At 66.0% G+C, this 54,860-nt stretch carries 50 protein-coding genes; 11 read left to right on the forward strand and 39 right to left on the reverse strand.

The features are described from left to right. From HMPREF1023_RS03320 to thyX, 8 genes are all read right to left on the reverse strand, one after another. A partial coding sequence (locus HMPREF1023_RS03320) for an amino acid ABC transporter permease (RefSeq protein WP_009304733.1) occupies window positions 1–973 on the reverse strand: 973 nt, incomplete at its 3' end. Further along, window positions 966–1,790, reverse strand: coding sequence for a transporter substrate-binding domain-containing protein (locus tag HMPREF1023_RS03325; protein ID WP_009608904.1), 825 nt, complete (start codon window positions 1,788–1,790; stop codon window positions 966–968). The genes HMPREF1023_RS03325 and HMPREF1023_RS03320, both read right to left, overlap by 8 nt. 8 nt (window positions 1,791–1,798) lie before the next feature. Continuing rightward, window positions 1,799–2,530: an amino acid ABC transporter ATP-binding protein gene (locus tag HMPREF1023_RS03330; RefSeq protein ID WP_009304735.1), complete on the reverse strand. Its 732-nt coding sequence runs from the start codon at window positions 2,528–2,530 to the stop codon at window positions 1,799–1,801. Between the two features lie 181 nt (window positions 2,531–2,711). After that, on the reverse strand, window positions 2,712–3,686 hold the full coding sequence (locus tag HMPREF1023_RS03335) for a CPBP family intramembrane glutamic endopeptidase (RefSeq protein ID WP_009304736.1): 975 nt from the start codon (window positions 3,684–3,686) through the stop codon (window positions 2,712–2,714). Between the two features lie 41 nt (window positions 3,687–3,727). Beyond that, window positions 3,728–4,900 (reverse strand): ABC transporter permease, encoded by a 1,173-nt coding sequence (locus HMPREF1023_RS03340; protein WP_009304737.1) that lies wholly within the window; start codon window positions 4,898–4,900, stop codon window positions 3,728–3,730. Beyond that, the gene (locus HMPREF1023_RS03345; RefSeq protein WP_009304738.1) at window positions 4,897–5,673 is read right to left on the reverse strand and encodes an ABC transporter ATP-binding protein; all 777 of its coding nucleotides are present in this window, start codon (window positions 5,671–5,673) and stop codon (window positions 4,897–4,899) included. Before HMPREF1023_RS03345 ends, HMPREF1023_RS03340 begins: the two co-directional genes overlap by 4 nt. Before the next feature lie 99 nt (window positions 5,674–5,772). Further along, window positions 5,773–7,179: a DUF1385 domain-containing protein gene (locus tag HMPREF1023_RS03350; protein ID WP_009304739.1), complete on the reverse strand. Its 1,407-nt coding sequence runs from the start codon at window positions 7,177–7,179 to the stop codon at window positions 5,773–5,775. 1 nt (window position 7,180) lies between these two features. Continuing rightward, window positions 7,181–7,861: an FAD-dependent thymidylate synthase gene (thyX, locus tag HMPREF1023_RS03355; protein WP_009304741.1), complete on the reverse strand. Its 681-nt coding sequence runs from the start codon at window positions 7,859–7,861 to the stop codon at window positions 7,181–7,183. Window positions 7,862–7,974: 113 nt separating this feature from the next. Between thyX and HMPREF1023_RS03360 the strand changes: the two genes are divergently transcribed. Beyond that, window positions 7,975–8,883 (forward strand): class I SAM-dependent methyltransferase, encoded by a 909-nt coding sequence (locus tag HMPREF1023_RS03360; RefSeq protein WP_009304743.1) that lies wholly within the window; start codon window positions 7,975–7,977, stop codon window positions 8,881–8,883. 90 nt (window positions 8,884–8,973) lie between these two features. Here the strand turns inward: HMPREF1023_RS03360 and HMPREF1023_RS03365 are convergent, their stop codons facing one another. Both HMPREF1023_RS03365 and HMPREF1023_RS03370 read right to left on the reverse strand, forming a co-directional pair. After that, window positions 8,974–9,684: a flavin reductase gene (locus HMPREF1023_RS03365; protein ID WP_009304745.1), complete on the reverse strand. Its 711-nt coding sequence runs from the start codon at window positions 9,682–9,684 to the stop codon at window positions 8,974–8,976. A gap of 202 nt (window positions 9,685–9,886) precedes the next feature. After that, on the reverse strand, window positions 9,887–10,759 hold the full coding sequence (locus HMPREF1023_RS03370) for a hypothetical protein (protein WP_009608838.1): 873 nt from the start codon (window positions 10,757–10,759) through the stop codon (window positions 9,887–9,889). 112 nt (window positions 10,760–10,871) lie between these two features. Here HMPREF1023_RS03370 and HMPREF1023_RS03375 point away from each other — a divergent pair, with 112 nt between their 5' ends. From HMPREF1023_RS03375 to HMPREF1023_RS03395, 5 genes are all read left to right on the forward strand, one after another. Then, window positions 10,872–11,705 carry a DUF364 domain-containing protein gene (locus HMPREF1023_RS03375; protein ID WP_009304747.1) on the forward strand — a complete coding sequence of 278 codons (834 nt, stop codon included), beginning with the start codon at window positions 10,872–10,874 and terminating at the stop codon, window positions 11,703–11,705. A gap of 345 nt (window positions 11,706–12,050) precedes the next feature. Next, window positions 12,051–13,169, forward strand: coding sequence for an iron ABC transporter permease (locus tag HMPREF1023_RS03380; RefSeq protein ID WP_009304748.1), 1,119 nt, complete (start codon window positions 12,051–12,053; stop codon window positions 13,167–13,169). Continuing rightward, window positions 13,166–13,948, forward strand: coding sequence for an ABC transporter ATP-binding protein (locus tag HMPREF1023_RS03385; RefSeq protein WP_009304749.1), 783 nt, complete (start codon window positions 13,166–13,168; stop codon window positions 13,946–13,948). The genes HMPREF1023_RS03380 and HMPREF1023_RS03385 overlap by 4 nt, the downstream gene beginning before the upstream one ends. A 35-nt stretch (window positions 13,949–13,983) precedes the next feature. Continuing rightward, the gene (locus tag HMPREF1023_RS03390; RefSeq protein WP_009304750.1) at window positions 13,984–15,132 is read left to right on the forward strand and encodes an ABC transporter substrate-binding protein; all 1,149 of its coding nucleotides are present in this window, start codon (window positions 13,984–13,986) and stop codon (window positions 15,130–15,132) included. A gap of 88 nt (window positions 15,133–15,220) precedes the next feature. Next, the gene (locus HMPREF1023_RS03395; protein WP_021410513.1) at window positions 15,221–16,435 is read left to right on the forward strand and encodes a molybdopterin molybdotransferase MoeA; all 1,215 of its coding nucleotides are present in this window, start codon (window positions 15,221–15,223) and stop codon (window positions 16,433–16,435) included. A gap of 160 nt (window positions 16,436–16,595) precedes the next feature. Here HMPREF1023_RS03395 and rpmE read toward each other — a convergent pair whose 3' ends face one another. The 16 genes from rpmE to HMPREF1023_RS03475 all read right to left on the reverse strand — a co-directional run bounded on the left by rpmE (window position 16,596) and on the right by HMPREF1023_RS03475 (window position 32,126). Continuing rightward, the gene (rpmE, locus tag HMPREF1023_RS03400; RefSeq protein WP_009304752.1) at window positions 16,596–17,057 is read right to left on the reverse strand and encodes a 50S ribosomal protein L31; all 462 of its coding nucleotides are present in this window, start codon (window positions 17,055–17,057) and stop codon (window positions 16,596–16,598) included. A gap of 108 nt (window positions 17,058–17,165) precedes the next feature. After that, entirely contained in the window at window positions 17,166–18,071 is a 906-nt protein-coding gene (gene rhaD, locus HMPREF1023_RS03405) for a rhamnulose-1-phosphate aldolase (protein WP_009304753.1), read from the reverse strand. Between the two features lie 68 nt (window positions 18,072–18,139). Next, window positions 18,140–19,612: a pyruvate kinase gene (gene pyk / locus HMPREF1023_RS03410; protein ID WP_009304754.1), complete on the reverse strand. Its 1,473-nt coding sequence runs from the start codon at window positions 19,610–19,612 to the stop codon at window positions 18,140–18,142. Window positions 19,613–20,423: 811 nt separating this feature from the next. Continuing rightward, window positions 20,424–20,804, reverse strand: a complete 381-nt coding sequence (locus HMPREF1023_RS03415; RefSeq protein ID WP_009304755.1) for a desulfoferrodoxin family protein — start codon at window positions 20,802–20,804, stop codon at window positions 20,424–20,426. Window positions 20,805–20,979: 175 nt separating this feature from the next. Next, the gene (gene lgt / locus HMPREF1023_RS03420; RefSeq protein WP_009304756.1) at window positions 20,980–21,813 is read right to left on the reverse strand and encodes a prolipoprotein diacylglyceryl transferase; all 834 of its coding nucleotides are present in this window, start codon (window positions 21,811–21,813) and stop codon (window positions 20,980–20,982) included. Between the two features lie 92 nt (window positions 21,814–21,905). Further along, window positions 21,906–22,124 (reverse strand): hypothetical protein, encoded by a 219-nt coding sequence (locus tag HMPREF1023_RS03425; protein ID WP_009304757.1) that lies wholly within the window; start codon window positions 22,122–22,124, stop codon window positions 21,906–21,908. Window positions 22,125–22,236: 112 nt separating this feature from the next. Further along, window positions 22,237–22,833: a pyridoxal 5'-phosphate synthase glutaminase subunit PdxT gene (gene pdxT / locus HMPREF1023_RS03430; RefSeq protein ID WP_009304758.1), complete on the reverse strand. Its 597-nt coding sequence runs from the start codon at window positions 22,831–22,833 to the stop codon at window positions 22,237–22,239. Between the two features lie 181 nt (window positions 22,834–23,014). Next, the gene (pdxS, locus tag HMPREF1023_RS03435; RefSeq protein ID WP_009304759.1) at window positions 23,015–23,905 is read right to left on the reverse strand and encodes a pyridoxal 5'-phosphate synthase lyase subunit PdxS; all 891 of its coding nucleotides are present in this window, start codon (window positions 23,903–23,905) and stop codon (window positions 23,015–23,017) included. Between the two features lie 135 nt (window positions 23,906–24,040). Next, window positions 24,041–24,331 carry a hypothetical protein gene (locus tag HMPREF1023_RS03440; protein ID WP_009304760.1) on the reverse strand — a complete coding sequence of 97 codons (291 nt, stop codon included), beginning with the start codon at window positions 24,329–24,331 and terminating at the stop codon, window positions 24,041–24,043. A 33-nt stretch (window positions 24,332–24,364) separates the two neighbouring features. Continuing rightward, complete coding sequence (locus HMPREF1023_RS03445) at window positions 24,365–24,598, reverse strand: NifU family protein (protein ID WP_009304761.1); 234 nt, start codon at window positions 24,596–24,598, stop codon at window positions 24,365–24,367. Window positions 24,599–24,657: 59 nt separating this feature from the next. Next, on the reverse strand, window positions 24,658–26,151 hold the full coding sequence (locus HMPREF1023_RS03450; RefSeq protein WP_009304762.1) for an LCP family protein: 1,494 nt from the start codon (window positions 26,149–26,151) through the stop codon (window positions 24,658–24,660). A gap of 9 nt (window positions 26,152–26,160) precedes the next feature. Beyond that, the gene (gene murA / locus HMPREF1023_RS03455; RefSeq protein ID WP_009304763.1) at window positions 26,161–27,450 is read right to left on the reverse strand and encodes a UDP-N-acetylglucosamine 1-carboxyvinyltransferase; all 1,290 of its coding nucleotides are present in this window, start codon (window positions 27,448–27,450) and stop codon (window positions 26,161–26,163) included. A 348-nt stretch (window positions 27,451–27,798) separates the two neighbouring features. Continuing rightward, window positions 27,799–28,659 carry a translation elongation factor Ts gene (gene tsf, locus HMPREF1023_RS03460; protein ID WP_009304764.1) on the reverse strand — a complete coding sequence of 287 codons (861 nt, stop codon included), beginning with the start codon at window positions 28,657–28,659 and terminating at the stop codon, window positions 27,799–27,801. 111 nt (window positions 28,660–28,770) lie between these two features. Beyond that, complete coding sequence (gene rpsB / locus HMPREF1023_RS03465) at window positions 28,771–29,559, reverse strand: 30S ribosomal protein S2 (RefSeq protein ID WP_009608822.1); 789 nt, start codon at window positions 29,557–29,559, stop codon at window positions 28,771–28,773. A gap of 285 nt (window positions 29,560–29,844) precedes the next feature. Next, a complete protein-coding gene (locus tag HMPREF1023_RS03470; RefSeq protein ID WP_009304766.1) occupies window positions 29,845–30,609 on the reverse strand; it encodes a helix-turn-helix transcriptional regulator in 765 nt (254 codons plus the stop codon). Window positions 30,610–30,716: 107 nt separating this feature from the next. Next, complete coding sequence (locus tag HMPREF1023_RS03475) at window positions 30,717–32,126, reverse strand: MFS transporter (protein ID WP_009304767.1); 1,410 nt, start codon at window positions 32,124–32,126, stop codon at window positions 30,717–30,719. 688 nt (window positions 32,127–32,814) lie between these two features. On the opposite strand from HMPREF1023_RS03475, the gene HMPREF1023_RS03480 reads away from it, so the two are divergent. Beyond that, the gene (locus HMPREF1023_RS03480) at window positions 32,815–33,210 is read left to right on the forward strand and encodes a zinc ribbon domain-containing protein (protein WP_009304768.1); all 396 of its coding nucleotides are present in this window, start codon (window positions 32,815–32,817) and stop codon (window positions 33,208–33,210) included. Then, window positions 33,189–33,992 (forward strand): protein kinase family protein, encoded by an 804-nt coding sequence (locus HMPREF1023_RS03485; RefSeq protein ID WP_009304769.1) that lies wholly within the window; start codon window positions 33,189–33,191, stop codon window positions 33,990–33,992. The genes HMPREF1023_RS03480 and HMPREF1023_RS03485 overlap by 22 nt, the downstream gene beginning before the upstream one ends. A gap of 2 nt (window positions 33,993–33,994) precedes the next feature. On the opposite strand, the gene HMPREF1023_RS03490 is transcribed toward HMPREF1023_RS03485, so the two are convergent. Together HMPREF1023_RS03490 and HMPREF1023_RS03495 are read right to left on the reverse strand one after the other, a co-directional pair. Then, window positions 33,995–36,076, reverse strand: a complete 2,082-nt coding sequence (locus HMPREF1023_RS03490) for a heavy metal translocating P-type ATPase (RefSeq protein WP_009304770.1) — start codon at window positions 36,074–36,076, stop codon at window positions 33,995–33,997. Between the two features lie 6 nt (window positions 36,077–36,082). Continuing rightward, window positions 36,083–36,361 carry a DUF6110 family protein gene (locus tag HMPREF1023_RS03495; RefSeq protein ID WP_009304771.1) on the reverse strand — a complete coding sequence of 93 codons (279 nt, stop codon included), beginning with the start codon at window positions 36,359–36,361 and terminating at the stop codon, window positions 36,083–36,085. A gap of 335 nt (window positions 36,362–36,696) precedes the next feature. Here HMPREF1023_RS03495 and yihA point away from each other — a divergent pair, with 335 nt between their 5' ends. Next, window positions 36,697–37,278, forward strand: a complete 582-nt coding sequence (yihA, locus tag HMPREF1023_RS03500) for a ribosome biogenesis GTP-binding protein YihA/YsxC (RefSeq protein WP_009304772.1) — start codon at window positions 36,697–36,699, stop codon at window positions 37,276–37,278. Window positions 37,279–37,350: 72 nt separating this feature from the next. Here yihA and HMPREF1023_RS03505 read toward each other — a convergent pair whose 3' ends face one another. From HMPREF1023_RS03505 to HMPREF1023_RS03515, 3 genes are all read right to left on the reverse strand, one after another. Next, window positions 37,351–38,466, reverse strand: coding sequence for an NlpC/P60 family protein (locus HMPREF1023_RS03505; protein ID WP_009608859.1), 1,116 nt, complete (start codon window positions 38,464–38,466; stop codon window positions 37,351–37,353). A 147-nt stretch (window positions 38,467–38,613) separates the two neighbouring features. Continuing rightward, window positions 38,614–39,090 (reverse strand): ribonuclease HI, encoded by a 477-nt coding sequence (rnhA, locus tag HMPREF1023_RS03510; protein WP_009304774.1) that lies wholly within the window; start codon window positions 39,088–39,090, stop codon window positions 38,614–38,616. Window positions 39,091–39,171: 81 nt separating this feature from the next. Continuing rightward, a complete protein-coding gene (locus tag HMPREF1023_RS03515) occupies window positions 39,172–40,689 on the reverse strand; it encodes a helix-turn-helix transcriptional regulator (RefSeq protein ID WP_009304775.1) in 1,518 nt (505 codons plus the stop codon). Window positions 40,690–41,034: 345 nt separating this feature from the next. Here HMPREF1023_RS03515 and HMPREF1023_RS03520 point away from each other — a divergent pair, with 345 nt between their 5' ends. Both HMPREF1023_RS03520 and HMPREF1023_RS03525 read left to right on the forward strand, forming a co-directional pair. Next, the gene (locus HMPREF1023_RS03520) at window positions 41,035–42,834 is read left to right on the forward strand and encodes a molybdopterin-dependent oxidoreductase (protein WP_009304776.1); all 1,800 of its coding nucleotides are present in this window, start codon (window positions 41,035–41,037) and stop codon (window positions 42,832–42,834) included. Between the two features lie 9 nt (window positions 42,835–42,843). Then, the gene (locus HMPREF1023_RS03525; protein WP_009304777.1) at window positions 42,844–43,923 is read left to right on the forward strand and encodes a molybdopterin-dependent oxidoreductase; all 1,080 of its coding nucleotides are present in this window, start codon (window positions 42,844–42,846) and stop codon (window positions 43,921–43,923) included. Window positions 43,924–44,647: 724 nt separating this feature from the next. Here the strand turns inward: HMPREF1023_RS03525 and HMPREF1023_RS03530 are convergent. The 8 genes from HMPREF1023_RS03530 to HMPREF1023_RS03565 form a co-directional block, all read right to left on the reverse strand. Then, window positions 44,648–46,675: a methionine--tRNA ligase gene (locus HMPREF1023_RS03530; RefSeq protein ID WP_009304778.1), complete on the reverse strand. Its 2,028-nt coding sequence runs from the start codon at window positions 46,673–46,675 to the stop codon at window positions 44,648–44,650. Then, window positions 46,656–47,708 carry a signal peptide peptidase SppA gene (gene sppA, locus HMPREF1023_RS03535; RefSeq protein ID WP_009608843.1) on the reverse strand — a complete coding sequence of 351 codons (1,053 nt, stop codon included), beginning with the start codon at window positions 47,706–47,708 and terminating at the stop codon, window positions 46,656–46,658. Before sppA ends, HMPREF1023_RS03530 begins: the two co-directional genes overlap by 20 nt. Before the next feature lie 141 nt (window positions 47,709–47,849). Continuing rightward, complete coding sequence (gene rho / locus HMPREF1023_RS03540) at window positions 47,850–49,490, reverse strand: transcription termination factor Rho (RefSeq protein ID WP_009608903.1); 1,641 nt, start codon at window positions 49,488–49,490, stop codon at window positions 47,850–47,852. Next, window positions 49,487–50,149, reverse strand: a complete 663-nt coding sequence (fsa, locus tag HMPREF1023_RS03545; protein WP_009608849.1) for a fructose-6-phosphate aldolase — start codon at window positions 50,147–50,149, stop codon at window positions 49,487–49,489. Before fsa ends, rho begins: the two co-directional genes overlap by 4 nt. A 230-nt stretch (window positions 50,150–50,379) precedes the next feature. Beyond that, window positions 50,380–52,587: a GGDEF domain-containing phosphodiesterase gene (locus HMPREF1023_RS03550; protein ID WP_009304781.1), complete on the reverse strand. Its 2,208-nt coding sequence runs from the start codon at window positions 52,585–52,587 to the stop codon at window positions 50,380–50,382. Between the two features lie 143 nt (window positions 52,588–52,730). After that, window positions 52,731–53,051: a phosphoribosyl-AMP cyclohydrolase gene (gene hisI / locus HMPREF1023_RS03555; RefSeq protein WP_009304782.1), complete on the reverse strand. Its 321-nt coding sequence runs from the start codon at window positions 53,049–53,051 to the stop codon at window positions 52,731–52,733. Window positions 53,052–53,520: 469 nt separating this feature from the next. Beyond that, window positions 53,521–54,285, reverse strand: a complete 765-nt coding sequence (gene hisF, locus HMPREF1023_RS03560) for an imidazole glycerol phosphate synthase subunit HisF (protein WP_009304783.1) — start codon at window positions 54,283–54,285, stop codon at window positions 53,521–53,523. A gap of 176 nt (window positions 54,286–54,461) precedes the next feature. Continuing rightward, window positions 54,462–54,860, reverse strand: a 399-nt coding sequence (locus HMPREF1023_RS03565; protein ID WP_035578345.1) for a HisA/HisF-related TIM barrel protein, incomplete at its 5' end; no start/stop codon positions are given.

The raw sequence follows: 54,860 nt of genomic DNA on the forward strand, positions 1-54,860 counted from the left end.
TCTCCTGGGCGATCTCGCGCCCGATCTCGTCGGCGATCTCGGCCGCCTGGTTGCCGGTGAACGTCTGGTCGTACGGGTCCTCCGGCGCCACGCCCGGCTCCAGCGCGTCCTCGGCAAGCGCGTGCAGCGGATGGCGCGGCGAGGGCGCCACGCGCGCCGGGGCGATGTCCACGGTGCCGTACATGGTCTGCACGCCGCCCGCCATCGTGTCGGCCGCCGCGCGCCCGGTGATGTCGTGCGTGCCCGGCGTGACCTCCATCGTGTCCTCGGCCAACGCCTCGGTGGCGTCGCCGGTGGCCAGATGCCTATGCGAGCGCGTGCGATGCTCCAGGTACAGAGCCAGACGCGACAGCGGGAAGCAGATGGCGAAGTACAGCAGCGCCGCCACCACGTACACCGGCCCGTAGTAGCTCGTCGCGCCCGCGAACGAGTTCGAGAAGTACATGAGCTCGCCGCCCGCGATGAGCGCGAGCACCGACGTGTTCTTCACCAGGTTGGCCGCCTGCACGGCAAGCGGCGGCATGATGATGCGGATGGCCTGGGGCAGGATGATCACGAACATCGACTGCCAGTACGAGAAGCCCTGGCTCTTCGCCGCCTCGAACTGCCCGCGGTGGATGGAGCCGATGCCGCTGCGCACCACCTCGGAGATGTAGCCGCCGTGGTAGATGCCGATGGCCAGGACCCCGATCCAGAACGCGGCCAGCGACAGGCCCAGCAGCGGGAAGATGGCGTAGAACACGAATACCTGCAGAAGCAGCGGCACGTTCTGCACCACTTCCACGTACACGCGGGTGATGCCGCGCAGCACGGGGATGCGCGACACCGACAGCACGCCGAACACGATGCCCAGCGCCAGCGCGATGACCAGCGCGAGCACCGAGATGCCGACGGTGGTGCCGAACGCCATGAGGATGTCGGGCCAGCGCTCGAACAGCGCCTCCCACTTGTAGGGGGCGAAGATGTCAAGCATGCGCCTCGCCTCCCTCTTCCTCGCCGGCAGGCGTCTCGGTCGAGAGCCCCCACCGCTCTTGCAGCGCCGTCAGCGTGCCGTCGTCGGCCATAGCGCCGATGGCGGCGTCCACCTGGTCGGCAAGCTCGGTGTTCGACTTCTTCGTGGCCACGCCGTACTCCTGGGGCGCGAACTGCGCGTCCAGCAGCATGGTGGAGTCGTCCACGTAGCCATTCAGGATGGAGCGGTCCACCGAGAACGCGTCCACGCGGCCGGTGACCAGCGCGATCTTGATCTCCGGATACGTCGAGTACTCGGCGAAGCTCATGTGGATGCCGATCTCGTCGCCGGCGGCGGTCAGCTTGTCGCGCGTCGTGGCCGACAGCGCCACGCCCACGGTCTTTCCGTCGAGGTCTTTGAGATCGACGATACCCGAGGACTTCTTCACCAGCACGCCGATGTGATCGGTGTAGTACGGGCGCGAGAAGTTGTAGCTCTTCTTGCGCGCCTCGGTGATGGTGAACGTGGCCAGCGTGGCATCGAGCGTGCCGTTGTCCAGCATCGCGCCGCGCGTGGTGACGTTCACGCCGGTCACCCGCAGCGCGTCGGGGCTGCCCTTGATGCGCTTCGCCAGCTCGCGCGCGATGTCCACTTCCATGCCCTCGATGTTGCCCGTCTCGGGATTCTGGAAGCCGAAGCCGGGCACGTCGATCTTCGTGCCCACGCGCAGCACGTCTGCGCCGCCGGCGCAACCGGCGAGGCCGCCCGTCGCCCCGCCCAGCACGAGTGTCGACGCAACCAGCGCCGAGGAGCGTATGAACGTTCTTCTCGTGATCATGGCCGCGCCTACAGGATCTTCGACAGGAAGCTCTTGACGCGAGCGTTGTCGGTCTCGTCGAACAAGTAATGGGGCGTGCCCTGGTCTACCACCAGGCCGTTCTCCATGAATACGACCTTGTCGGCCGCCTCGCGCGCCAGACCCATCTCGTGAGTGACCATGACGATGGTCATGTTCGTCTCGGCCAGCGACTTGATGACGTCGAGCACCTCCTGCACCATCTCGGGATCGAGCGCGCTCGTGGGCTCGTCCAGCAGCATGATCTTGGGATGCATGTTGAGGGCGCGGGCGATGGCCACGCGCTGCTGCTGCCCGCCGGAGAGCTGGTCGGGGTACTTGTCCACCTTGTCGGAAAGCCCCACGCGCTCCAGATAGGCGCGCCCGTCGCGCTCGGCCTGCTCGCGCGGCACCTTCAGCACCTTGATGGGTGCCAGCGTCACGTTCTCGAGCACGGTCTTGTGCGGGTAGAGGTTGTAGCTTTGGAACACCATGGCCACGTCGCGAGCCAGCGCACGGGCGTTCACCTTGCGGTCCGACAGGTTCATGCCTTCGACCACCACCGTGCCCGAATCGGGCACCTCAAGACCGTTGATGCAACGGATGAGCACGCTTTTGCCCGAGCCGGACGGCCCGATGACGACGACTTTCTCTCCATCGGCCACATCGAGCGAAACGCCTTTAAGCGCCTCGACCGCGCCGAAGTTCTTGCGAATGTCCGTAACCGTGATCGCTTGAGCCACGCTTGACGCCTCCCGTAAAGGTTCCAGGCCGCGATCTTCGAGGGGCGCCGCGGTCGACTGACAGTGACAACATGCATCGTTCAGTCTAGCATGCGCCCCATCATCCCAGATGGCAGGAAGGTTACGGGAGCTTGACGATAGCGGAATCGGTCGCGTTCCATACGAAACCGGTCCGCGCCTCCTATCGAATCGCGGGAGCCTCCTCGTCCTGCCCGACCGCCGCCGGGCTCTGCGGCGCATTCGCGTGGTCGCCGAAGAAACGATACTCGGACGTGCGGTAATAGAAAAGGGTGAACGCCATGACGGACACGGCGGCAACGGTGGTGAGCACGCCGCCCTCGATGCCGAAACCGCCCCCGTTGAGCAGGTTTCCAACCGGGTAGGCGCTCACCAGGAACGCGGGAACATCCAAGCCGCTCACCGGCATGCCGTACACGACCGACTGGAACAGGTTCCAAGCGATATGGAACCCTATGCACATCCATACATTGCCCGACTTGTAGTACATGAGGGAAAGGGCGATCCCAAGCAATACGATGTTGACGACCGAGAGCAAGGTGACGTTCGGATTGGTGAGATGGATCAACCCGAAGATCAGCGACGGCACGACGATCACCAGGAACCTGCTGTTCGTCCTCCGCAAAACCGACATGATGAACCCGCGATTCATGACCTCTTCGGCGATGCCCACCGCAACGAACACGAGCACCCAGGCGAAAAGCGAGAGAGAAAACGGCGAATTGACCCCCTCGACTACCACGTTGCCGGCGGCGAGCAGCAGCAGGAAGATGGCGCTGCACGCCGCGAAACCCAGCGCCATCCCGACAACGCCGTCTTTCTTGAACCGGGCGCGAAAATCACGGAGGCCGAGGTCTTCCCAACGATACCTCATGATCCTCCACGCAGCCAAGGGGACGGCCAGCATGATGCCCTCCGTCAAGAACTGCAGGGCAACGGGCAGCACCGATGCGCTCATCCAATCGACGAGCGCATCGTATGACGCAGCATCGAGGCTGGCGGCATCAAGAATCATGCGCAAAGCATCGATGAGCAGGGCGGAGAACGCATAGCCGAGAGCGTAGAACGCGGCCATGCACAGCGCGATGATCCATCCGGATCGCACCATGCCATGCTTGTTCTTGAAAATCATCTTCATGACCAACCTTCTTTCTTCGATAGCGCGCGAGCGGCGCCGGCCTAGCGCGCGAACATGAGGCGCTCGCTGTCGAACATGCGCTGCAGCGCAAGCACGCCGACGCCGGCGTACGCGAGGTTGGCGATCACGCAGACTGCCACGTTGAGGGGCTGGAAATCGAACGAGAAGATGCCGATCATGCACTGCACCGAGTTGTACAGCGGAACGAGGTAGTACGCAACCTCGGCCTTCGCGTCGCCGAACATGCCGAGGACGCCCACGAGCATCACCACGATCATGAGCGGCGTCAGGAACATGGTGGCCTCTTTGACCGATTTCGCCAGCGTGGACACCACGGTGATCAGCGCGACGATGACGAGCGTCGTCGACAGGATGACCAGCGCCAGCAACACGTATTCGACCGGGCCGTACACGTTGATGTCGACCGAGCCCTGCATGATGCCGGGCAGCCCCGAGAAGATGCCGATGGCGCTGGACGCCGCGATGAGCAGGCCGATGACGGTGATGGCCAGCACCTTGCCCAGCGCGATATCGCGCCTCTTGATGGGCGTGGCCAGGAGCGTGGCCATGGTGCCGCGCTCCTTCTCGCCCGCCACCGACTCGGCCGCGATGGACATGACGCTGCTGAACACGAGGATGAGCAGCAGAAGCGGCACGATGGACACCACGAGCATGCCCGCGACGTCGCGCTCCTCGGCTACGTCGTAGCCGGCTCCACCCGCGTTGACGTCGAAGCGGTTCGACAGCGACGACTCGTACGCGTCCAGCATCCCTGCGAACGTCGAGCGCGCTTGGCTGGAATCGGGGTCGGTGGAGTTGAAGTAGATCTCCACCTGCGGCGCCGGCACGCCCGACGCGGGGTCGTACGCCGCCACGGCTTCGTCGAAGCCCTCCGGAAACACCGCGAACGCTTTGACGTCGCCTTGCTCGATGCGTTCGCGCATCTCATCGGCGCCGGGCAGCGAAGGCTCGTCCCGCATGTCGACGATCGAATCCGCCGCAAGCGCTTTCACGCTTTCGGGCGCGTTCACCACAGCCACCGCCGGAGGCTTGCTCATATCGGGCTTGAACATGCCGCCCATCGCATCGCCCATGAACGTCCACATGAGGAAGATGAGCAGGCCCGGCAGCACGATGGACGCGAGCGCCGAAGCCTTGTTGCTGAAGAAGCGCGCCAGTTCCTTGCGCGCGATGGCCCACGCGTTGCCTTTCACGATGCCTCCTTCACGCTCGCCGCGTACAGGTCGAAGAACGCGTCTTCCAACGAGCGCTCCCCCGCCACCTCCGACAGCGTTCCCGAGGCCGCCATGCGCCCGTCGATGACGACGCCCACGCGGTCGCACACCTTCTCCACCAGGCTGAAGATGTGGGTGGACAAGAGCACCGTCCTACCGTCGGCCGCCAGTTCCAGCAAGAAGTCGGTCACCGTCTTGGCCGTGAGCACGTCCAGGCCGTTCGTCGGCTCGTCGAAGATGATGACGCGCGGATCGTGCACGAGCGAGATGGCCAGCGACGCCTTCTGCTTCATGCCGGTGGACAGGTCGGCCACCTTCGTCTGCGCGAAACGGTCGATGCCGAAGCGCGCGAACAGCTGGCGCTTGCGCTCGTCGCGCACGGGCGCGTCGACATGGTGCAGCTCGGAGAAGAAGTCGAACAGGTAGTCGGGCGAGAAGACGTCTTCCAGCTTGAGCTCGCTCGTGAGAAAGCCGATGAGGCTGCGCACGCCCGCGGGATCGTCCACGACGGAGACGCCCTCGATCAGCGCGTCGCCCTCGTCAGGCTTCACGAGCGCGGCCAACATGCGCAGCGTCGTGGTCTTGCCGGCGCCGTTCGGGCCGAGCAGCCCGTATATCTCGCCCGGCGCCACGTCGAACGACAAGCCGTCCACCGCGGTCTTCACGCGCGCATCGGTGCGTTCGAGCTTGCGCTGCTTGGCCGAGAGCTTGAAAGACTTCCGCAGGCCTCGTGCGGATATGGCATATTCCATCGGCTCACCTCTTTGAGTCGGATAGGGAACGGTTTTGCATGAGTATAACAGCGAGGGGGGGGGGCAAGCGTTTTCCGCCCGCACCCCCGATCGAGCGCTCTACGCGGTCGCCGTCGCCGGCTCGTCGGCGTTATCGGGCGCGCCGGCTGCTGCCTTCTCGCCAGCCTCTTCGGCCTCCTCGCGCTCGAGCACCTTCTGCATGGCGGCGATGGCGCACTCGATCTGGCCGTCGTCGGGCTCGTTCGTGGTGAGGTACTGCATCTGCATGCCGGGCCACAGCACCACCTTCACCAGCGGGTTGTCGGGGTTGCTGCCCGCCCACTTCACCGTGATCTCATAGGAGATGCCGGCGATGACGGGCATCAGCAGGATGCGCACGAGGATGACCAGCGCCAGCTTCGGCGCGCCGTCCGGCACGCCCCACAGCTCGATGAGCCCGTTGATGGGCGTCACCGTGTACACGAAGATGGCGATGACCATGACCATGATGAGGAACGCCGTGCCGCAGCGCACGTGCAGGCGCGGGAAGCTGCGCGCGTTCTCGGGCGTGAGCGGCAGGCCGTGCTCGTAGCAGTGGATGGTCTTGTGCTCGGCGCCGTGGTAGCCGAACATGCGCTTGATCTCCTGCATGCGCCCGATCAGCCACAGGTAGAACACGAACACGCCCACGCGAAGCAGGCCGTCCACGATGTTCCACAGCACGGTGTTCTGGTCGTACTCGCCCACGATGAGGTTCGTGATGAACGCCGGCGCCACGATGAACAGCACCACGCCCAGCACGAGGCCCAGCACCATCGACACGGCCATCTCTTTCTTGCCGAACTCCACCTCCTCGTCCATGAAGGACTTCTTGGCGGGTTCGGGCTGAGACTGGGACTCGGGAGAGGATTCCGGCTCGGAAACCACCTCGAGGGAACGCTGCGCCCCCAACGCATCGATCATCGTATCCGGCCGCCCGAAATCCTCCTTCCAGGAGAAAGCCCTCTCCTCCTCCCCTTCTCCAGCGAGAACGGGTTCGAGGCGCGCATCGTCGCCGCCGTCAGCGTCGGCGTCGGCAGAAGATTCGATGCCATCGCCGAGGGGGCGGGAGGGGTCTGAGGCGAGTTCCGCACGAGCCGAACAGTCCAGCGGACTGTTAGTGCGAGCAGGACTGTCCGAGCTGCAGACCCCTCCCGCCTCCTCGGCCGCCGCAGGTTCGTCTTCCCCCTCTTCCGCGAACGCATGCAGCGCCGCGATCTCGAGCGCCTTGTAGCCCAGCACGAGCGACTCCAGCATAGCTCGGCATCCGCGCACGAGCGGCCAGTACATCCAACCGTTCTTCTTGCGCCCCGAGGCCAGGTCATGCTCTTCCACGTAGATGCCGCCGTCGGGCTCCCGCACGGCCACCGACCAGTTGTACTTGCCGCGCATCATGATGCCCTCGATGAGCGCCTGGCCGCCTACGTGCGTCTTCAGCGCACCGTCCTCGGAGAACGCCCGCGACAGGTCGCTCTTCTGCTCGGCCATGCTAGGCCCTTTTCACGCGCGGGTACGGGTTCCCGCAGGTCATCTTGCCTTCGGGACAGTTGCCGCGGATGCAGGGCGCGCCCGCGTCCATGAAGACGAACGGCGCCGTGGGCTTCGCCAGCTCCAGCATGCGGTGCGCCATCTCGCGGATCTCCCACTGCGCGCGGTTGCAGCAGCGCAAGCTGAAGAAATGCAGCAGCTCGCGCACGTTCATCGTGATAACGATCTTCGTCTCAGCCGCGTTCGGCAGCAGGTAGCGCGCGTCCTCGGCGGGAACGCCCGCGGCCAGCAGCTTCTCGTACGCCTCGATGGCGGCCGCGATAGCCTCGTCGAACACCGCGTTCGTCTCCTCGTTCGCGGCAACGCTTTCAGGCTTCACAGTGGCCAGGCCGTCGGTGAACTTCACGTAGCGCTGGCTCTGCTGGTTGAAGCTGGCGATGCGGTGGCGCACCAGCTGGTGCGTAAGGGCACGCGAGACGCCGTCCACCGCGAACGTGTAGCTGGCGTGCTCGAGCGTGGACGTATGGCCCGCGCTCATGATGGTGGACAGCACGCTTTTCACGCGCTCCTCCGGCATGGCCTCCATCAGCTCGGCCGCGCCGACGGGCGCGTAGCACAGGCGCGCCGCCGTGGCGATCGCGCGCTCGGGGTCGGGCGTGTGGTACAGCAGTTCGACTTGCATAAGATGAATGCTCCTCGTTTCGGGATAAATTCGGCGGATCGCGCGCACAGAGGCGTTTCATTTCGCTAGTATAGTACCTAAAAGCCCGCAACCATCAAAGCGAGAGGCGCGCCATGCCCGAAAACAACACGTCCGAGTCCTTTGTCAACCCGCTGACCGCCCGCGATTGGAACGAGGAGTGGAAGCGGCTCCAGCAGGCACGACGCCGCTTCGACGACGCGAGCTACTGGGACAAGCGGTCGGCCACGTTCACCACGAAGGACGCGCCGAACCCTTACGTCGAGCGGTTCCTCGAGCTAGCCGGCATCCGCGAGGGCGAGACGGTGTTCGACATGGGCTGCGGCACAGGCGCGCTGTCGGTGCCGTTGGGCAAACGGGGCCACAAGGTGGTGGCCGCCGATTTCTCGCAGGGCATGCTCGGCCAGCTGCAGGAAGCGCTCGACCGCGAGGGCGTGCGCACGGTGTTCCCCAAGCAGATGAGCTGGGCCGACGATTGGCCCAGCCTCGGCGTGCGCCCGGGCATGGTAGATGTGGCGCTCGCCTCGCGCTCCGTCGCGACCGCCGATCTGCGCGATTCGCTGCTGCGCCTCACCGACGTGGCGCGCCGCCGCGTATGCGTCACGCTGGCCACCGGCTCGTCGCCGCGCACCGACGAGCGCATCCTCAACGCCATGGGCCTTTCCAGCGTGCTCGGCCGCGACTACCTCTATGCGTTCAACATCCTGGCGAACGAGGGACTGCGCCCCGAGGTTTCCTACATCGACAGCGAGCGCACCGACACGTTCGACTCGCTCGACGATGCCTACGACGCGTTCGCGCGCATGGCGGACGATGCCGTGGGCGCGACCGTCGGAGCCGAAGAGCGCGCGGAGGCGTTCGGTCGCCTGCGCTGCTGGCTGGAAGAGAACCTCGTGCCGAACGAGCGCGCCGGGCAGCCCGACAAGAAGGGGCTTCCGGAGAAGTCCCTGCGCCTGCGCGAGCCCCGAACGGTCACCTGGGCGTTCATCGCTTGGAACAAGTAGAGCGCGTCCCGAACGGCCGATCGCCGTTCGGGACGCGCTCCGACACAGAAAGGTGGCATAGAAAGAGGCGGTCCCCTTTATACCGCCCTTTTATGCCGTTCGCGCGCCTTGCAGCTCGATGCGCTCGAACATGTCGGGACCCACGCTGCACACGGGGCAGGTGAAGTCATCGGGCAGCTCGTCGCCGTATTCGATGTGGCCGCACACCTTGCAGCGCCAGGCGTACTTGGGCTTCGGAGCCTCCGCGTCGCCCTCGCCGGCCGCTGCCGCGGCTGCCGGCGCCGCATCGGGCGCGTCGGGCAGGTAGCTCGATGCCTTCGGCGGCGTCTTGCCGCCCTTGACCAGGTGGTAGTAGGCGTACGTCATCGGATCGCCCGCACACAGCTTCTCGGCTTCCTCCACCTCGCCGATGTAGAGGATGTGCGTGCCCAGGTTCACCGCCTGCACAACGCGCACCGAGAAGCGCGCCACGCACTGCTCGGCCACGAACGGCACGCCCGCCGCGTCGACGCCCGTCTCGCAAGAGGCGAACTTGTCCAGGTCGGTGCTGCAACGGAAGCCGAACGTGCCGATGAGCTCCATCGTGGCGTCCTGCGCCAGGCACGACACGGTGAAGCGGCCGGAGTCGAGAATGACGTCCGTGGTGGCGTTCTCCTTGTTCAGCGCCACGCTTACTTGCAACGGCGACGACGTGACCTGCTGGAACGTGTTAGCGACGCAGGCGGCGCGACGTTCGCCGTCCGTCGCGCCGACGATGTAGAGCCCGTAGCTCAAGCTGAAGAACGCGGTCTGATCGATCATGCGGACACCTTTCCCTCTTCTCGTTTTCTTCTATTTTAATGATAATCATTCTCATTAAGGAAAGCAAGGGTCGAATTGGCCGCATGGTCGAACGCACCGGACGCACAGTAGCCGAACGCCAACAAGCGAGCGGCGCATTGTCGCCCGAAAACACGGAATCGCAGGACGAAGCGTGTTTTTCGAACGACAACGAGCACGGATCTCAGCCGGAAAGGCCGAACGAAGCCCGCACGAGACCGCGCGCGTCGTCGCCCGGCGAAAGCATGCGCGACCCATCCCAGGCGCCGGCGAAGCGCTCCTCCGCCCTCGGGCACAGCCAATCACGCACCACAACGAGCGCATGGGGGAACCGCGCCGAGGGCCCGCGCTCCAGAAGCGCCACCGCAGAAACGAGCCCGCCGTCGCGCATGAGTTCGAGCCGCCCCAGCTCGTCGACCACGAGCAAACCGCCCTCCGCACCGACGGTAACGGAGCCCTCCGCGTCGGGTTCGTCCGCCGGAACGACGATGCGCGAACCTCCCGTACTTGGATCGGCCGGGGTCTCGCCCGCCTCCGCTCCAGATGTTTCACGTGAAACATATGTTTGCGCGAACGAATGTTTCACGTGAAACATTCCCGCCGCCGGATCGACGGGGAGGGGCGCGTAGCCCCGGGAGCCCGCTTCTCCCGGCAAAGCCGGCGCTCCCGCGGGAACCGCAGCCAGCTCGGCCGCGATGCGATCGAAGTGCGCGTTCACCCGCGCGATAGCCTCGTCCGCGATCTCCCAGGCCAGCTGGGCGGAGGCGCTCTGGCTTGTCGGATCGAACGATCCCTCGGCCAGCGCCAGGTCTCGCCGCCGCGCGAACGGCACGCGCTCGCCGCCGGGCAGCAGCACGTTGTCGATGCCGAGCTTCTCGAAGCGACCCTCGCCAGCCAGCCCCCGTTCGCCCGGAACCTCGTGCGGCTCCCGCACGCGCCACACGCCAGGTGCCAGCACGCCCGCAACCTGCACGCCGTCACCCGACAGCTCGGCGGCAAGGCGCTCAAGCCAGCGCGTCTTGCCGATTTGCACGTCGCCCGTCAACAAGAACAGCATCGCAGCGCCAGCCCCTTCCCGGTTGTTTATTCTTGAACGTATATTATACTCTACCGCATATTGAAGAATGGCGGCGCGACGGAACACGCCGCCTCGAGGAGAGAAGGCTGCCATGAAACGCTCCGAGAACGAAGCCGTCCGCCGCCCCGACACGCGCGACGACGCAACGCCGTGGAAGCTCTACAACCGCCTGATCGAGGGCATTCCGGAAGATATCGCCGTACGCGATTATTGTCTGGGAACGCACTGGTCCTACGTCGAGGCCGATTGCGGTATGGGCGTGAGCTTCACCTGCAAAGGCGGAGCCCGGCGCGCGTGCAAGCAGGATCTGCGCGGCACGGGGCTGCGCGAGATGGCGGAGCTGGCGAAGTCGTGGTGCTTCGAGGAAGCCACGCTGGGAGTGGCGGCGCTCAACGCCTACTACGCGCGCAAGGAGCTGCTCGACCCGTTGGGAGCAACCTACGACGAACCCATCGAACTGCCCGACGGCACCGTCCGCAAGACGGACGCTTTCGAGCTGTACCGCCCGCGTATCGAAGCGTCCGAGCGCAAGAACGTCACGGTGGTCGGGCACTTCCCGCACGTCGACCGCATCGCCGAGTACGCGAACCTCACCGTGCTCGAACGCAACTGCTCGCAGGAGCTCGACACGCCCGACCCCGCGTGCGAGTACGTGCTGCCCGATACCGACTTCGCTTTCATAACCGGCGTCACCATCATCAACAAGACCGCGCCGCGCCTGCTCGAACTCGCGCGCAATGCGACCACCGTGCTTGTAGGCCCGAGCGTGATCATGTCGTCGGTCCTGTTCGAGCAGGGAGCCGACGCGCTCGCCGGCAGCGTGGTGGCCGATCCGGAGAAGGCCCGTTTCGCAATCAAGAACGGTACCGGCCAGTTCTTCGGCGAGGCTTTGCAGATGACCATGATCGAACGCGACCGAGCCTAGCCCCTCCTACCCCCGCTCGCAAACCGTACAGATGTTTCACGTGAAACATCTGTACGAGAGCGTTACCGCCCGCGTCGACGCGCGCCCGCATTCTCCGGTCGACCCGCCGTGCGACCCACCGGAACCGGCATGCGCCCCGCCCGCGCGCCAGGCTATCGCCCGCCCCTCGCAAGCTTCAAACGCCCTTCCCGCCTCGCGCCGCGACTCGCCAAGCGCCCCTTCCCGCCTCATACCGTCTTTATATTATGCTCAATTGATAATAATTGCGTTTTAGTATATATTGATTTAAATATTATTCTCATTTACGAATGTTAAAGGACGAGGGCAATAGAAGCTGTTGAAGACATGCTGGAGGATGGGGACGGTGCTTCCGGCGCTATGAGCGCCGGAAGCACCGAGGGGCCGGCCCCTCGGCCGCGCGACGACAAGGCGGCGGCTCAATGCGCTTCCCGCCGAAGCGCGCGGCATGGCACGCTCATCCTAGTCGCGCTCGGCGCGCTCGTCCTGGCGAGCACGCTGGCCTCGCTCATGCTGGGCCGCTACCCCATCACCCCGATCGAGGCTGTCGGCATGCTGGCCAACCTGGCGCTCCCCATCGACTCGTTCTGGACCTCCCAGCAAGAGACGCTGTTCTTCCAGGTGCGTCTGCCGCGCATCGCGCTCGCGCTCATGGTGGGCTGCAGCCTGGCTACTGCCGGCGCCGCCTACCAGGGCACGTTCCAGAACCCGCTCGTCTCCCCCGATATCCTCGGAGCTTCGCAGGGCGCGGCGTTCGGCGCCGCAGTGGCCATCCTGCTGGGACTCGGCTCGCTCGGCATCTCGCTGTTCGCGTTCGCCTGCTCCATCGCCGCCGTGCTGCTGGTGCTGGCCGTCGGCACGCGCGCCAAGGGCAACCATCTGCTCATCGTGGTGCTGGCCGGCGTCATGGTCAGCTCGCTGTTCCAGGCGGGCGTGTCGTTCACCAAGCTCATCGCCGACCCTACCGACCAGCTGGCCGCCATCACCTACTGGCTCATGGGCAGTCTGACCGGCGCCAAATGGAGCGACATGGCTTTCGCGCTGCCTCCCATCGCAATCGGTCTCGCGGCGCTGTTCGCCTTGCGCTGGCGCATCAACGTGCTCACCATGGGCGACGACGAAGCCTCCACCATGGGCGTGAACGCCCGCCGCGTGCGGCTCATCGTCATCTTGGCCGCCACCCTCGTCACCGCCGCCAGCGTGTCAATCTCGGGCATGATCGGCTGGGTAGGCCTCGTCATCCCCCACTTCGCGCGCATGATCGTCGGCTGCGACTACCGCAAGCTGCTGCCCGCCAGCATGCTCATGGGCGCCAGCTTCCTGCTCATCGTCGACGACGTGGCGCGCCTCGTGGCCAGCTCCGAGATACCCATCGGCATCCTGACCGCGTTCGTGGGAGCGCCGTTCTTCCTGTACCTCATCACGAGGAGGAAGCAGGGGCTATGAGCATCGATGTCGAGCACCTCAGCTTCTCGTACGGCAGCCACCATGTGCTGCGCGACCTGAGCTTCCGCATCCCCGACAACACGCTGGTGAACGTGCTGGGGCCCAACGGCGTAGGCAAATCGACCCTGTTCCGATGCATCCTGTGCCTCAACAACGGCTGGACGGGCAGCATCCGCGTGAACGGGAAGGACCTGCGCTCGATCTCCATCCGCGAGCGCGCGAGCGAGGTCGCCTACATCCCTCAATCGCATTCGTCCACTTACGCCTACGACGTGCTCGACGTGGTGCTGATGAGCGCGGGCGGCGGGATAGGTTTGTTCTCCACGCCGAAGCGCATGCACGTCGACCGGGCGTGGGATGCGCTCGAGCGCGTGGGCATCGCCCATCTGGGTCATCGCCCCTACACGCAGATATCGGGCGGAGAGCGCCAGCTGGTCCTCATCGCGCGCGCCATCGCGCAGAACGCCCGCACCATCATCATGGACGAGCCTACGAGCGCGCTCGATTACGGCAACACCGTGCGCGTACTGTCCACCGTGCGCCAGCTCGCGCGCGAAGGCATGAGCATAGTCCAATCGACCCACCAGCCCGATCAGGCGTTTCTTTACGCCGACCAAACGCTCGTCATCAACGACGGACGCGTGCACGCCTTCGGAAGCCCCAAAGACGTCATTACCAAAGAGCTGGTCAGCACCATCTACGACGTGGACGTGGAGGTCAATTCCCTATACGGCGACAAGGTGCGCGTGTGCGTGCCCGTACGCGAGATAGAGCGATAAACGCAAGGCAACGAAGTCGAAGAAAGGAAGATTCTATGGGAGGGATTACCGCAAGGAGCATGCTCTGGGCGAAACGCCTGCTGGTCGTAGGCGCGCTATGTCTGGGACTGGCGTTCGCGCTGAACGGATGCTCGCAGGCTCCGTCGCAGAACGCACCCGAAAGCGCCGACGGCGCCGCGCAAACCGATCAGGCGGCGCAGAACGAGACGCGCACGTTCACCGACTCGGCCGGACGCACGGTGGAAGTGCCCGCGAAGATCGACCGCATCGCGCCGGCGGGCCACACCGCCACGCAGGTCCTGCTTACGATGGCACCGGACAAGCTGGTGACGATCTCGACGGAGCTCACGGCCGACCAGGCGAAGTACCTGGGAGGCGACTACGCCAACCTGCCCGTGACAGGAGCCGCGTTCGGAGCGAAAGGCGACCTCAACAAGGAGGCCGTCGCCGCATCCGGTGCGCAGATCCTCATCGACACCGGCGAGATCAAAGACGGCATGAAAGAGGACCTCGACACGATGCAGCAGCAGCTGGGCATCCCCGTGGTGGTCATCGAGACGAAGATGGAGGACTACGGCGCAGCCTACGAGAAGCTCGGCGAGCTGTTGGGCATGGAGGATCGCGGCAAGGAGCTGTCCGACTACTGCAAGGCCGCCTACGACGAGACCGTATCCGTCATGAGCAAGATTCCCGAGGGCGACCGCGCGAAGGTGGCGTACCTGCTCGGCGACAAGGGGACGAACACCATCGCGAAGAACTCCTACCAGGGCCAGGTGATCGACCTCGTGGCCGACAACGTCGCCGACCTGGGCAAGGTGTCCGGCAGCGGCGCCGGCGTCGAGATCGGCATGGAACAGCTGGCTATCTGGGATCCTGCGGTCATCCTGTTCGGCCCGGACAGCATCTACGACACGGTGGGCTCCGATGCGGCCTTCGCCGACCTGTCCGCCATCAAGAACGGCTCCTACTACAAGGTGCCCGGCACGCCGTGGAACTGGCTGAACAGCCCGCCGACGGTGAACCAGGTGCTGGGCATGCAGTGGCTGCCGCGCCTGCTGTACCCCGAGCAGTACGACAACGACCTGTACAAGACGGTCGCAGGCTACTTCAAGACGTTCTACGGCTACGACCTGAGCGAGTCCGAGTTCAACGAGATCGCCGCGAACGCCCGTCCCAAAGCATAGGGCATCGCATCGATCGCACGTCCACGGAAAGCCCGGCGCGCCGGGCTTTCCTGCTATGATCAACGAAAAACGGTACGAGGAGATGCATATGGGAGAGAAGATCATGGACGGTTTCCCGTCGCGCGAAGAGGCGCTGGCCGACTTCTTCGCAGCATGGGAGCCGGCGAGGAGCGTCGAGTACGTGGCGCTCGACGACGCGGTGGGACGCGTGCTCGCCTGCGACCTGGCGTCGACGAACACGCTGCCGGTGGTGCGCGCCTCGTCGTTCGACGGTATCGCGGTGAAGTCGGCAGCGTTCGCGAACGGCATGCCCGACACGAGCAGCTGGAAGCCCGGCGTGGATTACGTGCGCGCCGACACCGGAGACGACTTCCCCGACGCGTTCGACGCCGTGGTGATGATCGAGAAGGCGGTCGTTCGGGAGGACGGATCGGTAACGTTCGACGACGACGTGACTGTCGAGCCCGGTTCGGGCGTGCGGCCCGCCGGCTCCACGCTGCGCGCGGGCGAGCCGCTCATGAGCGCCGGCAGCATTATCCGACCCACCGACCTGGCCGCTCTCGCCATGGGCGGCGCCACGATGGTGCCCGTGCGCGTCAAACCGCGCGTGGCGTTCATTCCCACGGGCAGCGAGCTCGTACCCGCAGGCATCAAGCCCCGACGAGGTCAAAACGTGGACACGAACAGCCTCATGTGCAAGCACCTCCTCATCGAGTACGGTGCCGAACCCGTGGTGTTCCCCCTCGTGCACGACGATCCCGTCGAGCTCGAACGCGCCTTCGAGGCGGCGCTCGCCACCGCCGACGTCGTGGTGGTCAACGGGGGATCGGCCCTCGGCGAGGAGGATTTCAACGTGAAGCTGGTCGAACGCCGCGGGCAGGTGGTGCACCATTACATCGCCGCCGTGCCGGGACGGCCGCTCATGCTGGCCGTAGCCGACGGCAAACCGGTCGTCGATCTGCCCGGCCCCACCATGGCCGCCTACTTCGGCTCCGAATGGTGCCTGCAAGCGATCACGGCGCGCATCCTGGGAATTCCGCTGCGCCGCCGCCCCGTCGTGCAGGCGCGGGCGGATGCCGCGAAGACGAGCATCCCCAAGATGGCGAACATAGCCCGCGTACACGTGACGCGCGACGACGAGGGCTACGCGGCGCACTTCCTCGATTTCAAAGCCGGGGAGCTGGCCGCGTGCATGACGTCGAACGCGCAGCGCGTCTCGCCCCTCGGCGAAGCGGGATGGGCCGAAGGCGACCTTTTGGACGTGGAGTTGCTGCGCGGCGAGGAGTTCGTCGATCAAGGCTAGGGCGCGCCTGAAGCGGCCCCACCGATGCCGTTGTCGCCCGAAAGCCGCGCTTCGAGGGCGAAAACCACGGCTTTCGGGCGACAACGCGCGCGGATCGTCCCTGGACGCACGAACGGCCCGGTCATCGACCGGGCCGTTCGCTGTGCTTGCTGCAGAAGCGCTATTCGGCGGCAGGAGCCTCTTCGACGAGGGCGTCCACCGCGGCGGCTTCCTCGGCCGTAGCCTCGGGAGCGGTCTCGGCGGCAGCCTCAGCCTCGGCGGCCTTCTTAGCCTCGGCCTCGGACTTCTTGGCGAACTCCTCGGCGCGCTTGGCCTTCTCGGCGGCCTTCGCCTCGCGCTCGGCCTTCTTCTTGGCCTCGGCCTCGGCGATGGCGGCGGCACGCGCGGCCTTCTTGGCGGCCTCGCGCTCAGCAACGGTCTCCTTCGCGGCACCGAACTTGTCGGCGAAGCGCTGGACGCGTCCGCCGGTGTCGACGAAGCGCTGCTGGCCGGTGTAGAACGGATGGCACACGTTGCAGATGTCGATCTTCAGCTCAGGCTTCGTCGAACGGGTCTGGAACGTGTTGCCGCAGCTGCACTTGACCGTGCAGTCCACGTACTCCGGATGAATACCCTGTTTCATTATGGTTCTCCTTTACGGGCCTTGGTTTCCGACCAAGGCGAAGACAAGCCTTTGCACTATAGCACAGTCGACGCCGCAACGCACGCGTTTTCTCCGGAAATTCCCAACCTAAGCGAGGAACGCCTCGTTCACCGGAAGATGGTACGCCTCGGCGATGCCGCGCAGGCCCTCGTCGGGAATGGCGCTGGCGAACCGGTCGCTGCCGCCGTTCATCGCGCGCGCCTGCGCGTAGACGGTCGCGGCCTTGTCGATGGTCTGCGCCAACCCGAACGTCGAGTCGAAGTCGTTCCCAGCGCAGAACAGACCGTGGTGAGCCCAAACGCATGCGTCGTAGACGCGCATGGCGTCGGCCGTGGCGCTGGCGATCTCAGGGCCGCCCGGCACCATCCACGGCACTACTCCGATGCCCTTCGGAAACGCGATCATGGCCTCCATCAGCATCTTCCACAGCGCACGGGTGAACGTGCGCGCATCGAGCGGCAGCACGTTGGTCAGCGCCACCACGTTTGCGGGATGGGCGTGGTACAGCACCCGGCCCGTGCCGCCGGTCGCCTCCCTGCGTACCGACTGGATGGCTGCGTGGCTGGGGAACTCGCTCGTGGGCACGCCGCCGTTCTTGAAACCCCACACGATGCGCCACGCGTCGCCCGCGGCGTTGACCTCCACGATGCCCGCGCCCGTGTCGGGGTCCAGCGCCACGTTGCGCATGTGCGCTCCCGCGGCCGTCACCAGGAAGAACTCACCGCCCAGGTTGGCGACCTGCACGCCTAGCGGCACCCACGAGCTGGGATTGTCGTAGAAGAACGAGCGGCTGGATGCCACGTCCTCCGGCGCAAGCCGGTACGACGCGTTGCCGCCGTTGCTCTCATGCCATCCCTGGCTCGAGCCCTCGCTGCACAGACGAGCGAACCCTTTCACGAACGCCTGCTGCTCCACCGCCACGCCCGAGACGGCGCCCTTCGCCGCCGACACGCCGCGGTCGAGCACTTCCTGCGCATTGTCGAAGAAACCCATGGTCAACTCCTTATCCGAAGCCTATCGTCCGTTATCCGCCGCATACGGCCGGCACCGTCCGCCGCGGCCTATAGCCCGCCGTCGCCTTCGCCGGGACGTATCTGCACGACGTACATCACGTTGGTGGCGGCCGCCGCGCCGTCGCCCGGCTCGCCGATGGTGGGACTCGTGGAGGGATCGCCCGCCGTGAACACCGCCAGCTCGCCCGGTCGCACGAGCCCGTTCTCCAACACGGCGTCGTGCTCCTGCTCGACGACGTGGCGCATGTCGCCCTGCACATCGCCGAGCATGGGCGTCACGCCCCAGTTGAGCTGCTGCTGGCGCATGACGCGCGGAAACGGCGTGACCGCGAGGATGGGCACGCGCGGGCGCAGGTTCGACACGAGTCGCGCCGTGCGACCGGACATCGTAGGCGCGACGATGCAAGCGGCGCCCACGTTCTCGGCCGTCTGCACGGCGGCCAGCCCTACGGCCAGCGCCACGCGCGCCTTGTCGCGGCTGCGGTCGGGCGCGCGCTCGTCGAACAAGTAGGGCTCGCTCGACTCGGCGATGCGCGCCATCATGCGCACGGCCTCCACCGGGTAGCGCCCGCCGGCCGTCTCGCCCGACAGCATCACGGCATCGGTGCCGTCGTAGATGGCGTTCGCCACGTCGCCCACCTCGGCGCGCGTAGGACGCGGGTTGCGTATCATAGAGTCCAGCATCTGGGTTGCCGTGATCACCGGCTTCGACGCGCGGTTCGACGCGCGGATGATCTCCTTCTGGATGTGCGGCACCTTGTGAGCCGGCACCTCCACGCCCAAGTCGCCACGCGCCACCATCACGCCGTCGGCCGCTTCGATGATGTCCTCGAAGTTCTCCACCGCCTCGGCGCATTCGATCTTCGCGATCAAGCACACGCCCTCGCCGCCGTGCTCGTCGAGGAAACGCCGCAACTCGCGCACGCCCTCGGCGTTGCGCACGAACGAGGCCGCTACGAAGTCGACATCCTGATCGATGCCGAAGACGAGGTCGGCCCGATCCTGGTCGGTCATCACGGGCAGCGGCACGCTGGCGCCGGGGATGTTGACGGACTTGCGCTCGCCCAACAGCCCGCTGTTGCGCACCGTGCAGCGGATGTCCGAGCCTTCGACCGCCTCCACCCGAAGCTCGATGAGCCCGTCGTCCAGCAGGATGGGCTGGCCGGGCCCGACGACGCGCGCCAACCCCGCGCAGGTTTGCGAGACCAGCTGCGCCGTGCCGTCCACCACGCGCTCGGTGAGCACGAGGGAACCGCCCTCCCGCAGCTCCACGGGACGTCCGCCCGCAAGCGAGCCCGTGCGGATCTCGGGGCCGCGAGTATCCAGCAGGATGGCGCACGGCGAGCCGAGGTCGCGACGCACGCGTTTCAGCAGATCCATGCGCGCCCGGTGTTCGTCGTGCGAGCCGTGCGAGAAGTTGAAACGCGCCACGTCCATGCCTGCGGACAGCAGCCCGCGCAGGGCGGTCTCGTCGTCGACGGCAGGTCCCAGCGTGCAAACGATCTTCGTGCGTCTTGCCATGCTCCTCCTCGATCGCGCCCGTTCCATGGGATCCATCATACCGTGAAATCCCCGCGAGCCCCCGTCGCGCCACCCCAATCCGACGAGTCTGCACACAAGCGCGGCGTCTCCGAGCGGCAACGGGCTTCGAAGCCGCCTTCGGATCCTCGCGCGCTGCGCGAGATCCTTCGACTCGCTTGCGCGCGCCCAGGATGGCGAACGGAGATCCGCTAACTCAGGATGGCGGCATGCATGCTCTTCCCTTCCGAGCAGACGTCCCGACCGCACGCCTGGCGCATGACCTCCCGAGAAACGTCTCGCCCCAGGGATCGCACGCCCCGTCGGACGACCTCCCAAGCAGCTTGCAGACGCACGGAGGCTCCCCTGATGGCGAAAAAGCATCGAATTCGGAAGAAATCGAGCGCCCCGATGAGACCCTGCGCGCGGCGGCGAAAGAAGAGACGCCCGCGAACAGGAGCGATACAGGAGGAGGCCTCCCGACGAACCCGCAGCACCGTCGGGGACTTCCGAATTCGATGCTTTTTCGCCATCCGAGGAGCCGTCGGAAGCTCGGAGGCCATGGCGCGCGGGCGAGACGGATGCGGGGATGGGCCGCTCGGGCGGCAAGCGCGACGCATGGTGCGAACCCCGCGCAGCCGCGCCGCGCGGGCAAAACGCCAAACGCGACCGAACGAGTGCCTAAACGCCCATTCAGCACAAATGTTTCACGTGAAACATCCGCAGCGGTAACACGCGCGCCGACCGCAACGCAAACGAAAACGCCCGCCCCGCGAAGCGGGACGGGCGCGTCATGCGCGAAACGCAGGGCCGTCTACACCTCAGCGACCCAAAGGCCGTGCAGGTTGCAGTACTCGTACACCTTGAGAGCCTCATCGCCTTCGGCAATGGCGAAGTCGGCGACGGGAGCATCCTCCGGCGTCAGCTCGACGATCTGGTAGCCGTTCTTCGTGACCAGGCAGATGAACGTGATGTAGTGCTCCGGAGTCATGGGATGCAGCGTGCTGCCCACCTCGACGTGCACGTTCGAGCCGTCGACGCGCACCACGGGCACGTGCTTCTCGACCGCGGCATCGGTGGTATTGGCAGTGAGCTCGGTCATCTTCTCGCCACAGCACACCAGCGGCACGCCCGCGTCGAACGGCTTGATGGCGATGTTGCCGCAGTGCATGCACTTGTAGAACTTGAGATCCATGGGAAGTCCCCCTTCGTCGTCTGATAAAACTTGCAGCCAATATGATCTGTTGCCAGTTTAGCTTCGCCCGGCAAGCAAACCGTTACCGCAGGCAAGGTTGCCGCCGAACCGTAACCAATCGCACGGCTTAGCGAGTCGAAGCCTCGAGGAGCCGTGCGTTCGATTCCCTTATATGTTACTCAGATTGTTTCATTTCAGGAAGCCCTTTTTGGGGCTTTTTCACGACAAGCGCATAAACCAGCACGCCGGCGCCCACGAGGATCAGCGGCACCGATAACAGCTGCCCCATGGTAAGCCAGCCACCCCATAGATAGCCCAGCTGCGCGTCGGGCTCGCGCACAAACTCGACGAGGAAGCGGAAGCATCCGTACATGACGAGGAACGTGCCCAGAAACGTGCCGCGCGGACGCGGCGGCATGCGTCGCGACAGCAGATACAGCACGGCGAAGATGACGACGCCCTCGAGAAAGGCCTCGTAAAGCTGCGACGGATGGCGCGGCATCGTGCCCGCGGCGCCTCCGAACACCACGCCCCAGGCGGCGTCGGTGGGCGCGCCCCACAGCTCGCCGTTGATGAAGTTCGCGCAGCGGCCGAACAGCAGGCCCAGCGGCGCGCCGATGCAGCCGAGGTCGGCCAACGTGAGGTACGGGATACGAGTGAGCTTCGCAGCCGCGATGCCCGCCAAAAGCGCGCCTATAAGCCCGCCGTGGAAGCTCATACCGCCTTTGTTGAACGCGAGGATCTGCTCGGGATGCTGGAAATAGTACCCCTCGCCGTAGAACAGCACGTAACCCAGCCGTCCGCCCACGATGACGCCTATGATGACGCAGAACATGATGGTCAGCAGTGAATCCGCATCCACGCGCACGCGCCAGCGGCGCGCGACGCGCCAGATGACGAGGCCCGCGAAAACGAAGCCCAGCACGTAGGCGACGCCGTACCAGCGCACGGTGAACGGGCCGAACGCGAACAGGACGGGATCGATGGATTGGTAGATGTCGTTGAGCATGTCGTTCCTTCGCAGCCCGCGCGGCACGGGCATTCGGTTGTCGTTCGAACCGCATAGAAAAAAGTTCCGCCGGCACGATGCCGACGGAACCGCTACTCAAGGCCCATGCCGGCGCCCACTTCGAGGGCGGCGAACCGCACCTCCTCGTACAGCTGCGGCGGAATGGGCTGCATGCTGGACACGGTGGCTTTGCAGTGCGGGCAGCGCAGCGTGAACATCGCGAGATCGGCGCGCACCACCATCATGGACTCATAACGGCACACGTCCAAACCGACCGCCCCGCACGCAGGACAGGTCACGCCTTTGCTCATAGGTTCACGCTCCTCTCGCTTCGTCGCCCGCCTTCCTTCGTCTTCATTGTAGCAGAACTCGTCGAGCGCGCTCCCGCGATTGGAAACGCCCCGGCAACGCAGGAGAGGCTCCTCACGACCCGACGACGCGCTCCAGGAAGAAAGCATGCACGCGGGAATCGTCGGTGAGCTCGGGATGGAACGCCGCGGCCAGCGCGCGGCCTTCGCGGACGGCCAGCGGCTCGCCGTCCTCGGACGTGCTGAGCACCTCCACGCCCTCGCCGAGATCGGCGAAGCGCGGGGCGCGGATGAACACGCCCTTCACCGGGTCGCCCTCGATGCCCGCCCACGGCACCGTCGTCTCGAACGAGTCGATCTGCCGCCCATAGGCGTTGCGGCGGATACGCACGTCCATCAGCGCCAACGGCTCCTGGTCGGAGCGGGCCCCCTCGATGTCGCGCGCCATGAGTATAGCACCGGCGCACGTGCCGAACACGGCCATGCCGGCCGCATGCGCGGCGCGCAACGGCCCGTACATGCCGTGGATGGCCAGAAGCTTCGCGATGGCCGTGGACTCGCCGCCCGGGATCACCAGGCCGTCCAGCCTTTCCAGCTCGGATGGCCAGCGCACGAGGCGCGTGTCGGCCCCCAGGCCTTCCAGCATCCGCCGATGCTCCCGGAAGGCGCCCTGCAAGGCCAGGACGCCGATCGTCTTTCTCACAGGTTCCATTGACACCTCCCTGGTTGGCGTAGTAAGTCAGCGAGGGGCGCCGAGGCGCCCCGAATTCGTGGGATGGCGGAGGCGCCGCGTACTTCGGTACGCAAACCTTCGACATCGCGCGAAGGCGGGGCACCTCGGTGCGCCGCAGCGTCGAGCAGTTCCGGCGGCTGGCAAGCCGCCGGAACCCGCCTTACCAGCCGCGGCCGGCCATGAGCTCGTTCTCGGGAATGTCCGAGATCTCGATGCCCACCATGGCCTCGCCCAGATCGCGCGAGACGCGGGCGATGGTGTCGGGGTCGTCGTAGTTCGTCGTGGCCTCCACGATGGCCCGGGCGCGCTTGGCTGGATCGCCCGACTTGAAGATGCCGCTGCCCACGAACACGCCGTCGCAGCCCAGCTGCATCATCAGCGCCGCGTCGGCGGGCGTGGCGATGCCGCCGGCCGAGAAGTTCACCACGGGGAGGCACCCGTGCTCGGCCACCCACTTCACCAGCTCGTAGGGCGCCTGCAGGTCCTTCGCAGCCGTGAACAGCTGCTCGTCGCGCAGGCCCTTGATGCGGGCGATGTCGGTGGTCACGGTGCGCATGTGGCGCACGGCCTCCACCACGTTGCCCGTGCCCGGCTCGCCCTTCGTGCGGATCATGGCCGCGCCCTCGGCGATGCGGCGCAGAGCCTCGCCCAGGTTGCGCGCGCCGCACACGAACGGCACGTCGAAGTCCCATTTGTTCACATGGTACTCGTCGTCGGCCGGGGTGAGTACCTCGCTCTCGTCGATGAAGTCCACGCCCAGGCTCTGCAGCACCTGCGCCTCCACGAAATGCCCGATACGGCACTTCGCCATGACGGGGATGGACACGGCCTCCACGATGCCCTCGATCATGGTGGGGTCGCTCATGCGGGCCACGCCGCCGTGCGCGCGGATGTCGGCGGGAACGCGCTCCAGAGCCATGACGGCCACCGCGCCCGCGTCCTCGGCGATCTTCGCCTGCTCGGGGTTCACGACGTCCATGATGACGCCGCCCTTCATCATCTCCGCGAACCCGGTCTTCACCTTCAGCGTGCCGTGAGCCTGCTCTGCCATCGTCTCCCTTTCGTCGGTTCTTTGCTGGTATGGGGGTAGCGCGCGGCCGCGCAGATGTCCTGCACGGCCGCGGTTGCTCGCTGCGATTGTCGCGCGCTCCTCGCGGATGCGCGCGTTTCGAACCGGTTCGCCCTGCTAGAGCAGAAACCGGTTCGGATTGCCCTGCCTCGTGACTTCGCCAGTGCGCTCGGCCACGCCAGGGCCGTGCTCCAGGAAGTGCTCGCAGAAGCGACACACCTCCTTGACGGCCGCGTCGTAATCGCGCTCGGGATTCAGCAGCTTGTTGAAATCCTGGCACACCTCGTGCGTCGAGCGCGTGCATGCGGCGAAGCGGCAATCGGCAGGGCACGGCTCGCCCGGGATGTTGTGCGGGCAGCGCGACATCATCTCCTCGTCGCACCCGCGGCGTTCCCAACACTGCGCCATATCCGCCTCCTTCGCCTTCGAAATCGATCCGGTTTACAGGTCGGCCGGAACGACCTTCGTCACGCCGGGAACGCGCTCCTTGAGGATGCGCTCCACGCCGTTGGCCAGCGTCATCTGGGACATGGGGCAGCCCTTGCAGGCACCCTGCAGCTCCACCGACACCACGCCGTCCTCGTTCACGTCGACGAGGCGCACATCGCCGCCGTCCGCCTGCAGGCTGGGGCGGATGAGCTCGAGCACCGCCGCCACATCGTTCTTGTCTACCATGGTAAAGCTCCTTCGTTGAACTTGAACATCTTGCTTTCAGGTGCCGATTCTACCACAGTCTACGATGTGGGCTTCCAATCCTTGCCGAGAACCACCAACACGTCGGTATCGAACGTGTAGAAACCCGCCCCGGGCACCGTACGGCCCAGGCCGAGCGATGCCACCACGGTTTCCGCCGCCGCCTCGAACGCGTCGTCGTTGTACACGACGAGCGTCTCGTCGTAAACGTACGTGTCGGTGTTGCCCGTCTCGGTCACGTCGAAGCCGCGGTCTTTCAGCGCGTCGGCGATCTGGCCGGCTCCGCCCGTCACGCCCGAGCCGTTGCGTACGGTGATGGTGAAGCTGCCCGGATCCACCTGGGGCGCCGTTTGCTCCACCACGGGCTCGGAACCGGCCGCCACGAGCTCCATCATGCTCTTCCAGGCATCGGAAGACACCGCATACGAGCTCGCGCCATCGCGCGCGGTCTCGTAGCCGGGCACAAGCGCCCCGTACACCGAGGAAGAGTCCACACCGCGAAGCGCATCGGCGACGGAAAGCGCGGCCGCAGCCGAAAGGTCGGTCTGGAACGACCCTCCCACGTTGTCGAGCGTGGCGAGGAAGCTCAGCCGCCCTTCCCCCAGAAGGCGCAGCGACAGTGCCGTGAGCAGCTCGCGCTGGTTCGCCGCCTGGACTTCGAGGCCGTTCGAGAAGTTGCTGGCGCGCAAAAACGTGAGCGCCTGCGCGCCGTCGAGCGTCTGGGCGCCCGCCGGCAGGTAGGCATCGCCCGCGTTCGGGTCGTCCACCTCCTCGGCCACGTTCACCTCGACGCCGCCGAGGACGTCCACGAGGCGCACGATGGATTCGGCGTCGGTCTTCACGTAATGAGCCACGTTCACCCCTGCGAAGTCGGCCACGGCCGACACGAGCGCGGCATCGCCCTCCTGCGTCGAAGCCTCACGCAGCGGGTGCTTCTTGCCGTCCTTCAGCGATACCTGCAGCGTAGGCGGAATCGAGACGACGGTGACGGCGCGGGTCTCCTCGTCGACGCGCACCAGCGCGATGGCGTCGGGGCCGTCCGTCGCATTCGCCGAGCCCGGCGCATCGAGGTCGGCCGACACCACCGTGTAGAACGCCTTCGCATCGGCCTTGGGAGCAACGAGCGCCGACGCTGCATCGGAATCCTTGAGCCCGAGCTTCGCATCGAGCGACCCGAAGAACGTCGCCACGCCGACGGCGGCGGCGACGGCAACCGCCACGAGCAGGCAGACCGCGATCGCGACGATGCGGCGGATGCGCGCCTTACGTTGGATGTCCTGGGCGAATTCGCGACGGCTGACGCGACGGGCGTATTGCGACGAGCTCTCGCCCGACGATGTGACGGGCAGAATAGTTTCCACGATGCCGCGAGCCGCGCGCTTCCTTTTGCGCGGGCTGGAGAATCCCACCGCCTCGCCGTTCATATGACGCGACGAGCGTCGCGGCACATGGGTGCCGACCGTTGCCGACCTCATGCGATGCGACGTAAGTTTCGCACGAGCCTGCGTCAGGCCCTGCTTGCGTTTGTTGACCATGGGAGCTCGCTACCGGGACGTCTGGGCTTGCTCGGTTTCAGCGCGCACGACATCGGCGCCGAGAGCGCGCAGCTTGCCCACGTAGTCCTCGTAACCGCGATCGATATGGCCGATGTTGTGCACGCGAGTCTCGCCCTCCCCCGCAATGCCGGCCAGCACGAGAGCCGCCCCGGCGCGCAGATCGGTGGACGACACGTCGGCGCCCTGCAGCACGTCCACGCCGCGCACGAGGGCGTGATGGTCCTCGATGGCGATGTCCGCGCCCATGCGCATGAGCTCGCTGGCGAACATGAAACGGTTCTCGAACACGTTCTCGGTGATGACGGACATGCCGTCGGCGAACGCGGCCAGCAGCATGAACTGCGCCTGAAGGTCGGTGGGAAACCCGGGATGCGGCAGCGTCTGCAAGTCGATGGGAGCCAGCGGGCGCGTGCGGCCCACGGTGATCCAGTCGTCGCCCGTCTCCACGTCGCAGCCCATGGCGCGGAGCTTCATGAGCGCAACGCGCAGATACGACGGATCGATGCCGTGCACGGTGACGGGACCGCCCGTCAGCGCGCCTCCGGCCAGGAAGGTGCCGGCCTCGATGCGGTCGCCCACCGTCGTGTGCTCGCAAGGATGCAGCGAAGAAAGCGGCACGCCCTCGACCTCGATGATGTCCGAGCCCGCGCCTGTGACGCGCGTCCCCATGGACACGAGCATGTTCGCAAGATCCACGATCTCGGGTTCGCGCGCGGCGTTCTCTATGACCGTGGAGCCCTCGGCCGCCACGGCGGCCATGAGCAGGTTCTCGGTTGCTCCCACACTGGGGAAGTCGAGTACGACGTGCGCGCCGTGCAGCCCGTTGGGCGTGCTGGCCTCAAGGAAGCCGTGGTCGATGGAGAACTCCACGCCGATAGCCTCGAGGCCGACAAGATGCATGTCGATCTTGCGAGCGCCGATCTGACAGCCGCCCGGCATGGCCACGCGGGCGCATCCGAAGCGGCCAACGAGCGGGCCGAGCACCGAGATGCTCGCACGCATCTTCGACACCAGCTCGTAGGGGGTCTCGTGCTTGTCGACGGCGGAGGTGTCCACCGTCAGCGTATGGCCGTCGCGCTCCACCCGCGCGCCCAAACAGCGCAGCACGTCGGACATGATGCTGATATCCGAGATGAGCGGGACGTTATGGATGGTCGTTTCCCCCTGGCCCAGCAACGCGGCGGCGATCAGCTTGAGCGCCGAGTTCTTCGCGCCCGACACGGCGACGTCGCCGGCCAGCGTGTTGTTGCCCTGTACGATGATGATCTCTTCAGCCATGGAAGCATCCTCCGCGCCCGCGACGACGAGGGTCCGGGCGTTGGTTTCATTGGGTGGCGGACGCCGTCCGAGGCGCCCTTCGCGGTACCCACCATTATAAGAACAGGGAGGCTGCGCGCCCACCATCATCACAACGAAAGCAGAAGGGCCGATAGCTGCTGGTACCGAAACGAAGAACGCAGGTTGGCGCAGCAAGACAGCGAGAAGCCCCCTCGTGCCGATAGTCGGCTCGTTTCGCGGCTGAGCGTACTTCGGTACGCGAAGACAAGCGAAAAGAGCCGAGGATCGGTGCGAGGGGGCTTCGCAGCGTCGAGCGGTTCCGACGGCCGTCAGGCCGCCGGAACAAAACTATTCTCCCAGCACGAAGCGCTTGAAGTCGACGATCTTGATCTCGCCGCCCAGGTTCTTCGCAACCTCGGCCGTGTAGTCGTTCACGGACTGGTCGGGGTTCTTCACGAAGGCCTGCTCGGTCAGCGTGCTCTCCTTGAAGAACTTCTCCAGACGGCCGACGGCCATCTTCTCCTGGATGGCCTCGGGCTTGCCGGACTCGGCGGCCTGAGCCATGTAGATGGCCTTCTCGTGCTCGACGACGGCCGGGTCGACGGCCTCGCGGGTGGCGGCCACCGGAGCGGCGGCGGCAACCTGCATGGCCACGTCGCGGCCGTACTGCTTGAAGCCGTCGAACGCGGGGTCGATGCCCTCGACGTCGAACTGCACGAGCACGCCGATCTTGCCGCCGCCGTGGATGTAGGACGACACGGCGCCGCCCTCCACCACCGCGAAGCGGGCGAGCTGGATGTTCTCGCCCAGGGTGTGGATGGCGTCGGTGACAACGGCTTCCACCGTCTCGCCTTCGGCGTCGGCGGCCTTGAGGGCGTCGAGGTCGGCAGGCTTGGCGGCCAGGGCGGCCTTGGCGATCTTCTCGGCGTAGGCCTTGAACTTGTCGTTCATGCCCACGAAGTCGGTCTCGCAGTTCAGCTCGACGACCGCGCCGGACGTGGCGTCGTCGGAGACGATGGCCATGACGGTGCCTTCGTTGGTGGCACGGCCGGCCTTCTTGGCCACGGCGGCCAGACCGCGCGTGCGCAGCACGTCGACGGCCTTGTCCATGTCGCCGTCGGCTTCGACGAGCGCCTTCTTGCACTCCATCATGCCGGCGCCGGTCATTTCACGGAGTTCCTTGACCATGGAAGCGGTAACAGCAGCCACGTTGTTCCTTTCTCTCACGATGCCGCGGCCTTGGGACGCGGCGGGGTGTCGAGCGCCGCAGCGCGGGAAGGGCGCGACGGCGCGTTCAGTGCGGTAGATGCGCAGATCAGCTTATTCGGCGGCAGGGGCAGCGGCCTCGGCGGGCGCGGCCTCGGCGGCAGGGGCCTCCACGGCGGTAGCCTCGACGGCGACCTCGCCCATGTCGGCGGCGGTCACCGGCACGCCCACGCCGGCGATGACGGCGTCGGCGATGAAGTCAGCCAGCAGGCGGACCGAGCGGATGGCGTCGTCGTTGGCGGGGATGCCGAAATCGACGTCGTCCGGATCGCAGTTCGTATCGAGCGTGCCCACCACGGGGATGTCGAGACGACGGGACTCATGGATGGCGATGGCCTCGCGGTTCGTGTCGATCACGAACACGGCGTCGGGCGTGCGCTTCATGTTGCGGATGCCGTTGAGGTTCGTCTGCAGCTTGGACAGCTCCTTGTGCAGCAGGATCTGCTCCTTCTTGGGCAGCACGGCCATGCGGCCGTCGGCCTCCATGGCCTCCAGCTCCTCCATGCGGTTCACGCGGGAGCGGATGGTCACGAAGTTGGTCAGCATGCCGCCGAGCCAGCGAGCGTTCACGTAGGGCATGCCGCACTTGTTGGCAGCGTCGGCGACGGCCTCCTGGGCCTGCTTCTTCGTGCCCACGAACAGCACGGTGCCGCCCTTCTTGGCCAGCTCGGACACGAACGTGTACGCCTGGTCGAGGCCCACGAGCGTCTGCTTGAGGTCGATGATGTAGATGTCCCCGCGGCTGCCGAAGATGTACGGCTTCATCTTGGGGTTCCAACGGCGCGTCTGATGGCCGAAGTGGCTGCCCGCATCGAGCAGCGAAGTAATGCTGACTTTCGTCATGACTCTCTCCATTCGTTAGTCCTCTGCTTGCGGTCATCCCCGAGATCCGCAGCCTTTTTCAGTTGGCCACTAGCGGATCGGGTCGCGCAAGCATGCGTATTTAGAAACTGCAGAAGTATACCACGCCCCCAAGCGTTTGCAAGCGGAAAGCGCAAAAGGACGCAGTTGTGCGCGGTTGCCCACAACTGCGAGCGGATACGGCGAATTCGCGGCCGGCCGACGGCGGCGCCCACGTTCAAGCCGAAGACGAGCTGCGCAACGAGATCAGGCGTCAGTACGACGCCCTCAAAGGAGGGATTGGATCGTGAAATCGGGGGCGCCGTTGTAGAAGGACACGTCGACGCGGCGATCCATCATGACGGAGTGGACGAGCAGAGCGGCCGCGGCGGCGAAGCAAGCGAACAGCGCCAACGGCACGAACGAGAACATCTGAATCGATTGGAGCATGCCGGGCATGAACATGCCCAAGACGAGCAGCGCGACACCGCCGCCGACGCCCCGCATCTTCCGACGGCGCGCTTCCGCCTTCTCCTCCGGCGTGTAGCAGTCCTCGACCACCGGGTGCTCCTTGCGAAATGCCGCATGGCTGCGATACGCCGGAACGAAAAAGCACAGGCCGAGCGCGATCCCTACGAGGTGGACGACGATGTTCGCCGAAACCGTCGTGCTGTTGTAACCGCCGCCTGTCACGAACATCGCCACCCCGAAGCTCATGACGATCACCGCCACGCTCGCAGCGACATCCCACGCACGGCGGCGCATGTGCTCGTCGTAGCCGTCCTTATCGACAGGCATGGCTGCGGAGGCTGGCTCGGCCTCCACGATCGCCTCGCTCGCCGTCGCGCAGCCGGTTAAGTCGCCCCGTACGAGGTCGTCGAGCGAGCACTCGAACAGGTCGCACAGCTTGATGAGCTTGTCCATCTCGGGGTAGCTTTTCTCGGCTTCCCATTTTGCCACGGACTGGCGGCTCACGCCGAGCAGCGTCGCAAGCTGCGCCTGGCTCAAATCGCGCGTTCCGCGCAGATGCTGGAGGTTGTCTCGGAAGCTCATAGGATTCTCCTCTCGCTTGCCTTCTCCCTACAGCATGCACCGAAACCGCGGTTCCCTCAACCAACTTTCGGATGCTTTTCACGGTTTTTCTCGACAACCGGAAGTTGTCACCGCTGCTTACCGGCCGGTTTGCGCATGGCGCGGGCGTAGAAGAACGCGACGAGCAGCCCCGCCGCCGCGATGACGACGGCTATCGAGAGGGTGTGCTCGAACGCCGCGGCGTACGCCGACGCCTTCGCCGCGCCCGCCGCCGTGTCCCTGAGCACGTCGGCCGACAGCACGCCGACGAACAGCGACGAGCCGATGGCCGAGGCGATCTGCGCGGCCGTGGAGTTGATGGACGCGCCGGCGGAGTACGTCGCGGGCGGCAGCGTGCCGAGCGCCGCGGTCTTGGACGGCGCCACCACGAACCCGGCGCCCGCGTACACGGCCGCCGACGACAGGACGATCAGGATGGCGATCATGCTCTCGGCCGAGAAGAACGCCGCCGCCTGCCCGACGAGCACGAGCACGAGGCCCGCCGGTATGAGCGGCCACGCGCCGTGCCTGTCGAACACCCGGCCGCCCAGGAACGTGAACGCCGCGTTGACCAGCACGGGGCCTAGCAGCAGCAGGCCCGCGAAGAACGCCGTGTACCCCAACGCCCCCTCGTAGTACAGCGGCAGCAGGATGCTCATGGAGAACGACGTGAGCATGCCCACCATGACGAGCAGGATGCCCACGGCGAACCGCGGGTGGACGAGGGGGTGCAGGTCGAGCAGCGGGCTCTCCAACGCGAACTGCCGCCAGGCGAACAGGGCGAGCAGCACCGCGCCGACCGCGAGCGCCGCGAGGGAGGGAGCGAGATCGCGCGTGACCTCGCCCAAGCCGTACAGGAACGCGGCCAACCCGAGCGGCCCGAGCATCACGCTGAGCGCGTCGATGGGAACGCGCTTCGTCGAAGGGCCGCCGTGGATGCGGAAGAAGCCGACCGCGAGCAGCGCGACGGACATGGCGAGCGATACGACGAACATGGCGCGCCAGCCGAACTGCGTGAGCGCGAAGCCCGAGGCCGTCGGGCTGATGGCAAGGCCCACGGCGATGACGCCGCTGTTCAACGCGAGGCGCGTGCCGCGCACCGCGGCCGGCGAGTTCGTCATGATGACGCTCGTCACCGACGGGAAGAACAGGCCCGTGCCCACCGCCTGCACGAGGCGGCTGGCGAACAGCATCGGGAAGTCCTGCGAGAGCAGCGCGCACGCGCTGCCGAGCGCGAGCGCCCCCGCGCCGACGAAGAACACGCGCCTCAGCCCGAGGCGCCTCAGCATGAACGCCGACAGCATGATGGCCGTCGCCGCGACCACCATGTACCCCACGATCACCCAGTTCGCGATGGAGAGCGTGACGCCGAAGCGCTCCGCCAGCTCGGGCAGGGCGACGTTCATCATGCTCTGGCCGAACGAGGCCGTGAACGAGCACGCCAGCAGCACGGGCAGCATGCTCGCCACGCTTCCGCTTCGCTTCTTCGCGTTGCCCATCCGACCGCCCTTCCTCGTCCGTTTCCTCGTTGCGCCCGACGCGGCGCGGCGACGGACGCTTCAAGTGTAGCGGCGGGAAAGGCCGGCCCCGGAAGCGTTCCGAACACGCAACGCTCCGGTCATACAGCCGAAGGTCTGCCGTTCAACCACCATTGACGGGTATCTGGCTGCATACCAAGCGGCTCCTACGGGTACGCTCTAGCTTGGTGAAGAGGCTTGCGGACGGGTTGCCCCGAAGCAGAGCACACTGATCAACGGGTGAACGACGGTTCACGTCAATAGTGCCGCGGCACGCGAATCGTCGAGTTCTAACCAATTTTTTCGTTTTGCGTTCGTTCAGGGGTGCGTGTTGTCCCGTTTAGGGGACATGCTGACCCGCAGCGATCGAACATGAATCACGCGACCTGCGGAAACGTAAAAACCACTTTCGAGGATCGGTGTCCAAGGACGCTTCGAAGCGCCAAATCGCGCGCAAAACGAAAAAACTGGTTAGCATGGGCGAATTCGCATGCCCGGCTGTCATTGACAGATACCCGGTTGCATTGAGAGTTGGAGCTTGGGGACGGGCTTGGGGCAAGCGAAGCGGTGCCCCTTGGTTTTTTCCGGGAGTCGGCGGCAGAAGCGGCGGAGCCCGATCGCATCCGGTATCCTGGGGCGCAGCTACCCACCTGATCGAAAGGACCACCCGATGGGGCTCTTCTCCATGAGCGGTCGCAAAAAGCACCGCACCAACCAAGGCAGCGGCTACTATCAACCGCAAGGATTCATGGGCAAGCTCGGCGGCTTCGTGGGCTCGTTCAGCAGCTCGGACCGCAAGCGCTACGGCCACGGCTACCCCCAGCAGAACGCGCAGCCCATCCCCGGCCAGGCGCAGGCCGCGCCCCAAGCGCAGGCGCAGGCTCCGCGTGCCGCCTCGGCCGCAGGCTCGCTTTCCTGCCCGAAGTGCAGCGCGCAGGTGCCGGCGGGCTCCAAGTTCTGCCTCGAATGCGGCGAGAAGCTGGGCGGCGGGTTCTGCGCGCAGTGCGGCGCGACGCTGCCTCCCAGCGCGAAGTTCTGCCCCGAATGCGGCACGCCGCGCGGCTAGCGCGCTTCGCCACCGCGGCCGGCGACCGCAGGCTCGTCGGCCGCACGTTCGGCGCATGGCGGCTCGACGCCGTGCTGGGCCAAGGCCGGTTCGGCACGTGCTTTCGCGCCTCGCGCGCAAGCGGCGAGCCCCGCAGCGCGGCCCTCAAGCTGATCAAACCCGAGCAGGGGTCCCTCGACCGCGACGCCCTCTGGAACGAGGCGAAGGCGCTGTCGCTGTGCGCGCACCCCGCCGTCCCCCGCTGGCTCGGCATCGTGCGCGAGCGCGACGACGCGCGCGACCGCGGGCGCTGCTTCATGGCGCAAAGCCTCATGCCCGGCACCTCCCTCGACCGCCTGCTGTTCCGGCAACGGCGGTCGTTCGACCAAGCGGCGATCGCCTCCATCGGCCGCCAGGTCATCGACGCGCTCGCGCACCTGGAGGGCCGCGGCGTGGCGCACGGCGACGTGCGGCCGGCGAACCTGCTGATCGACGCCGAGGGAACGGTGTCGCTCGTCGACTTCGGGCTGGCCGGCTTCTTCGACCGGAACGCGGCGAGCCCGGCCGCGACCGCATCCGATCGCGCCGGGCTCGCCGACGTGCTGCTGTTCCTGCTGTACGCGAGCCCCGCCGCAGTGCGCAGCAGGCGGCACGCGAAGCTTCCCTGGTTCGACGACCTCGACCTCCCGGCTGCCCAGCGCTCCCTGCTGCTCGACCTGTTCTCGGACGAGCCCGCGCTGCACGGCTTCGCGTCGATCGGCGATGCCTTCGAGGAGGCGTTCGCAGCGCCGCCGACGGCCTGACGCTAGGCGCGGTACGTCCCGCCGTTCCTCACGCTGAGCGCCACCGTGGACGCGTTGTGCAGCAGCGACGAGGTCTGCGGCGTGATGAGGCCGCCGATGCCCGCCGCCAGCAGCGCCGAGTTGATGGCGATGACCTCCTTGAACGATGCGTTCAGGCGCGCGGTCAGCCCCGCGCTCAGCGTCCGCAGCGTCACGAGCGCGCTCAGGTGCCCTCCCGTCAGCGTGATGTCGGCCACCTCCTTCGCCACGGCGGTGCCCTGCCCCATGGCGATGCCCACGTCGGCCAGCGAGAGCGCCGGGGCGTCGTTCACGCCGTCGCCCACCATGACCACCTTGCTCCCCTCCGCCTTCAGCCGCTCCACGAAGGCGTACTTGTCCTCGGGCAGCAGGTTGGCGCGGTACTCCGTCACGCCGGCGGCGTCCGCGATGCGCGCCGCCGTGCGCTCGCCGTCGCCCGTGAGCATGACGACGCGCTTGAACCCGAGCATCCTCAGGTCGGCGATGGCCTCGCGCACCCCGGCCTTCAGCGGGTCCTCGATGCCGATGACGCCGATCAGCTCGCCGTCCACCGCCAGGTACAGCGGCGACAGCCCCTCCGTTTCGTCGGCCACGCGGCGCTTCTGCTCCTCGGTGAGGGACACGCCTTCGTCCTCCACGACGAAATGCTCCGAGCCGATGACCACGCGCTTGCCGTCGAGCGACGACGCGATGCCGTGCGCCACGAGGTACTCCACGTCGGCGTGGCGCTCGCGGTGCCGAAGGTTCTTCTCCGCGGCCGCGCGCACCACGGCGCGGGCCACCGGGTGCGGGAAATGCTCCTCCAGGCAAGCGGCCAGCCGCAGCACCTCGCGACGGTTCCACCCGTCGAGCGCCAGCACGCAGGCCACGTTGGGCGTGGCCTCGGTCAACGTCCCGGTCTTGTCGAACACGATGGTGTCGGCCGCCGCCATGGCCTCGAAGTGCTTCGAGCCCTTCACGGTGAAGCCCGCCTGCGCGCTTTGGCTCATGGCCGCCAGCACGGCGATGGAGCCGGTGAGCTTGAGGGCGCAGGAGTAGTCCACCATGAGCGCCGCCGACGTCTTCACGAGGCTGCGCGTGGTGAGCGCCACGGCGCCTGCCAGCAGGAAGCTCCAGGGCACGATGCGGTCGGCCAGCTGCTCCATGCGCGACTGGGTTTCCGATTTGAAGGATTCCGCCTGCTCCACGAGCGCCACGATGGAGCGCAGCTTCGTCTCGCCCGCGTCCGCCGTCACGCGCACGATGATCTCGCCGTCCTCGACCGCGGTGCCCGAGAACACGTTGTCGCCCACGCCGCGCTCGACCGCCAGCGGCTCGCCGGTGAGGGCGGCCTGGTTCACCATGGCCGTGCCGCGCACCACCTCGCCATCGACGCACACGGGCATGCCGGTGCGCACGGCGATGCAGTCGCCCGGCTTGAGGTCCGACGCAGCCACCTGGACCTCCTGGTCGCCCTCGACGAGCTGCGCGGTTTCCGGGAGGTCGAGCAACGCGTTCACGAGCGCCCCCTCCGACCGCGAGCGCGTGTACTCCTCCAGCGTCTCGCCCAGGTTCAGCAGCAGCATCGTCTCACCCGCCGTGCGCGGGTCGCGCTTGACGAACGACATGCCGATGGCGGCAGCGTCCAGCACGGGCACGTCGAGCCGCGCCCGCCCGAGCGAGCGGACCGCCGCCGCCAGGAAGCCGCGGTAGCGCCAGGCGGTGACGAGGGCCGCGACGGGCTTCGGCAGGAACCACCGGCGCGCGAAGTACGACCCCACGAGCACCGCGATGTCCATGAGCAGCGACTGGGTGCGCGGTGCCAGTTCGAGCCCGCAGCTCGAACGGGCTTCGGCGATGGCCTCGGCGTCGATGGCGTCCAGGTGATCGAGCACCCGCTGCCGCGCGCCGTCCGCCGCACGGTAGCGCACGGCGATGCTGCCGATGCGAGGGTAGACGTTCGCGCGCTCCACCGCCGGGCACGCGCCCAGCACGCGGTAGAGCGCGTCGAGATCGTCGGCGGGCACGGGACCGACCAGCCGCACGCGCAAGCGGCCGGGAACCTCGCTCGCGATGACGTAGTCCATCGCGTTCTACTTCGCCGGCTGGTCGTCGGCCTCGACGGCGGGCTCGGCAGGGCGCTCCCCGTCCTTGCCGACGACGCTGATGTAGGTGGCCTCGGCCACGATGTCGTCAACCTCGGCCTTCGCCTGTTCGACGATGTTCTCGTACGTCGCCTTCGCGCGCAGCCCCTGCGCGACGCCCTGCACGTAGCATTTCTTGGCGGTGGTGCTGGTCAGCGCCTTCACGCCCACCGTGCCCAGCAGAAAGCCCGCGCCCACCAGCAGCCCGCTCTTCTTCTTGAATCCCATCGCTTCGCCTCTCTCTCGTTGGTTCCCCATCCGCGCGCTTCGATTTGAAGTTGCACGAATCTAACTTATCAAGGATAATGCGGTTGTCGGATAAAGTCAATCATGATTAACTAGTATCGTCGACATCGAAGCGAAGGAGGTCGGACATGAAGCAGCATCGATTCTGGGCATGGGCGAGCCTCGCCTGCATGGCGCTGGCGCTGTACACGGGACGCAAGCGCGTCTGACGCATCCCGTGGGGAATGCGAGGGGGTTGCCGGGTTCCGCCCGCATCCCCGACGCGGTTCGGGTACCATGAGGAGCATGACGAACAGCACGGCCGCAAGGAGCGTCCCATGAACATCAACAACGTGGTATTCGAGCGATCATTCGGCGTATCGTCTCAGCTCACGCCTTCGACCATGCCCGAGATCGCGTTTGCGGGACGCTCGAACGTGGGCAAGTCGTCGCTGCTGAACAAGCTGTTCAACCGCAAAGGGCTGGCGAAGGTGTCGCAGACGCCGGGCAAGACGGCCACCATCAACTTCTTCTCCTGCGACGGCGTGCGCTTCGTCGACCTGCCGGGCTACGGCTACGCGAAGGTGTCGAAGTCGGACAAGAGCCGCTGGTCGGAGCTCATCGAGGGCTACTTCAACCAGGATCGCGACCTCGCGCTCGTGGTTTCGCTCGTGGACATCCGCCACGAGGCGTCCGACCTCGACGTGAACATGATCGGCTTTTTGCAGGAGGCCGAGCTGCCGTTCGCCGTGGTGCTGACGAAGGCCGACAAGCTCAGCCGTCAGCAGCAGATGAAGCAGAAGGCCGCCCTGAAGAAGCAGCTGAAGCTGGGGGCCGACGTGCCGCTCGTGGTGTGCTCGTCGGAGAAGGGCACCGGCATCGACGAACTGCGCTCGCTCATCAAGAACAGCGTGCGGTAGGCGCTGCCACAGCATGCACCCGAAAGAAAACGGCCCCGAAGGGCCGTTTTCTTTCGCTTGAGGAATCCGGGGCTACGGGCGAACGATGATCATGTCACCCTGCACCGGGCTGATGCACACCGTCTGGCCGAAGGTTGGAGCATGGATCATCTGGCCGTTGCCGATGTAGATACCGCAGTGGCCCCAGCTGGTGGCGATATCGCCAGGTTGAGGATCGCCTACCTGCGACATGCCCATGAACGTGTTCGTGGTTCCCCATCGGGAGAAGCTTCCAGTCACGGCATAGCTTACCAGGCCGGAGCAATCGAACGAGCTCGGTCCTACCCCACCCCACGAATATGGCAATCCTATGCAACCGTACGCCCGGTCGACGATAGCATTGCCCGTCACAGGATTGTAGGAGGGTCCGGAAGGCTCGCTCGGAGCGGGCGACGGAGAAGGCGAGGGATCGTTGCCCGGAGCAACATTGCCCGAAGCGTTCGCGTTCTCTTGGGCCTGACGCGCAGACGCTTCCACCACGGCTTGGGCCTGAGCTGCATCGGCGGCTGCCTGCGCAGCGCGCTCCTGCTCCAGCAGCTCGGCCGCTTCGGCGCTCAGGCTGTCGTAGGTAGCCTGCATGGCGGACATCGTGGACGCCGCCTCCTGCTTGGAGCGCAGCGCCTCATCGGCCTTCTCGGCGGCTACGCGCTGCTGCTCTGCATAGGCGGCCTGCTGCTCCTGCACTTCGGCACGCAGATCTTTCGTCTGCTGAACGAGATCGGCATCGTTCTCGTTCAAGGTGTTGAGCATATCCCAACCCGTCGAGAACTCCTGGAAGGTGGTGGCGCCCAGCAGCAGGTCGAGGAACGAGCTTCCGCCCGTGCGGTACATGCTGCGCGCACGAGATCCCAATCGGGTTTGAAGGTCGGCGATCTGGCCGTTCGCCTCGTCGATGCGCGCCTGCGCCTCGTCGCGCTTGGCCTCGGCTTCTCTCTGCGCGGCCAAGGCCTCATCGTAGACGACGGAGGTTCGGTTGAGCGTACTCTGCATGCTGTTGAGCGATGCGAGCGCGGCCTGAGCTTCAGCCTGCTTTTCGCTGGCAGTCGGATCGGCGTACGCCAACGAAGGGATCATGAGAGTCGCCGCGAGGGCCGCAGCCACTGCTCCCGCGAACACGCCCTTGCGGGCGCGCATTGCTTGCTGTTGCATGTGGGAACCTCCACCTGCGCTCAGATGCTCGTATACATTGCGAGCTAGTGTATCAGATCGCATGGCTCGCCTACGAAACAGCTTGGAAATCGAACAGGAACATCATACGAACCTCGGGTGAGCCGGGTGCAGCTTCGGAATCCTCGCTTATCCGTTGAAGCCCTCGTCGCGAATGCGCCCCGCGCCGTCGGCGGCCGTCGTGGCCAGCTCGTCGCAGCGCTCGTTCTCGGGATGGCCCGCATGCCCCTTCACCCACACGAACGTCACGTCGTGAGGCTCCTTGGCCGCCAGCAGACGCTTCCACAGATCGTCGTTCTTCACGGGCTGCTTCTGCGCGTTCTTCCAGCCGCGCTTGAGCCAGCCGTCAACCCAATGCTGGTTGAAGGCGTTCACCACGTACTGCGAGTCGGAGTACAACGTGATGGAGCACGGGCGCTTGAGCACTTCGAGACCCGCCACCACGGCCATGAGCTCCATGCGGTTGTTCGTGGTGCGCTCGTAGCCCTGCGACAGCTCCTTCTCGTGGACGGCGCCCTTCGAATCGACGAAGCGCAGCACCGTGCCGTAGCCCCCCGGCCCCGGATTCCCCCGCGCCGCACCGTCGGTGTATATATCTACATGCATGTGGAGGGCCTTTCGCGTCGGAGGGGCAAAACCGGATGGGTATCATACCACGAGAGAGCGGTCGCCATCGAATTCTACGCGTCAGCCCCAGATGAGGTCCATCATCTCCTGGCGGTCGTGGACGCCCATCTTGGCGTAGATATGGGAGACGTGGGTCTTCACGGTGCTGCCTGACAGCACCAGCTCGTCCTGGATGAAGGCGCGCGTGCGGCCCTGGGCCAGAAGCACGAACACCTCGGTCTCGCGCGGCGACAGCGCATAACGTCCCGCCAGCTCGAGACACGTGTCCGACACCGTCTGCACGAGCGGAGCAGCGACCTCGCCCGAAGCGGCATCCTTTCGACTCGGCACGAACCAAACGGCGCACAGCGCAACGACCACGAAAGCGTAGGTTGCCAGCATCACGAGCAACGTGTCCACGATGGCCGCGCGTCCCAACAACAGCACCCAGGCGATGGACGCTCCCGCATAGACCACGCCGGCCACCCCCATGACGCGGTACGACGGCACGTCGAGCACGTCGAGCGCCGTTACCACGACGGTCCAGAACAAGAGGTGCGCGAACAGCTCGTCGATCTGTATGACCACGGTGAGGAACCCGAGCGACGCTCCCGTGGGGTTCGCCTGGATGGCTACGACGAACAAACCCACCAAGATGAGCAGCAGCGCAGGCTGGAATCGGATCGGCAACGCGGCATCGGCCAGGCGCGCGAGCGCGGCGTAGGCGAACACCACGACGCAGACGGCCGGAACGATCATGGCGGTGAGCCACGGCAGCGCCGTGGAGATGTTCGCGTTCGTATCGCCCCACATCCCCAGGTAGCTCACCGAGCGGATAACAGCCAGCACCACCGCCGCAATAGCCAACAGCACGAGCATGGTGCGGCGTTCGGCAGCTGACGTGCGCTCGCGCGTGCGCGGGACGGCCGGCACGCCGAACACCGTACGAGCGCGAGAGCCCTCCGAGGCGGAAGCCGCCCTCGAAGGCGCAACGGCATCCGAAACGCCCTCCCCTGCCGCGAGATCGGCACGATCGCGCGCAAGAGTGCATGCCGTTTCGAACAGAAGCGCCGTGGCCACAGGCATGGCGATGGCGACGATCACCTGCACTGCGGGGCTTGCGAACGCGCTGAGCACGAGCAAGACGGGAAGCTTGAGCACCAGACTGCCCGCTATGCTGGCGACGGCGCACACGTAGCCCTGCGTGCGCGCGAGCAGCAGCATATAGCGCGCCGCCAGCCAGAAGTAGCCCACGCCGGCCACGAACAGGCCGCCCACGGCCAGCGCCCCGGGATCGAAGAAGGTCTGGTGGAACGACATGCCGAAGCACGCCGTGCCGAAGGCCGACAACAGCGGCAGCACGAAGCGCAGCATGCCGTCGGCGCGCTTGAGCGCACGCGGAGCCGTCGCGAACGCCGCCGTGCATAGAAGGATGCCGGCAAGGAAGAACAGGCGCGGATTCGCCCACGCATCCATGCCGGCTGTTGACGACATGAAGCCCAGCGTGTGGCCCATCAACGTGCACCAGACCAGATTGAGCCCCAGCCCGCACGAAGCGAGCACGCCCACCGGATTGATTTGCAGACCGCGGTTGCCCATGATCGGTGATTCCCCAAGCCTCCCCAACATCAGGCCACCGCTCGGCGACCGCCTCTCATTATCGCACGCCCTTCGCACGCCCGCACCCTCAAAAAACGGCGCGTTCGGCCCGAACCGGCAGAATCACCCCGCTCTGCACGGGCATCGGCCAAAGTGTCCGATGCGGAAATCATCGGACGACCCGCGAATCGGATACTTGGGCGATGGCGCGCACGGCAGCCCGCATCCTACGATGGGACGGTCCGCGCGCATCGACGACGCAAGAGGAAGAAGGGAGGGACGCAAACGGCGAAGCGCGAGCGCGCATGGCGGACGACGGGAACCAAGACAAGGAAAGGGGGATGCATGAGGCTCAACAAGAAGGCCATCATCGTGGCAACCTGCGCGGCCTGCACGCTCGGCCTGGCGGCAGGATGCGCGCCGCAGCAGTCGGAGAACGCAGGCGCCGCCGCTCCGTCCGGGGACGGAGGCGCCGTCCCGCAGGAGCAGAAGCTCACGCCCGAGCAGCAGGCCGTCATCGACGGCGCCGAAGGCACCACGAACGAGGACATCGACGAGAACTACTATCCCGGCAAGGAATACCTCGACAACCTATGGGACCGCTGGGACCAGGTTGCGACCGAATACGCTCCCGAAGTGCGCACCCTGCCGAACGGGCAGATGGTGCAGCGCACGCCCACCGAGTACGAGGTGAACCCCGACGCTTGGCAGATCCAAGCCGGTTCCAACTCGTACAACACCTACTGGCTGGACGCCGACAACCGCGGCTGCGAATCGTGCCATGCCGACATGAACTCGCTGCTGAAGCACCTGCCCTACGAGCACCCGGTTGCCTGGAACGACGAGTTGGACAACAAGACCACGCTGCAGCAGTGCCTGTTCTGCCACTCCTACGCTCCGGGCTACATCGCGAAGCAGTACGAGTTCGGCACGCTCATGCACGCCGTTCACTACGGATCGCGCACGAAGAGCGACTTCGTCAACCAGTATCAGGGCGACTGCATGTCCTGCCACAACGCCACCGAGAACGGTGCGGGCCTGGAGCTGTGGGATCTCACGAAATACGATCGCCTGTGGGGAATCAACGACGTCGAGAACGTGCAGGGCGATTTCAAGATCGATCAAGAGAGGACGCAGGGCCAGAGCGGCGTGTTCTCGTACGACTGGATGCACGCCTACTACGACAACATGCGCCACGGCGCGGGCGTGAACGGCCTCGACCTGGAGATGCCGCAAAGCCTGTTCGACGAATGGACCATCACCGTTGACGGCAACGTGAACGCCGAGTACACGGCCACGCTGCCCGAGCTCATCAAAGAAGCCGAGGCCGACGGCGCCGTGATCACGAAGACCTCGAAGATGGTGTGCAACTGGAACCCGGTGGGAGGCGGCGGAGTCACGAACACCGAGATAACCGGCATTCCCGTGAGCTGGCTCGTCGAAAAGGCGGGCGGCTACAAGGACGGCACGACGGGCGTGAAGGCGCTGCGCGCCGACGGCAGCTCCAAACGCGCCTTCCCCGTGGACAAGGTCGACTCCGACGAGGCGCTGCTGGTGTACAAGATCGGCGGCGAGTACCTCGACGCGACGCGCGGCTATCCGTGCACGAACTGGGTGGAAGGCGTGGACGCGCAGATCAACTCGAAGCAGATCGACACCTACCACGTCACCGACGAGGACATCGACTACACCGACAAGTGGGCCGGCAACCCGAACGGATGGCAGAACGAGGACGACGTTCCCATGAACAAGCCCAACGCCACCATCCTCGGCGTGCCCGACGGCCTGCTCGTGCAGAACGGCCAGCCCTACGAATTCACCGGCTACGTGGACGGCTACGACGAGAAGATCGCAAGCGTCGAGTTCTCCCTTGACCGCGGAGAAACGTGGACGAAGTACGATATCGGCGACATGGATCGCAACAAGATGGTGTGGTGGAGCTTCACCTACAAGCCCGAACTGGAAGGCGCGTACTGCCTGACCGTTCGCGCCACCACCGAAAGCGGCATGACGAGCTTCGAGACCCAGACCGTCATGTTCAACGCGAAGGACAAGATGCCCAACCCCGAGGACACGACCGTGCTGGAAAGCGCATCGCTGATCCCTCCGAAGGTCGCGGCGGCATCTGACGAGAAGAGCGAGTAGGAGGACGCCATGGCTTACAACCCCAAGAAGATCGCGGGCGGCGTGGCCGGCGGCGCGCTGCTGATGTTCGGAGCAGTGGGCGGTATCGGCGCTACGGCCGGACTACCGCAGACCGCCGACGCGGACCCGATCGCCACGACGCATGCCGTGGGAGACAACGTCGTGACCGCACAATGGTTCAACGAGGACGACGTGTCCTACGTCTCCGTGGCCAACGCCCAGGGAGCGTTCACCTTCAACCAGGAAGGCGTCACCCCCAACGACGAGCTGTTCAACGTGTTCGGAACAGCGCTGACCAGCATGTGCTCGAAGCCTGCCACCGAGCTCGTCGACGTGGAGGGCGGCGTGGCCAACTTCTACGTGAACGTGGGCGGCAACATCAAGAAGAACTTCACCATCGACGTGCGCGACCTGGCCGAAGATGCCAACCAGGAGACGATGATGGCGTGCTCGTGCGCCACCGGATCGCCCTTCGGCCAGGCGGCCGTCATGGGCGTGCCGCTGTCGGCCGTGGTGGAGATGGCCGACCTGGAAGACGGCGTGAACACCATCACCGCCTACGGCGCCGACGGCTTCGGCCAGCCGCTGCCCTTGCGCTACGCGCTGGAGAAGAACGCGCTTCTGGCGTACCAGGTGAACGGCCAGGAGCTGGAGGCGGCCACCGGGTCGAGCCTGCAGCTGTGGATGCCCGAGACCGTGGCGCGCTACTTCACGCGCGACATCGTGAACATCGAGCTGACGCAGGAGGATGCGGAGCCCGACGTGCAGCAGGTGGACCCGTGCTACCGCAACAAGATCAACATCATGAACTACTCCGACGACTGCGTGTTCAAGGCAGGCGACGAGATCACGTTCGAAGGCGTGGCCGACGATCTGGGAAGCCCCATCGCCGCCATCGAGTTCTCATTCGACAACGGCCGCACATGGACGTCGTGCGACACCGACGGCGCCACGGCCGACAAGTGGGTGAACTGGCAGTTCACCACGTCGTTCGAGGAAAAGGGCGACTACCGCATGACCGTGCGCGCGAAAACCGCCGACGGCATGGTGTCCCCGCTTGCGGCGACGCTGCTGTTCGAAGTGGCCTAAACCCTTCGCAGCACGCAACCTCGAGCCAACCGAAAACGCCCGTCCGCGAAATGCGGGCGGGCGTTTTCATGTTGCGTCCCACACCGTCGCGAGCGTCCATGCGGGCGAACGGCAGCACCCAGTGCGTCAAGAGGACGGGTGCTTTGACACGTTGGAACCCTGACGTGTCAAATCCGACATAGAGCGAGGCGGAGCTGGGCGCAAAACGGGTCCCATGACAAATTCGGCGGCCGGATCGGACGTCGGCGGCGACGCAAGATTTTCACCACCTGGGATTATACGGTTTGGCGAAGCCTACCGGCACGTCGAAACTGCTTCGAGATTGTCATGGAACCCTCTTTGCGCCCAGCCCGGCAACCTGCTCCGCCCCTCGGCTGTCGGACCACGCAACGGCCGCGCACGTTTTCGCCGGCTCGCGTGCAGCAAAAACGCCGGTTTGGCAGCCTCGACTCCGCGACTGGTGAAGAGCAGCGACAAAACTCCAGATGGCGCTCGGTCGCATTCCGCAAAACAACGCTCCCGAACCCGAGAAGAAGGCGTCCGAACGGGCCGGTGCTGCCAAACCGGCGTTTTTGCTGCACGCAATCCACCCATAGCTGCGCACGCGTCGAACCACCCGTCCCTCCCTAACGCACGTCAACCGAAAGCGCCCGCCCGCATTCCGCGGACGGGCGCTCTTCATCCCGAAAACATCCCCGTTGAAGGCCCGCCCCCTGTCGGGACGTTACTTGTACTGGCTCGGGTGCTTCGCGAAGAAGTCGAAGCGCGGGGGCAGCTCGCGGATGCGGTGGCGGGCTTCAGTGATCTCGCCGGCGCTGCACAGCTCGTCCATGTTCTCGAAGTCGTAGTTCCAGCTGAAGAAGTCGTCGAACTCGAAGCTGAGGTAGTCGCAGATCTTCTCGGCGCCCGCCGGCACCACGGGGTGCATGAGCAGCGTCGCCATGCGCAGCAGGAAGAACGAGTCCACGAGCACCTGGCGGCGCAGCTCGTCGTCGCCCGTGTTCTCGACCTCGCGGATGCCGTCCGACCAGCGCTTGTTCGCCCAGCGGATGAACTCGTCCATGATGGACATGATGGTGTGCAGTTCCACGCGGTGCATCGTCTCGTCGTAGGCGCGCAGCACCTCGTGCACCTTCGCTACCACGTCCTCGGACGCATCGCCCAGCGGCATATAGCCCTCGAAGTTCTTCTGCGCCTCGTAGAAGCAGCTGCGGGCCAAGCGGTTGAACACGTTCGTCAGCAGCGCGCCCTCTTTCAGCACCGGGTCGGCCACGCGCGTGTCCGCAAGCTCCTCGGGGGTGGCCAAAAACGGCTTGGGCTTGAAGCCCACCGACTTCTGGTCGAGGCCGAGCGCCAGGAAGTGCGCGCGCAGCTGCTCGACGGTGTAGTAGTCCAGCAGCTCGTCGGCCGTGGGCGGCTTCACCGAGCCCGACGACGAGGCCTTCTTGTCGCCGAACAGGATGTGATGGTTCGCCACGAGGGTGGTCTGGCGGATGGGATGCTCGGTCACGCCGGGCGTCAGGATGTCGTCAGGGCGCAGCGCCTCGATGAGCGCGGGCTGCGCAACCCCGTAGAAGTACAGGTTGTCCTGGCCGATGAACTGGTACACCTCGGCGTCCTCCGAGCACCAGAAATCGCGCCAGCTGCCGCGCGGCAGGCCCATCTTGTCGTTGACGGCCATGGTGAACGACATGGGCGCCCACAGGCTCTCGGGCCAGCACCACACCGTGAGGCCTTCCAGCCCGTCGATGACCGGCGCCTTCACGCCCCACTCGATGTTGCCCGTGATGCGGAACGGCACGAGCGCCTTGCCCGTGCGGAAGCGGATGCCCGCCCGCCCCAGCACCTCGCGCGCCGCGTCGCGGTCGTCGATGGAGGCGAACTCGATCTCGAAGCTCTGCTTGCCCTTCTCGGCCTCGCGCAGCTGATGGGCCGGCAGCTCGCCCGCCACGGCGTCGTAGGCCTCGCGGGCGTCGTTCTTGATGTAGACGACGGGGGCGCTGAGGAACTCCTTGACGGTCTGCGGCACGATGGCGCGCACCTCGGGGTCGGCCTCGAGCGCCGCCACGTGGCCGCGCAGGAAGTCGGCGAACGCGGGCAAATCGAAGTACCAGTTCTCCACCGGGCGCATCTCGGGAGTCGTGCCCGTCAGCGACGACTTCGGCGCGATGAGGTCCTCGGGGGCGTAGCTGTGCCCCAGGTCGCACTCGTCGGCGTAGGCGTGCTCGGACTTGCAGCCCTGCACGGGGCAGCGCCCGACCACCTGGCGGCCGTTGAGGAACGTGCCCGCTTCCGCATCGTAGAACTGCAGCGTGCTTCGGCGCTGCAAGTGCCCGTTCTCGTGCAGCTTCTCGATGAACTTCTCGGTGATCAGCTGATGCACGTCGCCCGAATGCCCCATGCCGGAGCCTTCGTAGATGGACAGGCTGATGCCGTAGGCGTCCAGCGTGTTCTTCTGCGCCTCGTGGTTGCGCTCGACGTACTCGGCGATGGTGCCGTCGAACTCGCCGGCCTCCACCAGCTTGCGGTAGCCCTCGTTGATGGGCGAGCCGAAGCAGTCGGTGCCGCTGATGAAGCGCACGTTGGCCGCGCCGATGCGGTCGCGCAGGAAGCGCGCGAAGGCGTCGGCCGGCACGAACACCCCGGCGATGTGGCCGAAGTGCAGCGGCTTGTTGCCGTAGGGCATGCCCGCCGTGACGACGGCGCGCTTGGGCCACGAGATTCGTTCGTTGCTATTGGGCGATGCTGCCATCGGTGTCCAGCTCCTTCAGCGCTCGGGCGATATCGTCGGTGGAAACGTTGCTCTTTGACATGAGGTCGAGCAGGCTCGACAGGCTGCTCGTGGGATTCTTGAGCGTGACGGTGGTGTAGTGCGCGATGTTCGCCAGCTCGGCTGCCTTCGCCACGGCGTCGTCCTTGGTGCCGATCTCGTCGGCAAGGCCGTTCTCGACTGCCGTCATGCCGGTGAACGTGAGACCCGTGGCCAGCGCGCGCACGTCTTCGACGGGCATGTCGCGACCCTCGGCCACGGTCTGGATGAATGTCTCGTTGATCTGGTCGACCTGATCCTGGTAGTAGGCGCGCTCCTCCTCGGTGAGCGGGCGCGTGCCGTAGCTGGAATCCTTGCTGTCGGCGCTGGTGACGTTGTCCACCGAGATGCCCAGCTTCTCCATGAGGCCGGACAGGTCGGTAACCTGCATGACCGTGCCGATGGCGCCGATGGCCGTGGTCTTGGCCGTGTAGATATAGTCGGCCTGCGAGGATATCTCATAGGCGGCGCTCGCATTGACGGACGCGCTGGACACCACGACAGGCTTGCCGGTGCGCTCGGAGAACCCGCGCACGTAGTCGGCCATCTCCTCGCCCGCCGTAGCCGTGCCGCCGCCGGAGTTCACACGCAGTACGACGGCCTTGATATGGCTGTTCTTCTCGGCGCGATCGAGCTGGGCCTTCAGGCCTTCGGGGCTGGAGGTGGTGTTGTCGTACTGGATGGTGCCGTCGATGTCGATGACGCCGACCGCGTCGCCCGTGAGGTAGTCCACGTCGTCGACCGTGGAGCCCGTGCCGAAGGACCCGAACGACGAGGACATGACCGACGTGCACGACCACATGCCCAGCGCCAGCAGCGCGAACACGAGCACGACGGCCACGAGGGCGACGATCCAGCCGCGGCTTTTCTTCGGGGGCTGCACGGCGTAGCCGTACGGCGCGGCCGGCGCGACAGGCTGCTGCGGCGCGGCAGGCTGCTGCCACACCTGCTGCTGCCAGTTGTTGTCTTGAGACATGGTCCCTCCTTGGTTCATGCGTCTGACCATACTACCGTATGCGACAGGGAACCGCACCCAACGGATGCGGTTCCCTGGTGGTTTCCATTATAAGACCGCGACCGGCGCGCACGGTGTCGGCCGGATGACGGATGGGCGCGCCTAGAACTCCAGCGAGCCGTCGGCCTTTGTGTGCTGGGCCTTCTTCGCCGTGCGCACGAGGAACTCCTGGTTCGTCTCGGTCTGCTTGAGCGACTTGATCAGCATGTCCATGGCGCGTTCGGTGCTGTTCGTGTTCGCGAGGATGCGGCGCACGGCCCAGATGAGCGGCGCCTCCTGCGGCTCCAGCAGCAGATCCTCCTTGCGGGTGCCCGACGCCACCGGGTCGATGGCCGGGAAGATGCGGCGGTCGGCCAGGTTGCGATCCAGCTTGAGCTCCATGTTGCCGGTGCCCTTGAACTCCTCGAAGATGACCTCGTCCATCTTCGAGCCCGTGTCCACCAGGGCTGAGGCCAGAATGGTCAGGCTACCGCCGTGCTCGATGTTGCGCGCAGCGCCCAGGAATCGCTTCGGCGGGTAGAGCGCCGTGGAGTCCACGCCGCCCGACAGGATGCGGCCCGATGCCGGCTGCGCCAGGTTGTAGGCGCGCGCGAGGCGCGTGAGCGAGTCCAGCAGCACGACAACGTCCTTGCCGCATTCCACGAGGCGCTTCGCGCGCTCGATGACCAGCTCGGACACGGCGATGTGGTTCTCGGTGGGCATATCGAACGTGGAGGAGATGACCTCGCCCTTGATGGAGCGCTCCATGTCGGTGACTTCCTCGGGACGCTCGTCCACGAGCAGGCACATGAGGTGCACTTCGGGGTTGTTCGCGCTGATGGCGGCGGCGATGTCCTTGAGGATGGTGGTCTTGCCCGCCTTCGGGGGGCTGACGATCAGTCCGCGCTGGCCCTTGCCGATGGGCGACACGAGGTCGATGACGCGGGCGGTGACGGTGTTCTTGCCGTGCTCCATGACGAGGCATTCGTCCGGGTAGACCGGCGTGAGGTCGCCGAAGCGCACGCGGCTGCCCAGCTCCTCGACGGGCGTGCCGTTGACGGCCGTGACCTTCTGGATGGCGGCGTACTTCTCGTTCTCGCGCGCCGGGCGCGTCTGACCGGACACGAGATCGCCCTTGCGCAGGCCGTTGCGGCGGATGGTGGAAAGACCCACGTAGCAATCCGTCTCGCTGGGCAGGTAGCCCTGCGTGCGGAGGAAGCCGTAGCCGTCGGCCAGGATGTCGAGGATGCCCGACACCTCGATGAAGCCCTCGGCCTTGACACTGGCTTCGAACACGGCCTCCACCAGCTCGGCCTTCTTGAGGCCCGTCACGTCGAGGTTGAGCTCGGCGGCCTTCTCGCGCAGCTCGGCCACCTTGAGCTTCGCCAGCTCCTCGCGCGACACGCTGGGCTGCACTTCGCGGTTGCCGCGGTTGTTGTCGTGCTGGCGACGCTGACGACGCTGGTTCTGGCTGTTGTTCTGCCGGTTCTGGCCGCCGCCCTGCTTCTGGCGATTGCTGCCGCCGTTGTTCTGCTTGCCGGCGTTCGAGGCGTTCTGGCGGCGGTTGTTCGAACCGCCCTGCGGCTGTTGCTGCTGCGCGCCGCCCGCCTTCACCGATTTGCGCGGCGTGCGCGTGGCCGACGAGTTGCGGCCCGGAGTGGCTGCGCCCTCGGCCTTGCCCTGCGTCTTCGCCTTCACGCTGGTGGAACGTCGCTTGACGGGAGCGGCCGCAGGAGCCTCCGTGGTTGCTTCGGTTTCGCTCATGCTTGCTGAACTTTCTCCCAGTCCTTCATGAACGCATCCAGGCCGCGGTCGGTCAGCGGATGTTGCACGCACTTCTTGAGCGCAGCGAACGGCACCGTGGCGATGTCGGCGCCCATGAGGGCGGCCTGCGTCACGTGGTTCGCGCTGCGCACCGACGCGGCGATGATCTCCACGTCGTGGCCGAAGTCGTAGTTGTTCACCGCGGCCACCACGTCGGCCAACTGCGAGATGCCGTCCTCGGCGATGTCGTCGAACCGGCCGACGAAGGGGCTGATGTAGCGGGCGCCGGCGCGGGCGGCCATGATGGCCTGCGGCACGCTGAAGCACAGCGTCATGTTGACGGGGATGCCCTCTTCGGAGAGCGCCTTGGTGGCGGCGAGACCCTCCACCATGGTGGGGATCTTCACGACCACGTTGTCGGCAAGCGCGGCCAGCTCGCGGCCGTCGCGGATGATCTCGTCGCGCGTCATGGCGACGCTTTCAGCGGAGACGGGCCCGTCCACGATTTCGCAGATGCGCTTGATGTGGTTGTGGAAATCGTCGAGCTTGCCTCCGGTGCGCGCGTACAGCGTCGGGTTCGTAGTGACGCCGGCGAGCACGCCCCAGCTGGCCGCCTCTTCTATTTCGTCGAGATCGGCGGTGTCCAGAAAAAACTTCACCCAGGTCCTCCTTATACAATGGCTATTACAGGTGAAACGCGCGCGACGGCGCGCATGGATTCCGTGATGAGATGCGGGTGTGTTGGATGTGTGCTGTGAGATAAAAGAACTGATCATCATGGTACCGCATGTGTTTCCTTCGTTCAAGCGCAAAGCGGCAGGTATCGTGTAAAAGCGATGGAGGAAGGTCTACGAAACGGTGCGGGCGCGCCTTGCGGACGGCGTGATCCTCAATCTTGCTCGAAACGACCGAGACGCTTCAGCAAAAGATCCATCTCCGTCTCGCGCGTGACGTTTTCCACGAGGCCGACGGCCTTGACGGGCGCGCCCGCCTCGTTCGGCATGGCCAGAAGCGTCACGCGGTTCCACGCACGCGACCCGTCTCCCATGATGGCGCGCACAACCGCCGACGTGCGAGGCGCGCCGGCGTAGAGGTCTCGGTAGATGGCGCGAAAATCCTCGATGGACTCCTCGGCAACCGTCCCCTGCTCGATGAACCCCTCCGGGGCGTTCGCCACGGTCTCGGCCAAGCCGAACGCCTGCTGCAAGAACTCCGAATAGCGAGCGGTGCGCGTGGGGATGTCCAGCTCGAACACCACCGTGCCGCTGGCTTCCAAGGTCATCTCGAAGCGCTGCTCGCTCTTGCGCAGCGCCTCCATGTACTCCATGCGCTCCGTGACGTCGGTCACGGAGCCGTACACCGTGGCCGAACCGTTCGTCGTGTTCAAATGGAACAGGCGCATCTTATGCCAATGGCAGCCGTTCGTTCCCATGCGGCGCACGACCACCTCCACCCCGTCGTCGGGGCAGGAGCGCACCGTCTCCTCCGCCGCGGCCACGAGGGCGTCCCGATCTTCGTCATGCACGAAAGGAAGCAGGCTGCCGCCCTCCTCGGCGCCGTTCACGCCTTCCCCGAGCGTCGCTATCAAGCGCCGGTACGCTTCGTTGCCCCGAATCAGGCGCAGATCGCCGTCGGCATACGAGTACAGCGCCACCGAGCCGATGATGCTGGAAAGCATGCGGTCGCTGATGGTGTTCTCATGCAGCAGATCCCTGAAATCGAGGATGGGACGGCGCGCATCCTGCAGAGCGCATTGCTCGTGCTGAACTTTCGAACCGTCGGTCAGCAGCGCCTCGAACGCCGCCGCCTCCATCGGGCGCGCGTAGTAGTAGCCCTGCGCGTACGAGCACCCCACGTCCAAAAGGAAGTTCACCTGCTCGCGCGTCTCCACGCCTTCGGCGATGACGGGCAGGTCCAGCCAGCGCGCCATGCGGATGACCGATTCCATGATGTCCTTGCTGCGCCGGTCGTCGCGGTCGAGGAAGCGCATGTCGATCTTCAGCACGTCGACGTTGATGTCCTTCAGCATGTTGAGCGACGAGTAGCCGCTGCCGAAGTCGTCCATGAGCACGGTGAAGCCGCGCTCGGCCAGCTCGTCGAACGCGGCCACGATGCGATCGGGGCGTTCCGAATAGGCGCTCTCGGTGATCTCCACCTCGATGAGCGACGGTTCGATGCCGTAGCGCTCCACGAGCGCATGCAGTTCGGCGGCCACGTCCACGAGGTAGATGTCGGCGCGCGACACGTTCACCGACACGGGAACGGGCTGCACTCCTTCGTCGATGAGGCCCCTGATCCACGCGGCGGTCTTCTCCCACACGCGCAGGTCGAGTGAGCGCACAAGGCCGTTGCGCTCGATCAGCGGGATGAACTCGCCCGGGGCGACGATGCCGCGCTCGGGATGGCGCCAACGGGCCAGCGCCTCGGCACCCACGATCTTGCCGGTGCGTATATTGCATTTCGGCTGGAGGAACAGCTCGATGCGATCCTCGCGCAACGCCGATTCTATGCCGGCGACGACCTCGCGTTCGAGGACGAGCGCCTCGCGCATGCCGGGGTCGTACAAAGCCACGCGGTCGAAGTAGCTGCCCTTCACCGTGCGAAGCGCGATGACCGCGCGGTCGCACATGATGCTGACCGGCGAAGCAGGATCCTCGATGCGGTACACGCCCGCGCGCACGATGGCGTCGATGCCGTTCGGACATTCGGAGGAGATGTCGACGAGGATGCGCTCGACGCGCTCGGGGCGGATGCCGGTCGCGCACAAGGCGAACGTATCGGCCGCAAGGCGCGCGAGCGGTTGCGCCCCGTCGGGCGAGAAGCGGAGGGCGAGGGCGCGACCCAGGTACCTTAGAAGCTCGTCGCCGCAATCAAGTCCGTGCAGATCGTTGAACAGTTTGAAATGGTCGACATCGAAGCAGACGATGCTGACATCGCGTGCGCCCGAATGCCTAAGATACGCAGCGGCCTCGTCGAAGAAGGCTTCTTTGCCAAGCAGCCCGGTAGCGGCATCGATGCGCGGGGCTTCAATGGAAACCCGAGCGAAGCCGGTCGAGCCCGCTTCCCCGTCACGGCCTGCCGTCGACTTGTCAGTCACTCGCGTCCCCTTCTAAACCATCCCGTAATCGAACGCAATATTATGAGGCACGATCGGCATCCTCACAACCCCTATGATGCAACGGCTCAACATAAGCGGAATCCTCGGGCCTCGCTGCACTGAGCGTTCCGAGCGAGAGGCGGCTAGCGGGGGAACGCGCGGTAGAAGCAGGTGCGCTCGCCGGTATGGCAGGCCGGACCCGCCGGATGAACGAGCGCGAGCAGCGTGTCGGCATCGCAGTCGTAACGCAGCTCCACGAGCTTCTGCACGTTGCCCGAGGTGGCGCCCTTGTGCCATAGCTCCCGGCGGCTGCGGCTCCAGAACACCGTCTCGCCGCGCTCGAGCGTGAGCGCAAGCGACTCCTCGCTCATCCACGCCATCATGAGCACCTCGAGCGTGTCTGCATCCTGCACGATGCAGGGAACGAGCCCGTCGGCGTTGTAAGCGATGCCAGGAATGTTCATACCTATAATCCTCACTCGATCGATGTACTGCGGCTGCTTGCGCAACCGCAGCCTGCATCCGCCCCTCGCTTCTCTCCTGCGAAGGCGGAAGGCCGGCGCGTGAACGTCCTCGGGACGATCCCAAACCATGCCGTCGGATCGTCCGAAAACCGGATCGCTCCTCCACCTGTGCGGCCTACGGCGTTCTGAATGGCGAAAAGCCATCGAATTCGGAAGACATCGCCCGTTTCAAGCGCATGCGGCGCCCGGGAGCGGAAAGGAGCAAGCCAGCAACCAGGCTCTATGCGCAAAAAGAGCCTCCGACGAGCTTGCGACCCAGCTAGAAACTTCCGAATTCGATGCTTTTTCGCCAGTCGCAGCGCTTTCAGCTGCACGGAAGGCTCGGCCGTGCGACCCCTTGACGCGATGGAGGATCGCGGTCGAGCGACCCGTCGTCGCGTTCGCTCCGGAAACGAGGGCCGCCCCACCCCTACAGCCGCACGGGGATACCCTGGGCGCGCATATGCTCCTTCACTTGACGGACGGAAAGCTCGCCGAAGTGGAAGACGCTTGCAGCCAGCACGGCATCGGCCTCGCCCTCGATGACGCCTTGGGCGAAGTGCTCGAGCTTGCCCACCCCGCCCGAGGCGATGACCGGGATGTCCACCGCACGCGCGACGGCGCGAGTGAGCGCGCAGTCGAAGCCGTCGCGGCTGCCGTCGCGATCCATGCTGGTGAGCAGGATCTCCCCCGCCCCGCACCGGGCCGCCTCCTGCGCCCAGGCGACCGCGTCGATGCCCGTGGCCTTGCGCCCGCCCGCAACGTAGACCTCCCATTTGTTCGGGTTGCCCGTCACCTGCTTCGCGTCGATGGCGCAGAGGATGGCCTGCGAGCCGAACGCCGCGGCGGCGCTCGTGATGAGCGACGGATCGGCCACGGCGGCCGAGTTCACCGACACCTTGTCAGCGCCGGCCGCGATCATCGTGCGAATGTCGGCCACGCTGCGGAAACCACCGCCCACGCAGTACGGCAGATGCAGTTGCTCGCTGGCGCGGCTGGCAAGGTCGACCGTGGTGGCGCGGTCGTCGCTCGTGGCCGTGATGTCGAGGAAGATCACCTCGTCGGCGCGCTCCTCGTCGTAGCGCTGCGCGAGCTCGATGGGATCGCCCGCGTCGCGCAGGTTCACGAAGTTCACGCCCTTGACCACGCGACCGTCCTTCACGTCCATGCAAGGTATCACGCGTTTCGCTAGCATCTCGCTCCTTCCGTCGTTGCTAACGCAACGACGGACGTGCCGACGCTGCGCGGGTACTTCGCGGCACGCTTGCCGCTCCAGGTTCTCCTCACGTGCCCAAGGCACGCTTCGTCGAGCCTTCGCGGCAATCGCGCTCGCGAAGAACCCGCTCGCTGACCTTACCAAACATGTTGGACTCACATTCCACAAGGGTTCGCCTGGACGGCGGCGGCCTCGGCTCGGCGCGTGGCCTCGTCGCAGGCGCGCACGCCCTCCTGCACCGACAGCGCGCCCTCGTACACGGCGCGTCCCGCGATGACGCCCTCGATGCTGCCGGCCACCTCGCCCAAACGCACGATGTCGTCCACGCCGGCCACGCCGCCCGATGCGATCACCGGATGTCCGAACGCCTCGGCCATGCGCACGTACGCCGCGGCCTCGATGCCGGTCTGCATGCCGTCGCGCGCGATATCGGTGTACACGAGGTGCCGGAACCCGAGCGCCGACATGTCGCGCGCCAGCTCCTCGGCGGCCACGCCAGCGCCCTCGCGCCACCCGGCCACGGCCACCTCGCCGCCCTTCGCGTCGATGCCCGC

Origin of the sequence: Eggerthella sp. 1_3_56FAA (genome assembly GCF_000185625.1) — a bacterium.
Classification (GTDB): Bacteria; Actinomycetota; Coriobacteriia; order Coriobacteriales; family Eggerthellaceae; genus Eggerthella; species Eggerthella lenta.

Bases quoted from the DNA above. Each gene is read 5' to 3' on its own strand.
- HMPREF1023_RS03325 (WP_009608904.1), bottom strand. From the start codon at position 1,790: ATGATCACGAGAAGAACGTTCATACGCTCCTCGGCGCTGGTTGCGTCG.
- HMPREF1023_RS03335 (WP_009304736.1), bottom strand. From the start codon at position 3,686: ATGAAGATGATTTTCAAGAACAAGCATGGCATGGTGCGATCCGGATGG.
- HMPREF1023_RS03345 (WP_009304738.1), bottom strand. From the start codon at position 5,673: ATGGAATATGCCATATCCGCACGAGGCCTGCGGAAGTCTTTCAAGCTC.
- HMPREF1023_RS03350 (WP_009304739.1), bottom strand. From the start codon at position 7,179: ATGGCCGAGCAGAAGAGCGACCTGTCGCGGGCGTTCTCCGAGGACGGT.
- thyX (WP_009304741.1), bottom strand. From the start codon at position 7,861: ATGCAAGTCGAACTGCTGTACCACACGCCCGACCCCGAGCGCGCGATC.
- HMPREF1023_RS03360 (WP_009304743.1), top strand. From the start codon at position 7,975: ATGCCCGAAAACAACACGTCCGAGTCCTTTGTCAACCCGCTGACCGCC.
- HMPREF1023_RS03365 (WP_009304745.1), bottom strand. From the start codon at position 9,684: ATGATCGATCAGACCGCGTTCTTCAGCTTGAGCTACGGGCTCTACATC.
- HMPREF1023_RS03370 (WP_009608838.1), bottom strand. From the start codon at position 10,759: ATGCTGTTCTTGTTGACGGGCGACGTGCAAATCGGCAAGACGCGCTGG.
- HMPREF1023_RS03375 (WP_009304747.1), top strand. From the start codon at position 10,872: ATGAAACGCTCCGAGAACGAAGCCGTCCGCCGCCCCGACACGCGCGAC.
- HMPREF1023_RS03380 (WP_009304748.1), top strand. From the start codon at position 12,051: ATGCTGGAGGATGGGGACGGTGCTTCCGGCGCTATGAGCGCCGGAAGC.
- HMPREF1023_RS03385 (WP_009304749.1), top strand. From the start codon at position 13,166: ATGAGCATCGATGTCGAGCACCTCAGCTTCTCGTACGGCAGCCACCAT.
- HMPREF1023_RS03390 (WP_009304750.1), top strand. From the start codon at position 13,984: ATGGGAGGGATTACCGCAAGGAGCATGCTCTGGGCGAAACGCCTGCTG.
- HMPREF1023_RS03395 (WP_021410513.1), top strand. From the start codon at position 15,221: ATGGGAGAGAAGATCATGGACGGTTTCCCGTCGCGCGAAGAGGCGCTG.
- rpmE (WP_009304752.1), bottom strand. From the start codon at position 17,057: ATGAAACAGGGTATTCATCCGGAGTACGTGGACTGCACGGTCAAGTGC.
- rhaD (WP_009304753.1), bottom strand. From the start codon at position 18,071: ATGGGTTTCTTCGACAATGCGCAGGAAGTGCTCGACCGCGGCGTGTCG.
- pyk (WP_009304754.1), bottom strand. From the start codon at position 19,612: ATGGCAAGACGCACGAAGATCGTTTGCACGCTGGGACCTGCCGTCGAC.
- HMPREF1023_RS03415 (WP_009304755.1), bottom strand. From the start codon at position 20,804: ATGGATCTCAAGTTCTACAAGTGCATGCACTGCGGCAACATCGCCATC.
- lgt (WP_009304756.1), bottom strand. From the start codon at position 21,813: ATGCTCAACGACATCTACCAATCCATCGATCCCGTCCTGTTCGCGTTC.
- HMPREF1023_RS03425 (WP_009304757.1), bottom strand. From the start codon at position 22,124: ATGAGCAAAGGCGTGACCTGTCCTGCGTGCGGGGCGGTCGGTTTGGAC.
- pdxT (WP_009304758.1), bottom strand. From the start codon at position 22,833: ATGGAACCTGTGAGAAAGACGATCGGCGTCCTGGCCTTGCAGGGCGCC.
- pdxS (WP_009304759.1), bottom strand. From the start codon at position 23,905: ATGGCAGAGCAGGCTCACGGCACGCTGAAGGTGAAGACCGGGTTCGCG.
- HMPREF1023_RS03440 (WP_009304760.1), bottom strand. From the start codon at position 24,331: ATGGCGCAGTGTTGGGAACGCCGCGGGTGCGACGAGGAGATGATGTCG.
- HMPREF1023_RS03445 (WP_009304761.1), bottom strand. From the start codon at position 24,598: ATGGTAGACAAGAACGATGTGGCGGCGGTGCTCGAGCTCATCCGCCCC.
- HMPREF1023_RS03450 (WP_009304762.1), bottom strand. From the start codon at position 26,151: ATGGTCAACAAACGCAAGCAGGGCCTGACGCAGGCTCGTGCGAAACTT.
- murA (WP_009304763.1), bottom strand. From the start codon at position 27,450: ATGGCTGAAGAGATCATCATCGTACAGGGCAACAACACGCTGGCCGGC.
- rpsB (WP_009608822.1), bottom strand. From the start codon at position 29,559: ATGACGAAAGTCAGCATTACTTCGCTGCTCGATGCGGGCAGCCACTTC.
- HMPREF1023_RS03470 (WP_009304766.1), bottom strand. From the start codon at position 30,609: ATGAGCTTCCGAGACAACCTCCAGCATCTGCGCGGAACGCGCGATTTG.
- HMPREF1023_RS03475 (WP_009304767.1), bottom strand. From the start codon at position 32,126: ATGGGCAACGCGAAGAAGCGAAGCGGAAGCGTGGCGAGCATGCTGCCC.
- HMPREF1023_RS03480 (WP_009304768.1), top strand. From the start codon at position 32,815: ATGGGGCTCTTCTCCATGAGCGGTCGCAAAAAGCACCGCACCAACCAA.
- HMPREF1023_RS03485 (WP_009304769.1), top strand. From the start codon at position 33,189: ATGCGGCACGCCGCGCGGCTAGCGCGCTTCGCCACCGCGGCCGGCGAC.
- HMPREF1023_RS03490 (WP_009304770.1), bottom strand. From the start codon at position 36,076: ATGGACTACGTCATCGCGAGCGAGGTTCCCGGCCGCTTGCGCGTGCGG.
- HMPREF1023_RS03495 (WP_009304771.1), bottom strand. From the start codon at position 36,361: ATGGGATTCAAGAAGAAGAGCGGGCTGCTGGTGGGCGCGGGCTTTCTG.
- yihA (WP_009304772.1), top strand. From the start codon at position 36,697: ATGAACATCAACAACGTGGTATTCGAGCGATCATTCGGCGTATCGTCT.
- HMPREF1023_RS03505 (WP_009608859.1), bottom strand. From the start codon at position 38,466: ATGCAACAGCAAGCAATGCGCGCCCGCAAGGGCGTGTTCGCGGGAGCA.
- rnhA (WP_009304774.1), bottom strand. From the start codon at position 39,090: ATGCATGTAGATATATACACCGACGGTGCGGCGCGGGGGAATCCGGGG.
- HMPREF1023_RS03515 (WP_009304775.1), bottom strand. From the start codon at position 40,689: ATGGGCAACCGCGGTCTGCAAATCAATCCGGTGGGCGTGCTCGCTTCG.
- HMPREF1023_RS03520 (WP_009304776.1), top strand. From the start codon at position 41,035: ATGAGGCTCAACAAGAAGGCCATCATCGTGGCAACCTGCGCGGCCTGC.
- HMPREF1023_RS03525 (WP_009304777.1), top strand. From the start codon at position 42,844: ATGGCTTACAACCCCAAGAAGATCGCGGGCGGCGTGGCCGGCGGCGCG.
- HMPREF1023_RS03530 (WP_009304778.1), bottom strand. From the start codon at position 46,675: ATGGCAGCATCGCCCAATAGCAACGAACGAATCTCGTGGCCCAAGCGC.
- sppA (WP_009608843.1), bottom strand. From the start codon at position 47,708: ATGTCTCAAGACAACAACTGGCAGCAGCAGGTGTGGCAGCAGCCTGCC.
- rho (WP_009608903.1), bottom strand. From the start codon at position 49,490: ATGAGCGAAACCGAAGCAACCACGGAGGCTCCTGCGGCCGCTCCCGTC.
- hisI (WP_009304782.1), bottom strand. From the start codon at position 53,051: ATGAACATTCCTGGCATCGCTTACAACGCCGACGGGCTCGTTCCCTGC.
- hisF (WP_009304783.1), bottom strand. From the start codon at position 54,285: ATGCTAGCGAAACGCGTGATACCTTGCATGGACGTGAAGGACGGTCGC.